This is a genomic window from Pelagimonas phthalicica (assembly GCF_004364805.1).
In the GTDB taxonomy this organism is placed as follows: Bacteria; Pseudomonadota; Alphaproteobacteria; order Rhodobacterales; family Rhodobacteraceae; genus Pelagimonas; species Pelagimonas phthalicica.
Genome location: NZ_SOAP01000002.1, coordinates 686355 through 742527, shown reverse-complemented (window position 1 = coordinate 742527; position 56173 = coordinate 686355). Strand labels below are relative to the sequence as shown.

Annotated in this window: 55 protein-coding genes and 1 tRNA gene (2 of these 56 only partly in view); 29 read left to right on the top strand and 27 right to left on the bottom strand. The window is 56.2% G+C overall.

Features of this window, described 5'->3' with window-relative positions:
* On the bottom strand, positions 1-1246 hold the 5' portion of the coding sequence (gene glnA / locus CLV87_RS13740) for a type I glutamate--ammonia ligase (protein ID WP_099246206.1). Its footprint begins 161 nt before the window's first position; 1246 of the gene's 1407 nt are visible here — the first part of the coding sequence; it begins with the start codon at positions 1244-1246; the stop codon falls past the left edge of the window.
* Between the two features lie 112 nt (positions 1247-1358).
* Positions 1359-1697 (bottom strand): P-II family nitrogen regulator, encoded by a 339-nt coding sequence (locus CLV87_RS13735; protein WP_099246204.1) that lies wholly within the window; start codon positions 1695-1697, stop codon positions 1359-1361.
* Positions 1698-1890: 193 nt separating this feature from the next.
* Between CLV87_RS13735 and CLV87_RS13730 the strand changes: the two genes are divergently transcribed.
* On the top strand, positions 1891-3633 hold the full coding sequence (locus CLV87_RS13730) for an NAD(P)H-hydrate dehydratase (RefSeq protein WP_099246202.1): 1743 nt from the start codon (positions 1891-1893) through the stop codon (positions 3631-3633).
* Between the two features lie 2 nt (positions 3634-3635).
* Here the strand turns inward: CLV87_RS13730 and CLV87_RS13725 are convergent, their stop codons facing one another.
* The gene (locus CLV87_RS13725) at positions 3636-4136 is read right to left on the bottom strand and encodes a Hint domain-containing protein (RefSeq protein WP_099246200.1); all 501 of its coding nucleotides are present in this window, start codon (positions 4134-4136) and stop codon (positions 3636-3638) included.
* 173 nt (positions 4137-4309) lie between these two features.
* Here CLV87_RS13725 and CLV87_RS13720 point away from each other — a divergent pair.
* Positions 4310-4394, top strand: a tRNA-Leu gene (locus CLV87_RS13720).
* A 157-nt stretch (positions 4395-4551) separates the two neighbouring features.
* On the opposite strand, the gene CLV87_RS13715 is transcribed toward CLV87_RS13720, so the two are convergent.
* From CLV87_RS13715 to CLV87_RS13690, 6 genes are all read right to left on the bottom strand, one after another.
* Positions 4552-5031, bottom strand: coding sequence for a GNAT family N-acetyltransferase (locus CLV87_RS13715; protein WP_099246198.1), 480 nt, complete (start codon positions 5029-5031; stop codon positions 4552-4554).
* A gap of 84 nt (positions 5032-5115) precedes the next feature.
* A complete protein-coding gene (locus tag CLV87_RS13710; RefSeq protein ID WP_099246196.1) occupies positions 5116-5922 on the bottom strand; it encodes a thioesterase II family protein in 807 nt (268 codons plus the stop codon).
* Positions 5923-6030: 108 nt separating this feature from the next.
* On the bottom strand, positions 6031-7656 hold the full coding sequence (locus tag CLV87_RS13705; RefSeq protein ID WP_099246194.1) for an AMP-binding protein: 1626 nt from the start codon (positions 7654-7656) through the stop codon (positions 6031-6033).
* 18 nt (positions 7657-7674) lie between these two features.
* Complete coding sequence (locus CLV87_RS13700) at positions 7675-8664, bottom strand: alpha/beta hydrolase (protein WP_099246192.1); 990 nt, start codon at positions 8662-8664, stop codon at positions 7675-7677.
* A gap of 102 nt (positions 8665-8766) precedes the next feature.
* Positions 8767-9000, bottom strand: a complete 234-nt coding sequence (locus CLV87_RS13695; protein ID WP_099246190.1) for a phosphopantetheine-binding protein — start codon at positions 8998-9000, stop codon at positions 8767-8769.
* A gap of 70 nt (positions 9001-9070) precedes the next feature.
* Positions 9071-9943: a sterol desaturase family protein gene (locus CLV87_RS13690; protein ID WP_208293343.1), complete on the bottom strand. Its 873-nt coding sequence runs from the start codon at positions 9941-9943 to the stop codon at positions 9071-9073.
* 416 nt (positions 9944-10359) lie between these two features.
* Here CLV87_RS13690 and CLV87_RS13685 point away from each other — a divergent pair, with 416 nt between their 5' ends.
* The 6 genes from CLV87_RS13685 to asnB all read left to right on the top strand — a co-directional run bounded on the left by CLV87_RS13685 (position 10360) and on the right by asnB (position 16923).
* Positions 10360-11028 carry a DUF938 domain-containing protein gene (locus tag CLV87_RS13685; protein WP_099246186.1) on the top strand — a complete coding sequence of 223 codons (669 nt, stop codon included), beginning with the start codon at positions 10360-10362 and terminating at the stop codon, positions 11026-11028.
* A 197-nt stretch (positions 11029-11225) separates the two neighbouring features.
* Positions 11226-12152 carry a DMT family transporter gene (locus tag CLV87_RS13680; protein WP_099246184.1) on the top strand — a complete coding sequence of 309 codons (927 nt, stop codon included), beginning with the start codon at positions 11226-11228 and terminating at the stop codon, positions 12150-12152.
* A 125-nt stretch (positions 12153-12277) separates the two neighbouring features.
* Positions 12278-13282: a diiron oxygenase gene (locus tag CLV87_RS13675; protein WP_099246182.1), complete on the top strand. Its 1005-nt coding sequence runs from the start codon at positions 12278-12280 to the stop codon at positions 13280-13282.
* A gap of 21 nt (positions 13283-13303) precedes the next feature.
* Complete coding sequence (locus CLV87_RS13670; protein ID WP_099246180.1) at positions 13304-13996, top strand: class I SAM-dependent methyltransferase; 693 nt, start codon at positions 13304-13306, stop codon at positions 13994-13996.
* A gap of 5 nt (positions 13997-14001) precedes the next feature.
* On the top strand, positions 14002-15270 hold the full coding sequence (locus CLV87_RS13665) for an MFS transporter (protein ID WP_099246178.1): 1269 nt from the start codon (positions 14002-14004) through the stop codon (positions 15268-15270).
* 30 nt (positions 15271-15300) lie between these two features.
* Complete coding sequence (gene asnB / locus CLV87_RS13660; protein WP_099246176.1) at positions 15301-16923, top strand: asparagine synthase B; 1623 nt, start codon at positions 15301-15303, stop codon at positions 16921-16923.
* Positions 16924-16985: 62 nt separating this feature from the next.
* Here asnB and CLV87_RS13655 read toward each other — a convergent pair whose 3' ends face one another.
* Both CLV87_RS13655 and metZ read right to left on the bottom strand, forming a co-directional pair.
* Positions 16986-17519, bottom strand: a complete 534-nt coding sequence (locus CLV87_RS13655) for a gamma-glutamylcyclotransferase (RefSeq protein WP_099246174.1) — start codon at positions 17517-17519, stop codon at positions 16986-16988.
* Between the two features lie 91 nt (positions 17520-17610).
* Positions 17611-18774: an O-succinylhomoserine sulfhydrylase gene (gene metZ, locus CLV87_RS13650; RefSeq protein WP_099247767.1), complete on the bottom strand. Its 1164-nt coding sequence runs from the start codon at positions 18772-18774 to the stop codon at positions 17611-17613.
* A 413-nt stretch (positions 18775-19187) separates the two neighbouring features.
* Here metZ and CLV87_RS13645 point away from each other — a divergent pair, with 413 nt between their 5' ends.
* From CLV87_RS13645 to CLV87_RS13630, 4 genes are all read left to right on the top strand, one after another.
* A complete protein-coding gene (locus CLV87_RS13645) occupies positions 19188-19385 on the top strand; it encodes a hypothetical protein (RefSeq protein ID WP_099246172.1) in 198 nt (65 codons plus the stop codon).
* A gap of 33 nt (positions 19386-19418) precedes the next feature.
* A complete protein-coding gene (locus tag CLV87_RS13640; protein WP_099246170.1) occupies positions 19419-20756 on the top strand; it encodes a radical SAM/SPASM domain-containing protein in 1338 nt (445 codons plus the stop codon).
* Positions 20753-22195, top strand: a complete 1443-nt coding sequence (locus CLV87_RS13635) for an FAD-binding oxidoreductase (protein WP_133840784.1) — start codon at positions 20753-20755, stop codon at positions 22193-22195. The genes CLV87_RS13640 and CLV87_RS13635 overlap by 4 nt, the downstream gene beginning before the upstream one ends.
* Positions 22196-22587: 392 nt before the next feature.
* Positions 22588-23472: a DMT family transporter gene (locus tag CLV87_RS13630; protein WP_099246166.1), complete on the top strand. Its 885-nt coding sequence runs from the start codon at positions 22588-22590 to the stop codon at positions 23470-23472.
* A 100-nt stretch (positions 23473-23572) separates the two neighbouring features.
* Here the strand turns inward: CLV87_RS13630 and CLV87_RS13625 are convergent, their stop codons facing one another.
* The 6 genes from CLV87_RS13625 to CLV87_RS13600 form a co-directional block, all read right to left on the bottom strand.
* Positions 23573-24568, bottom strand: coding sequence for an ABC transporter ATP-binding protein (locus CLV87_RS13625; RefSeq protein ID WP_099246164.1), 996 nt, complete (start codon positions 24566-24568; stop codon positions 23573-23575).
* Positions 24565-25599 carry a Gfo/Idh/MocA family protein gene (locus tag CLV87_RS13620; RefSeq protein WP_099246162.1) on the bottom strand — a complete coding sequence of 345 codons (1035 nt, stop codon included), beginning with the start codon at positions 25597-25599 and terminating at the stop codon, positions 24565-24567. The genes CLV87_RS13625 and CLV87_RS13620 overlap by 4 nt, the downstream gene beginning before the upstream one ends.
* Positions 25596-26435 carry a carbohydrate ABC transporter permease gene (locus tag CLV87_RS13615; RefSeq protein WP_099246160.1) on the bottom strand — a complete coding sequence of 280 codons (840 nt, stop codon included), beginning with the start codon at positions 26433-26435 and terminating at the stop codon, positions 25596-25598. The genes CLV87_RS13620 and CLV87_RS13615 overlap by 4 nt, the downstream gene beginning before the upstream one ends.
* A 12-nt stretch (positions 26436-26447) precedes the next feature.
* Entirely contained in the window at positions 26448-27362 is a 915-nt protein-coding gene (locus CLV87_RS13610; protein WP_099246158.1) for a carbohydrate ABC transporter permease, read from the bottom strand.
* A gap of 113 nt (positions 27363-27475) precedes the next feature.
* Entirely contained in the window at positions 27476-28729 is a 1254-nt protein-coding gene (locus CLV87_RS13605; protein WP_099246156.1) for an ABC transporter substrate-binding protein, read from the bottom strand.
* A gap of 26 nt (positions 28730-28755) precedes the next feature.
* Positions 28756-29643, bottom strand: coding sequence for an N-acetylmuramic acid 6-phosphate etherase (locus CLV87_RS13600; RefSeq protein WP_235871930.1), 888 nt, complete (start codon positions 29641-29643; stop codon positions 28756-28758).
* A 185-nt stretch (positions 29644-29828) separates the two neighbouring features.
* On the opposite strand from CLV87_RS13600, the gene CLV87_RS13595 reads away from it, so the two are divergent.
* The 4 genes from CLV87_RS13595 to nagA are packed head-to-tail and all read left to right on the top strand — an operon-like array spanning position 29829 to position 33664.
* Positions 29829-30704, top strand: a complete 876-nt coding sequence (locus CLV87_RS13595) for a BadF/BadG/BcrA/BcrD ATPase family protein (protein ID WP_235871929.1) — start codon at positions 29829-29831, stop codon at positions 30702-30704.
* On the top strand, positions 30691-31446 hold the full coding sequence (locus CLV87_RS13590) for a GntR family transcriptional regulator (RefSeq protein ID WP_099246152.1): 756 nt from the start codon (positions 30691-30693) through the stop codon (positions 31444-31446). The genes CLV87_RS13595 and CLV87_RS13590 overlap by 14 nt, the downstream gene beginning before the upstream one ends.
* Positions 31447-31496: 50 nt before the next feature.
* A complete protein-coding gene (locus tag CLV87_RS13585; protein ID WP_407946582.1) occupies positions 31497-32516 on the top strand; it encodes an SIS domain-containing protein in 1020 nt (339 codons plus the stop codon).
* Entirely contained in the window at positions 32513-33664 is a 1152-nt protein-coding gene (gene nagA / locus CLV87_RS13580) for an N-acetylglucosamine-6-phosphate deacetylase (RefSeq protein WP_099246148.1), read from the top strand. Before CLV87_RS13585 ends, nagA begins: the two co-directional genes overlap by 4 nt.
* Before the next feature lie 73 nt (positions 33665-33737).
* Here the strand turns inward: nagA and CLV87_RS13575 are convergent, their stop codons facing one another.
* The gene (locus tag CLV87_RS13575; RefSeq protein WP_099246146.1) at positions 33738-35546 is read right to left on the bottom strand and encodes a calcium-binding protein; all 1809 of its coding nucleotides are present in this window, start codon (positions 35544-35546) and stop codon (positions 33738-33740) included.
* 121 nt (positions 35547-35667) lie between these two features.
* Positions 35668-36015 carry a PilZ domain-containing protein gene (locus tag CLV87_RS13570; protein WP_166652754.1) on the bottom strand — a complete coding sequence of 116 codons (348 nt, stop codon included), beginning with the start codon at positions 36013-36015 and terminating at the stop codon, positions 35668-35670.
* A gap of 335 nt (positions 36016-36350) precedes the next feature.
* Here CLV87_RS13570 and tig point away from each other — a divergent pair, with 335 nt between their 5' ends.
* Positions 36351-37676, top strand: a complete 1326-nt coding sequence (gene tig, locus CLV87_RS13565) for a trigger factor (protein ID WP_099246142.1) — start codon at positions 36351-36353, stop codon at positions 37674-37676.
* 82 nt (positions 37677-37758) lie between these two features.
* On the opposite strand, the gene CLV87_RS13560 is transcribed toward tig, so the two are convergent.
* Positions 37759-39054: a methyl-accepting chemotaxis protein gene (locus tag CLV87_RS13560; protein ID WP_235871980.1), complete on the bottom strand. Its 1296-nt coding sequence runs from the start codon at positions 39052-39054 to the stop codon at positions 37759-37761.
* Between the two features lie 473 nt (positions 39055-39527).
* Here CLV87_RS13560 and CLV87_RS13555 point away from each other — a divergent pair, with 473 nt between their 5' ends.
* The gene (locus CLV87_RS13555; RefSeq protein WP_099246138.1) at positions 39528-40064 is read left to right on the top strand and encodes an ImmA/IrrE family metallo-endopeptidase; all 537 of its coding nucleotides are present in this window, start codon (positions 39528-39530) and stop codon (positions 40062-40064) included.
* A 127-nt stretch (positions 40065-40191) separates the two neighbouring features.
* Here the strand turns inward: CLV87_RS13555 and rplI are convergent, their stop codons facing one another.
* Genes rplI through rpsF form a run of 3 tightly spaced genes read right to left on the bottom strand, consistent with a single transcriptional unit; the run spans position 40192 to position 41431 of the window.
* Entirely contained in the window at positions 40192-40806 is a 615-nt protein-coding gene (gene rplI / locus CLV87_RS13550; RefSeq protein ID WP_099246136.1) for a 50S ribosomal protein L9, read from the bottom strand.
* A 12-nt stretch (positions 40807-40818) separates the two neighbouring features.
* Positions 40819-41046, bottom strand: coding sequence for a 30S ribosomal protein S18 (gene rpsR / locus CLV87_RS13545; RefSeq protein WP_005608650.1), 228 nt, complete (start codon positions 41044-41046; stop codon positions 40819-40821).
* 22 nt (positions 41047-41068) lie between these two features.
* On the bottom strand, positions 41069-41431 hold the full coding sequence (gene rpsF / locus CLV87_RS13540) for a 30S ribosomal protein S6 (RefSeq protein WP_099246134.1): 363 nt from the start codon (positions 41429-41431) through the stop codon (positions 41069-41071).
* Between the two features lie 264 nt (positions 41432-41695).
* On the opposite strand from rpsF, the gene CLV87_RS13535 reads away from it, so the two are divergent.
* Both CLV87_RS13535 and CLV87_RS13530 read left to right on the top strand, forming a co-directional pair.
* On the top strand, positions 41696-41929 hold the full coding sequence (locus CLV87_RS13535) for a hypothetical protein (RefSeq protein WP_099246132.1): 234 nt from the start codon (positions 41696-41698) through the stop codon (positions 41927-41929).
* A 126-nt stretch (positions 41930-42055) separates the two neighbouring features.
* Positions 42056-42625, top strand: a complete 570-nt coding sequence (locus CLV87_RS13530; RefSeq protein ID WP_099247763.1) for a YceI family protein — start codon at positions 42056-42058, stop codon at positions 42623-42625.
* A 129-nt stretch (positions 42626-42754) separates the two neighbouring features.
* On the opposite strand, the gene CLV87_RS13525 is transcribed toward CLV87_RS13530, so the two are convergent.
* Complete coding sequence (locus tag CLV87_RS13525; RefSeq protein WP_099246130.1) at positions 42755-43942, bottom strand: cytochrome b/b6 domain-containing protein; 1188 nt, start codon at positions 43940-43942, stop codon at positions 42755-42757.
* Positions 43943-44095: 153 nt separating this feature from the next.
* Between CLV87_RS13525 and fabD the strand changes: the two genes are divergently transcribed.
* The 3 genes from fabD (at position 44096) to CLV87_RS13510 (ending at position 46371) form a co-directional block, all read left to right on the top strand.
* A complete protein-coding gene (gene fabD / locus CLV87_RS13520; protein WP_099246128.1) occupies positions 44096-45037 on the top strand; it encodes an ACP S-malonyltransferase in 942 nt (313 codons plus the stop codon).
* 90 nt (positions 45038-45127) lie between these two features.
* Positions 45128-45865 (top strand): 3-oxoacyl-[acyl-carrier-protein] reductase, encoded by a 738-nt coding sequence (fabG, locus tag CLV87_RS13515; protein WP_099246126.1) that lies wholly within the window; start codon positions 45128-45130, stop codon positions 45863-45865.
* Positions 45866-46137: 272 nt separating this feature from the next.
* The gene (locus CLV87_RS13510; protein ID WP_099246124.1) at positions 46138-46371 is read left to right on the top strand and encodes an acyl carrier protein; all 234 of its coding nucleotides are present in this window, start codon (positions 46138-46140) and stop codon (positions 46369-46371) included.
* Between the two features lie 351 nt (positions 46372-46722).
* On the opposite strand, the gene CLV87_RS13505 is transcribed toward CLV87_RS13510, so the two are convergent.
* Positions 46723-47727 carry a Fe(3+) ABC transporter substrate-binding protein gene (locus tag CLV87_RS13505; protein ID WP_099246122.1) on the bottom strand — a complete coding sequence of 335 codons (1005 nt, stop codon included), beginning with the start codon at positions 47725-47727 and terminating at the stop codon, positions 46723-46725.
* An 82-nt stretch (positions 47728-47809) separates the two neighbouring features.
* Positions 47810-48649 (bottom strand): nucleoside triphosphate pyrophosphohydrolase, encoded by an 840-nt coding sequence (gene mazG / locus CLV87_RS13500; RefSeq protein WP_099246120.1) that lies wholly within the window; start codon positions 48647-48649, stop codon positions 47810-47812.
* 61 nt (positions 48650-48710) lie between these two features.
* Here mazG and CLV87_RS13495 point away from each other — a divergent pair, with 61 nt between their 5' ends.
* The 6 genes from CLV87_RS13495 to CLV87_RS13470 all read left to right on the top strand — a co-directional run bounded on the left by CLV87_RS13495 (position 48711) and on the right by CLV87_RS13470 (position 54490).
* A complete protein-coding gene (locus CLV87_RS13495; RefSeq protein ID WP_099246118.1) occupies positions 48711-49865 on the top strand; it encodes a M20 aminoacylase family protein in 1155 nt (384 codons plus the stop codon).
* 163 nt (positions 49866-50028) lie between these two features.
* Positions 50029-50988 (top strand): agmatinase, encoded by a 960-nt coding sequence (gene speB / locus CLV87_RS13490; protein WP_099246116.1) that lies wholly within the window; start codon positions 50029-50031, stop codon positions 50986-50988.
* 135 nt (positions 50989-51123) lie between these two features.
* Complete coding sequence (locus CLV87_RS13485; RefSeq protein ID WP_306438021.1) at positions 51124-51531, top strand: DUF1499 domain-containing protein; 408 nt, start codon at positions 51124-51126, stop codon at positions 51529-51531.
* A gap of 39 nt (positions 51532-51570) precedes the next feature.
* Positions 51571-52620: a peptide chain release factor 1 gene (prfA, locus tag CLV87_RS13480; protein WP_099246112.1), complete on the top strand. Its 1050-nt coding sequence runs from the start codon at positions 51571-51573 to the stop codon at positions 52618-52620.
* 93 nt (positions 52621-52713) lie between these two features.
* On the top strand, positions 52714-53559 hold the full coding sequence (gene prmC, locus CLV87_RS13475) for a peptide chain release factor N(5)-glutamine methyltransferase (protein ID WP_099246110.1): 846 nt from the start codon (positions 52714-52716) through the stop codon (positions 53557-53559).
* A 217-nt stretch (positions 53560-53776) separates the two neighbouring features.
* Entirely contained in the window at positions 53777-54490 is a 714-nt protein-coding gene (locus CLV87_RS13470; protein ID WP_099246108.1) for a DUF4167 domain-containing protein, read from the top strand.
* A gap of 150 nt (positions 54491-54640) precedes the next feature.
* Here CLV87_RS13470 and CLV87_RS13465 read toward each other — a convergent pair whose 3' ends face one another.
* Positions 54641-56173, bottom strand: the 3' portion of a protein-coding gene (locus CLV87_RS13465; protein WP_099246106.1) for a xanthine dehydrogenase family protein molybdopterin-binding subunit. The gene runs 630 nt beyond the window's last position; 1533 of the gene's 2163 nt are visible here — the last part of the coding sequence; its start codon lies beyond the right edge, outside the window; it ends in the stop codon at positions 54641-54643.

Genomic DNA, 56173 nt, shown 5'->3' with positions numbered 1-56173 from the left:
CACGCAGGGAGCCACATACTGTCGGGATACCGGCCAGCTCTTCGGCAGGCAGATCATAGAGGTTTTTGTCCATGGCTTCGCCTGGATCGATCTTGTTCTTGATGCCGTCGATACCAGCCATCAGCAGGGCCGCGAAGCACAGGTATGGGTTGGAGGACGGATCAGGGAAGCGAGCTTCAACGCGCTTGGCCTTGGGGGATTCGGTCCAAGGAATACGAACACAACCGGAACGGTTACGTGCGGAATAGGCGCGCAGAACAGGAGCTTCGAAGCCCGGGATCAGACGCTTGTAGGAGTTGGTGGACGGGTTGGTGAACGCGTTCAGGGTCTTGGCGTGCTTCAGGATACCACCGATGAAGTACAGCGCTTCCTGAGACAGGTCCGCGTATTTGTCACCTGCAAAGAGAGGCTTGCCGTCTTTCCAGATCGACATGTTCACGTGCATGCCGGTGCCGTTATCGCCTGCGATCGGCTTGGGCATAAAGGTTGCGGTCTTGCCATAGGCCTGCGCAACGTTGTGGATGACGTATTTGTATTTCTGCAGCTCGTCCGCTTGCTTGGTCAGGCTGTCAAAGATCAGGCCCAGCTCGTGCTGACAGGACGCCACTTCGTGGTGGTGCTTGTCGGTTTTCATGCCGAGGCGCTTCATGGTCGACAGCATTTCGGAACGGATGTCCTGCGCGTCATCGATTGGGTTGACGGGGAAGTAACCGCCTTTGACGCCCGGACGGTGGCCGGTATTGCCCATTTCGTATTCGGTGTCGGTGTTCCAGGAGCCGTCGATGGCGTCGACTTCGTAGGACACTTTGTTGATCGAGTTCGAGAAACGAACATCGTCAAACAGGAAGAATTCCGCCTCTGGACCCATGTAAGCAACGTCGCCGATGCCGGAGGATTTCAGGTAGGCTTCGGCTTTCTGTGCGGTGCCGCGCGGGTCACGCTCATAGGCTTCGCCGGTGTCAGGCTCAACGATGGAGCAGTGAACACAGACGGTTTTTTCCGCGTAGAACGGGTCGATATAAGCGCTGTCGCAGTCGGGCATCAGTTTCATGTCAGATGCTTCGATGGATTTCCAGCCAGCGATGGAGGAACCGTCAAACATGAAGCCTTCTTCGAGGAAGTCTTCGTCGACCTGGTCCTCTTGAACGGTCACGTGCTGCAGTTTGCCGCGTGGATCTGTGAAACGGATGTCGACGTAAGCGACGTCCTCGTCCTTGATCAGTTTGAGCAAGTCTTTTGCGCTCATATCACTATTCCCTTGATTGCTTTATGCGTTACATGCGTCACCCGGCGAGGTACAAAATTTTGGAAAAATTTTGGGCGCGCGCCGGGAGGTTTGGTGTCTAACTTTGACGGTCTTAAAGAGCGTCCGAGCCGGATTCGCCGGTACGGATGCGGATGGCCTGCTCAACAGGGGAGACAAAAATCTTGCCGTCGCCGATTTTGTCGGTCTTTGCCGCATTGGTGATGGCGTCAATCGCCCCATCAACCTGATCATCGTCCAGAACGATCTCGATTTTCACCTTGGGGAGGAAATCGACAACATATTCAGCACCGCGATAGAGTTCGGTGTGACCTTTCTGACGGCCAAACCCTTTGACCTCGACCACGCTCAGGCCCTGAATTCCTGCATCTTGCAAGGCTTCCTTAACCTCGTCGAGCTTAAACGGCTTAATGATCGCTTCGATCTTTTTCATGGCCTTGGCTCCTCTCTTTGAATCCCGTTTCTTGACGCTGAGGGAGACCACTTCTCATTGCCGGGGACAATCGGATAGGGTGACGCAGGACGAGGCAAAGGTGCTGAAAAATTCATCACGCCCATGATTTGGGCGAAATGCACAAGAAATAGACGAAATTGAATCGCGGATGATGAGAGCAGGTGTTTAAGGAATGACGGAACTCGTAACAGCGGCCCAAATGCGCGCCATCGAGCAAGCGGCGATCGAGAGCGGTGAGGTCACCGGGCTGGAGTTAATGGAGCGCGCCGGGCAGGGCGTGGTTGAGGCGATTTTCGAGGAATGGCCGGAACTTGATATGGAGGTGCCGGATGTGCCTGCGGCGAGCGGGGAAGGGGGCGCTGCCCCCGCCGCCCAAGGGCGGCCCCCCCGGGATATTTCCGGCCCAAAGAAGCACAGGGCGGTGGTGCTGTGTGGACCGGGGAACAATGGTGGCGATGGGTTTGTTGTTGCGCGGTTGTTGAAGGCGCGGGGCTGGGAGGTGTCCGTTTGGGAGCTGGCTGCGCCGGGGGAAGGGGCACCAGATGCCGTGGCTTGTCGGGTTGCCTGGCTCGAAGCGGGGGGCACGATTTCAACCTGGGACGAGATTGAGCCTTTGGGCGCACCGGATCTTTTGGTGGATGCGGTGTTTGGCACTGGGCTGACGCGGCCGATTCCGGTGGCGCTGGCCAATATGTTTCGATTGTTTCGGGATGACTGGGAGGGAGCAGCGCGTCGCGAGCGTCGAAAGATGCGGCGAGTCAGTGTGGATATTCCAAGTGGCCTGTCAGCAGATTCAGGAGAGATCCTAATTGACTGGGAGGACGAGCGAGGGGAATTTCCGGAAGGCTGGCCGGGCTTTATGGATTGGTACTTTGATACAGACCTTACCGTGACATTTCATAATGCCAAGCTGGGGCATTTCCTGGGGGCGGGTGGCGAATCGACGCGTAAGCTTAAAGTCAAACTGCTACGTGGACTTGGTTTTACTGACAGCCCACGTGAGTTGCCAGTTTCAGTGGAAGGTCATGTCCGTTTGATTGAACCGGTCTTTCATGGGCATAGGGCGCGTTCGGATGTGTGGTTTTCTTTTGTGAACAAACATCATGGCCACAAATTCAACCATGGCCATGCCCTGGTGATGTCAGGGCCTCCCGGTCAGGGTGGGGCGGCCAGGTTGGCGGCGCGCGGGGCGCTCAGGATTGGGGCTGGGCTGGTGACGGTTGGCTGTCCGATGCGGGCGGTGACGGAACATGCGGTGCAGTTGACCGCCATTATGGTCAAGGGGCTGGATGGCACCCATGGGCTGGGTGAGATCCTTGAGGATAAGCGGATCACCGGGCTTTGTCTTGGGCCGGGATTGGGGCTGGGGCCTGCAACGGCGGATTTGGTGCGCATTGCGCTAGAAGCCAAGCGGGGCACGGTTCTGGATGCGGATGCGCTGTCACGGTTTCAGCGCAAGCCTGACGTGTTGTTCGATATGCTGCATGACAATTGCGTGTTGACCCCGCATGGGGGTGAATTTGCCCGGCTGTTCCCGGATCTGGCTGAAAGGCTCGATGCGCAGGAAAACACGGCGACCTACTCCAAGGTCGATGCCACACGTGAGGCCGCAAAACGCGCGGGCTGTGTGGTGTTGTTCAAAGGGGCTGACACGGTGATTGCCGCGCCGGATGGGCGGTGTTCGATCAATGCCGCAGTTGGTGATCGCGCGGTGCCCTGGTTGGCAACCGCTGGGGCAGGGGATGTGCTGGCCGGGATGATCACCGGCCTTTTGGCGCGCGGATTCGATGCGATGTCAGCGGCTGAGACCGGCGCTTGGCTGCATGTAGAGGCCGCGCGCAGCTTTGGCCCCGGATTGATTGCTGAGGATCTGCCCGAGGAGTTGCCAAAGGTGTTTCGCGCGCTTGGGCTTTAGCCTCAGACAGTCGCGGGCACCAAATTGGCCGAGGCAAGCTCTAACCCATCCGCATATAGGATCTGCGGGCTGTCAAAATGCAGCTCGAACAGGTCGAGGTTGAGCTGACCCGCGTCGCGGATAAATTCGCCATCGATCAAACGCCGAGCCGGGACCAAGGCCTGTGATGCGCCGAACAACGTGCCAGCGCGCCAATCACGCACCAAGATCTCTTGTCGTGCCAAGACAAGCGCGTCTTGCTCGGGGCGGGAGACACCCAAAGTGCCTTTCTGGATGGTGATGGTATCGACGCGGCGGCGATCTCGGTGGATGCGCGTCAGCGTGGCAACGCCACAATTGCGCGAGATCACCCGATCCCCCTCGTTCAAAAATTCAACCGGAAGCGCCCCGTCAAGCGTTAGCACCACCGTACCGGCGGGCAACGCATTGACAGCGTCTTCAGGCGCAATATGGCGCGCGGGGAAACCTGCCCCAGGAGCACGCCGGACCGTTTTCGGTTCCATTGGCGTTTGCCTCGTATGTTTTCTGCCTCTTTGTCGCCACAATATTGCAAGATCTGGTAAATGTCGCGCTTTTTCTGCAATTTGCTTTGTCGCAATTTTCCTCTCGCACTTGGCAAAAAGCTTTGCTAAACCCCGCCGGACTGGCGACAGGAAAACGAGTCACCAGACAGGATGCGGGTGTGGCGGAATTGGTAGACGCACCAGATTTAGGTTCTGGCGCCGCAAGGCGTGGGGGTTCAAGTCCCTCCACCCGCACCAAAAAACACCTCCAAAGAGACGATTGTGTTCACGTTGTCCCTCTTACTCCTTCGACGGAAGGGGGCGAGAGAAACTTCGGTCCGGCTGGGCGGCCGTTTTAAGACGGTCTGTCAGGCTAGGGGCAACACAACGAGGCGCATGACAATGGGTCCTGACCCTATCCTGCTTTGGTGCCACTGTCCCTGATCATATAGATGGAGTTCCGATCTTCGCCATAGTCTGAAAAGGGCGGGCATTCGATGAAGCCATGTCGTCGGTAAAGCGCGACGGCGGGCGCAAAGAATGGTCCTGATCCTGTTTGGAGAAAGAGAGTTCTGATATCGGCCGCTTCTGCATCTTGAATGAGATGCTTTAGCAGCACGGCCCCTGTGCCTTTTCGGCGAACGGCCTCAGCAACATGCATCGATTTCAGCTCAGCTTGGTTTTCGCCTATTTGTTTCCACGCTCCGATGGCATGCAGGTCATCGCCAAGCCAAAGCGTCCAAAATCGTACCTCTGATGCGCGCAGTTCCGAGAGGTCGAGACCATGCGCGCTTTCCTCAGGGGTTTGCGCGACGGCATGGGTCAGATGTCGGTGTATGAGCTTTTGCACATCAGGGTTGTCGAGAAGGCCCGCCTTGGGCTCTAGTTCAGGCATAGGGCCTCCAGTTCAAGTGTGTGCCAGGTTGGCGTCGGGAAGGGTGGCAGCGCTGGCAGGTGTAAATAGGGCTAAGAATGCGCGTCAAAGGGCATTTGATATCTTTGGCGGGCTGTCCGGTGTTAGAACAGGCTCCAGTCCCGCGCGGATTGTTGAAATGACGTCGCTGGCATGCGTGTTCAAATAGAAATGTCCCCCAGGAAAGAGATGGCATCCTCTAAAGTCACTCGTATGTTCTGACCAAGCTTTCAGTTCTTCGGGGTGGACCAATGGGTCAGATGTTCCGCCGAAAACTGAGATCGGTATGTTGATGGGGGCTTGGGGCACATAGTTGTATTCCTCGCCCAATCGAAAATCCGTGCGGAACACGGGTATCATCATCGCTCGGATATCGGGGTCCGCTAACGATTCTGGTGAGGTTCCATTGAGCTTTACGACTTCTGCAATCAGGTCATCCTCAGGCAGGTCGTGCCAAGTTCTGATGCGTCTGGGCACGTGCGGGGCGCGGCATGCCGATAGGAAGAGATGATCAGGCTGCGGCCCGTCCGATTTTTCCAGGGCCCGCGTGACTTCGAAGGCGAGCAATGCCCCCAAACTATGCCCAAACAGGGCAAATGGGGGCATCACGGTGTTTGAGAGTGTATCGGTCAAGGCGTGGATCAAGTCGTGGAAGTCCGCGACCAGGGGATCCCGCAGACGAAAGCCGCGGCCGGGAAACTCAATCGCGTAGGCTGAAAGCGGCCCCAAATCTTCCTGCCCCCAACTCTTGTAATATTGGGCCGATCCGCCAGCGAATGGGAGGCAGAACAGCGAGACTTGTGATGTCGCGTCTTGGGGCGTTTTCACGTTCAAAATTGAACGGTTTTTGCGGCTTTGCAGCGCTTTGCTCATCGTTTTGAGCCTTTCATTCCGCGACAGTCATGCCGTTGTTTTGGGGGGATGATTGCGCAAGTCCAAAAGTGCCCCAACCAATTTCCGAGTAACCCTGTTCACAACAGTCTATGCCAACTCGCCGAGGCGTTTGACGCTGCTGGCGTGATGGTTCTGCACGGCGGTACGGTCCACTTTCAGGTTGCGTGTCAAAAGGCCGGTTTCGGCTGAAAGCGGTGTCTGCGAAAAGGCCACGCCCATGATTGGGTTTGTGGATAAATCCTTGCGATTCAAAGCCTTTAATGCGCGCGCAATCCGCCCCTGTGCCGCGCTATCCGTATCCGAGCACCAGATTGCCGCTGATAATGCGCGCAAGGATTCGTCTTGAAAAACCACGACATGTTCGATCCGGCCAATTGCCTTGACCTTTTCCTCAATGTTCTCAGGCGAAATTTTCTGGCCACCTGCCGTAATGATGATGTTTTTCTTGCGACCATTCAGGATCAAAAAGCCATCTGAATCAAAGGCTCCGATATCCCCGGTTGAAATCGTTTTGGGATCGACAAAAACATTTGTGTTCTCATCGCCCTCGGCCGCTTCGTAACTGTGGCAAAGGTGTTTGGGGTTGCTGACCAGAACATCTCCGTCCGGGCCAATGGAAATGGCATCTGGGAAGGCGGGTTTGCCCACCGAACCAATTTTGTTTGCGCCTGGGCGGTTCCAGGCGATCCAACCACATTCGGTCATTCCATAAATCTGGAAGAGCGGAAAACCTGCGTGTTTGAAAAAATCCAATGTGGATAGGTTGATCGGGGCAGAGCCAACCAGCATGACCCGCACGGAGCTGCCATAGATCTCGTGTAATTCCTTAAAGAGGCGCTTTCGAAGAGCCATGCCAAGAGTGTCGGGCAACCAGCCAAGCGATTTCGACACTCTGATCAAGTTTCGCCGGGTTCGTTCCGGCCATCTTTCGAAACGCTGCTCTGCCAATTCGTAGAAGGCTGGCGGACCCAGGATGATCGTAGGGTTTCCCTCTTTCAATGCCTCAAAGAACAGGTCTTGGCTCGAAAGAATAACTGTGCCGCCCCGGTATAACGCGATGTAAGCTAGGTAACGCTGCTGAAAAATCGACAACGGAAGAATGTCGAAAATGCGGTCGCTGGCGGTGACGTTGAAGGCATCTGATATTGCCTCAATGCCGATCTGCAGACTGTCCCAGGATATGGGCAATCGCTTGAGCCGCCCGGTGGTGCCGGAAGAAAAAACTACGGTGAAAATGTCCGAGGCGGTGCTGTCACGTTCAGTGGATTTTGACAGGGTTAGCGGCGTCCCCTCGCGTGCGAGGGTCAACAAGGATGAGAGGGTTTGGACCGCAGCGGTGTTTCCGGCGTCAAATTCCTGATCCTGGAACAGAAGATCAAGATCAAAACGCTGGCTGAGAGCATCCGCATCAAGCGGGTCCAGTTCCGGGTTCCCTGCGGGAATACAGACAGAAGTGCAGCCAAGCGAGATCAGTGCAAAGTCCAAAAGGAGCCACTCGTAGGAATTGGCAGCGCGTATTCCCACGCGGCAACCCGGATGTACGCCTTGGCTTTGCAGGTATTCCAGAACCTCTGTCGTATCGTGGAGGATCTGCACACCCTTATAGGAAAAGGATCCTTCCTGAGTGATAACGCATATCTCGGCCCCCGGATGCGTATTTAGCCGATTCAACAGTTCCGGTCGCGGCAGGGTGAAGTCTGTGTCTGTTTGCATAAGCACGAACCGTCTCCGTTAAAGGGAAGCATTGGCTGTCGCCGAAACCAGTGTCGGCTTGGGTTTCGCGGTGGCCTCCATGACGCGGTTGATCGCGAAAATTTGGTCATTCATTGCGTATTGTGCCAGCCGGGATTCCTTGACGACATCAAACCCGTGAAACGTTCCGGCAAAATTGCGAAAATCGACCGCGACGTCTGCAGAGGTCAGGCGCAGGGCATAATCGGTCGCCTCATCTCGCAGCGGATCGAACTCGGCTGTCAGCACATAGGCTGGTGGCAGTCCAGAAAGGTCACTTGCACGTGACGGAGCTGCGTATGGCGAAACATTGTCTCGGAGCGGCCCCAAGTAATGCGCCCACATGTGCTTTGTATCGGCGCGCGTCCATCCGGGTTGATCGGTATGTGTGTTCATAGACCGACTGGTCATTCGGTCATCTAGTGCCGGGTAAACCAGCATTTGCAGGCAGGCAGGGCGCAGCCCGTGATCGCGATTGAAAAGCGAAACAGCCGCCGCAAGGTTCCCGCCTGCGCTGACGCCAGCGACCACAATGCGAGATGGATCAATACCAAGATCGGAGGCATTGTCGGCAACCCAACCAAAACAGCCGGTGCAATCCTCCAACGCCGCCGGAAAACGGTTTTCTGGGCTCAGTCGGTAGTCGCAAGAGACTATAATAGTGCGGGTTTCTTGCGCCCATTTCAGACAGCGGTAATGCTCGACATTCAAGTCGCCAACCATGAACCCACCGCCATGGAAAAAGACAACCGCACCGCCGGACAAAATGGCGGTGTTTGGCGTGTAAATACGGATGGGTATAGGTGGCCCATCCGCATCTTGTGGAATGGTCAGATCCCGGTAGGTCACGGCGGATTCCAGCTCTTTCCAATAGCGTTTGGTAACCAGAGTTGCCCCCATCCGAGCCACACGCGACCTTGCGGTCGTTGGTTGTGAATAGTCAAAGCGTGGCTGGGCTTCGGCGGCGAGCGTCAATTCCGGGTCAAACATGGTACCTACTTGGAGCGGATCAAAAAGTTGCGAGTGTTCAATGACCGAGGCGTGGTCGCGTTTTGGCGACGCAACTAGGCCAGGGAACCAGGCCTTTGATTGTCAGGCCGTTTCGAGTTCGCCAACAAATTCGCGCAAACTCTGCGCGACGATGACATCGACAACACTGATTTTAGTGCCGAATTGAGTTGTGGCCGTCTTGGCGACTTGAGCCGCGAGTAAGGAAGAGCCGCCGAGATCCATAAAGTTTGCCTCAGGGTCGGATACTTCGCAGCCAAGCACATTGGACCAGATGGCCGCCATTTTCTGTTCGTCAGCCGTGAGAGATTGGGTCATGGTCAAAGCCTCATTCCTGTTAGGTAAAAGATCATCCTTGGCAGCCTTCAAAGGTTTGGCTGCAAACGGGTCACGTGGTTTCCAAACCCTCAACAGGGGCTTTGGACTTACGTTGTTGCATCGTCTGGTAATCAGTTTTCAACCATAAGTCTAGCGGAACCAAGTTAGTCGCGCCAAAGTTGGCTTGTCCAAACTGATGATGCAAATAATGGTGATAGTGATCCGTCATCATTGTGCGCCCTTTGCCCAGTTTGATCGCTGCGAACCCATGGTGGAGGGTCGTCGGGCCAAGCGCAGAAGCAACCATGAAATAGATCATCAAAACCGGGTGCGTCGGGACGATCAGGACAAAAATCGGAACAGCAGAAAAGTAGATCAAATGCTCAACCGGATGCATGGAGAGCCCCGACCAAGGCGAGATGTCCTTGGCCTTGTGATGCACGCGGTGGAATTTGCCCAAAACCCTGCCGTGCAACCAACGGTGGGTAAAATAGAAGTGCACATTTGCCCAAAAGGGAAAAAGCAGAAAGGTAACGGCGGACCAGAACAGATTCGTATCTGTTCCGGCACCGGGGAGCATCTGGTTGTGATACATCCAGAGCAAGGCAAACGTGTAAACTGTCCAGACCCCAACCGCGCTGCCACAGGAGAGAAATACGCCCTCAAGCAGTTCATTTGCATAGATAAAACGGCGGTTATGTTTTTCCGGCCATTGGCGAGAATACTTATATTTCAATCCCTGGGTTCGCCGCACATAAAGAAAATAATGGAATGCCAAAACAAATGTAACGAGAGCAAGGAGGTTCACTGCAAACAACTCGACAAAGGCAATAGGTGAGACATCCCCTTCAAAGACAGAGGCACCAATCGCCCACCATTGCAGAACGGCGACCGCCAGGTAGAGGGCCGGCCAGGGCCACAGCAATCCGGGAAAGCCGAACAAAACGGTTGCAATCTCACGCGGCTTGGGCGGCCAGCTGAAAATCGGATGTCCGTGCGTCTCGGTCGTCATAGGAAACAGCCCCTTGCGTCGCGTGGCGCTGGCCAGCAGATGTGAAAAAGGCGGGAATGTGATGTTTCGGGGGTGGTTTGGCACTGTTCGCGACGGTGCGCTCCGCAGAAGGAAAACGGGTTATCAAGCAAAAGCGTCACCTCGGAAATACTCAACGCGTAAAGTCTAAACAGATTCCTAAGGTTGCGACAATAACTATCTTAACGCGAGTTTCAATATCGGTTTTCTTGGATTGTTTGCGCGCCGACAAGCGCGTATGATCTTTCACTGTCAGCCCCGTATCAGCATGTATTGCATGTTGCGAAATGAGGGGTGGCCAGGGTTAGAGGCCAGGGTTAGAGGATTGAATGAGTACAATTGATTACGCCGAAGACGAACCGAAAAATCCGCCAGATTCGGGCTCGCAAAAGATCTCGGCACCGGCGGCCTTGCGCAATCGTGAAGTTATCGCCGGTGCCATTGACGAGTTTCTTCCCAAACAGGGCAATGTCCTTGAGTTGGCAAGCGGAACTGGCGAACACGTATGCTTTTTTGCGCAAAGGTTTGCACACCTGAAATGGCAACCAACGGACATGGATCCGTCGAGGCTTGCCAGCATCGAATCTCACGCGGCCGCTGAGCAATTGCCCAATTTGGCAGCGCCAATATCTCTCAATGTTGCGGAGGATGTTTGGCATTCAAGGGATGCTGATGTGATTCTGGCCATCAACCTTTTGCACGTGGCCCCCAAATCTGTGACCCGTACTGTTATGAGCGGGGCTTCCAACGTGCTCCATGGTGGGGGAGCTTTGATTTTCTATGGCCCGTTCATGTTGAATGGCACGTTCAGCACGGAGAGTAACAGGCAATTCGATTCGTACCTGCGCGAGAAGAACCCGGAATGGGGATTGCGCGATATTGCGGATCTGGATCATGCCGCAAACGCGGTCGGTTTGGCGCGCGTTGCGCTCATCGACATGCCGGCGAACAACAACCTGGTTGTCTATCAAAAACGGGATGTCACCCCATTGGATTGATCCAGAATTCATCTGGTTTGTGGCATATTGACAGGTATTTTTGACACACTATAAGGTTGTTCTGTGAATCGTTATCTTACCTTTCGTTGTATTTCGGGTAGGGCGAGCGAATTGCCGCAACTTGAAGCTTACAGAGTGAAGATACGTTTGACACGCTCATTTCCTGAAATTCGAACATTGGCGCGGGGCTCCCTTTGATGAATCGTGGCTTGGACAAAACACTGATGCTTGGCCTTTTGGCCGGGGTTGGCGCAGCGCTGCTTTGGGGGATTTGGCCGACCATTTCCCGCTACAGTGTTCAATCCACACTGCTCCCCTGGGATATCGTCTTTATCCGCTTTGCAGTTAGCGGATTGCTTCTTTTGCCCGTTTTTCTGAAGTTCAAGTTAAAGGGTATCCCACTGACCGGGGCGTTGCTTTTGATGACCGGGGCAGGGGCCCCCTATGTGATTATTACGGTGATCGGTCTACAGCACACACCGGCAAGCCATGGTGGCTTGGTTGTGCCAAGTTTCAATATCATTTTTTCTACCATCGGCGCGGCTCTTCTTCTTGGAACGAAACCAACCGTGACGCGGCTGATTGGCTTGTCTTTGATCTTTCTTGGCTGTGGTACGATTTTTTTGCAGAGCTTTTCTGGCTCCGATCCGGCGCAGCTATACGGTGATCTCCTGTATGTTCTCGGCGGGTTCGTTTATGCGATCTACACTGTCTCCAGCCAACAATACCGCGTGAACGCGTGGCACGCCGCGTCCATAGTCGCGGTGTTTTCTGCGGTTCTATATATCCCGGTTTACGTCCTGTTTCTGCCTAGTACTTTGTCGCAGGCACCTGTTTCGGAACTGGCCATGCAGGCGGTTTTTCAGGGCGTGGTCACGTCGATTATGGCGATTTTCCTTTTTTCAAGCGCCATCGCCGCGCTGGGTGCCGCGCGAGCAGTCGTGTTTCTCGCTTTGATGCCCGTCTTCACACTCGTCTCCGCAATCCCGATCTTGGGGGAGTGGCCAACGAACCTGGAAGCTTTGGCTCTGGTCGCTATCGTCATCGGAACATTGGTCGCGGTTGAGATCCTTCGAAAGCCATTCTCGCTGTTTCGCAGAAAGCGTGACGCTAAACCATCCTGACCCAGGTCTCGGCCGGTTTTCGGCGCGCATGAAAACACCTAAAAGGTGTAAATAATATAGACGAATCAATAAATGGTTGTTATTCGGCAAATGTTAATATTTCTTTAACTTGGGCCGCGGTTTCCATGTGTGGATTGATTGGTTTTTTTAATGGGTGCGACCTTAAACTCGCCTGTCCGAAGGCCGCTTTAGGTAGGTGTGAAAAATCGCGGGGGCAACTGCCAAGCGCCTTTCGAAGCTGGGATAAAAAGGCCTCGGTCCGCAGCGAAGACTCCCGTGTTTCCAGCATCGAAAACTACCTGTTTCCCGAGGCGTTTGTTCCAGTCCTGAAATCCGAGATGCTGCGCGAGGCATCCGCAGACACAAAGCGCGCCTTGCGGGCTGCGGCTTTGTTTCGCTTCCTGAATTTTACCCACAAGCTTGAGCTTTTGGTGGTCAACACCGTCACGTTGAATATAGCCCTTGGCCGCTATGACTTTGACTTGTCTGACGCCGCGCGGTTGGACGCGCACCGCTTGTATGTCGATGAAGGTTATCATGCCTATTTCTCGTTTGAGGCAATGCAGGCTATGCAGTCTGAAACGTGCACGCCGATACGTTTGAATGAAACAACGCCAGAATTTGTCATGCGGTTGCAGGCAATGACAGAAGACGAGGCCGATCCCCGACGAAAAGCTCTGGTGCAGCTGTTCTTTGTCATTGCCTCTGAAATGCTCATCACCAGCACCTTGCACGAAGCGCAAAACCTACAAGATATGGACCCGGCGCTTGGTCAGATGATCGGGGATCATGCCCGTGATGAGGCGCGCCACCATGTTTTTTACCGCTCAATGCTTATTCGAATTTGGGATCAAATGAGCCACGAGGATCAGCTTTTTGTCACGGTTAAATTGCCCGAGCTTGTCGCCGCTTACTGTATGCCTGCCAAGCATGAGCAAAAGGCTGAGCTGGCGGCACTTGGGTTTTCGGACCGGCAGGCCGAGAGCATTTTGGAAGAGACCTATCCAACTGGATCCACGTCAGAATACGCTTGGAAAGTTGGGGCCGGTCTATTCCGCACGGTTCGCGAGCTCGGAACCGCTGTCGTCGGCGATTGCCTCGACGACAAATTGAACAGCCTGAAAATCTGACAACAGAGGCAGAAGCACATCATGACACAGACTGACATCATTGCCTCACAAGCCTATTGGGATACGCGGGCCCCGGCCTTTGACGACCAGTATAATGGCCTGGACGTCCGCCAAATGGTGACAGCCCGCACGCTTGATTTAATCGGGTCCGCCAAAGGCAAGACCATACTTGATCTGGGTGTCGGTACGGCACGCTTGTACCGAGATAATTTCCAGCATTTTGGCCATGCAAAGGAGATTATCGGAGTCGAGCTTTCAGGAGAAATGCTGGCTCGTGCTGAAACTGGAATGAAAGACGCAGGGTATCACCAGTTTTCCTCGCTGAATGCCAGCTATACCGAAATGGATATTGCCGAAAACTCGGTGGATGTCGTCGTTTCAACCCTGTCGCTTCACCATATTACCGACGCCGACAAGATGTCGGTGTTAGAACAGGTGACACAAGCGCTGAAACCGGATGGTCGGCTGGTCATCGCAGATCAGCTGAACTGCACAGGTGATGAACTGACCGCTCAAGAGTTGCAAAAGAAGATGGTTCAGACATTTTTCCCTGAGGTTCCTCTGGAAGAAGCCCTGGCCAGAACAGGGCATCACAAGGAATATACCTGCTCATTGCCAGGGTTCGCATCAATGGTCGCCGAGCTTGGTTTTCATGTGGAGACCGAAACGATTTCGGATTTCGTTGGGATTGTCGCCGCTCGCAGGATCGCTTGAACATTATGTACCGCTTCTCAATCATTTCCTTCGCGGCTGGCTCGCAATTGATCGGTGTGTCCCTTTATGTGATGTGCTCTTTTGCAATGGGTGTTGTCCTGCTGCGGGAAACGCAATCCTTGTGGGTCTATTCAGGCAACGCTCTGATTTGCACAGCCATGATGTCGTTAATGGGGCCGATCTTTGGCAATCTGTCGGACCGTTTCGGGCGGACAATTCTGTCGGGCATTCTTTCGGCGGTGTCGGCGCTATGGGCCGCTATTGCTCTCGTTCTCCTAGATACGGTGCCCATGGTAGTGATCGCAATGATCACGTCGTTTTTCGCCTGCGCTGCTGCGTCTTGCCTCGGCGTGGTGTCAATCAGCACACCCGGTTTGCAGGCCAAGCGCGGCGATTCCGGAACAACCGGAAGCGGGTTGGGCAAGATCCAGGTGGCGGAACAAGTTGCGCGGATTGCTGCGCCGCTGTTGTTGTTGGTTTATTCCCCGCTCAGCCTTCAGGCCGTCCTGATTTTCATTTGTGCGTTCTCGGTCATAGAACTCCTGATTTCCATGCACTTCTATGGGCAGATATCAGCGTTAGAGAGATCGATTTCCGTGCCGGGAAGCGCAGGGCAACAACCTGTCCGAATGCGCGACATGCTAAAACTGGCAATCACCGACCCCGTACTGAAAATCTTTGCCCCTTATTTGGCGATTTCTACAGCCTGTGTTGAACTGGCGGTCATCACATTAACGCCGATTGTTCTATCATTTGCCACGGAAAGCCAACTTGGCCTGGCCTTTTCTTTGGCCAATGCCTCGGCCATCGCGGGAAGCTTGCTTTTGTCGCGTCAACGTCCTGAATGGACACGATTTTCGGCGTTGAAGGCATTTTTGATCATTGAAGGTGTTGGCAGTATTCTTATCGGAATTGAAGCCCTGACATCATCTATTGTGGTATTCACGGCAGCTTTGATGGCGGGCTTTCTAATCATGCCGACATCCCTGGTTGCCGCCCAGGTCGTCTGGCTCGGGGATGCGCCACGTGACCAGCAAGGGGTTTTATCCGGGCTGGAGCGATTTGCCAGCTGGTGTCTGGTGCCTTTTGCTATTTTGCTGGGTCCGCTTTTGGCCCCGCCGCTGGAAACAAGTGAAACCTTGCTGGATATCGAGGTGCTTCGCACAATCGCCTTTGGCGCCGCTTTTGGCTTGTTTGCCTCGACCCTTGTGACCTGGCTCTTACTCATCACCTTCGGGTCCAAGCTCCGTCTTGACTTGCGCGAAGTTCGGTAACGCCAAACCTTTTAATCAGAGGAAAACAGAATGTGTTCAATTTTTGGGGTGTTGAAATCTCCTAGGGATGCGCGACGCTCCCGAGATTTGGCCGTTGCACAATCAGCATTGCTCAAACATCGCGGGTTGGATTCCATGGGGATCGTCCAGATCGGGGAAACCGTCTTGGTCCATAATCGCATTTCCATTGTTGACGTTTTTGGCGGCGGTCAGCCGTTGGTGGGCGAAACGGATGGTGTTGCTGTCGCAGCTAATGCGGAAATTTATAACCAGGCCAGCATTCGCGGTCGCTACCCCAACTACCGGTTCAAAACCGGATCTGATTGCGAGGCAATTATTCCCATCGTTCTTGACAAAGGTGCCGACGCGATCGCTGAGCTGAGAGGGATGTTCGCCTTTGCTCTGGTCTATGACGGGGGCAAAAAGTTTTACGTGGCTCGCGACCGCATGGGTATTTTGTCGCTTTATTGGGGGACCGCGGCGGATGGCACGGTGTTTGTCGCTTCCGAGTTGAAGGCGCTGGTGGGTATTTGTGAAACCTTCGCTGTTTTTCCTCCGGGGCATGTCATGACGGAAAAGGACAGTGCCCCAAGACCGTACGTCGAGCCGCAAAAGCCCATGGGAAACCTGTTCAAATCCGATCCGGCCGAACTGCCTGCACGGTTGACTGAATCCGTTGAGGCGCATCTGATGTCTGATGTTGATCTGGGCTTCTTGCTCTCCGGAGGGTTGGATTCGTCACTGATCGCCAGCATCGCTGCGCGCCTGCTCCGGTCGCGTGGGGTAAATACACTCAAGTCCTATTCAACGGGCATGCGAGGATCACCCGATCTGGAGGCCGCTAGGCAGGTTGCCGATTTCCTGTCCTTTGACCATTACGAATATGTGTTCGACCTGGAGGAGGGCATTGACGCCGTCACTGAAACGATCCGCCATCTTGAATCCTATGATGTAACTTCGGTCAGGGCGTCAGTACCGATGTATTTGTTGGCGCGGCGTATTCGGGCAAACGGTACCAAGGTTGTTTTGACCGGTGACGGAGCTGACGAACTGCTTGGAGGGTATCTGTATTTTCACCATGCGCCCAATGGGTCCGAACTGCATCAAGAGCTGGTGCGCAAACTGACATCAATGCATCTTTACGACTGCCTGCGCGTCAACAAGACCATGTTGTCCTGGGGGGTAGAGCCGCGCGTCCCGTTTCTGGATCGCGATTTTGTCACCTATGCCATGGATCTAGACCCCGAATTCAAAATGCCGGGCAATGGCCGCATTGAAAAGCATCTGCTGCGCGAAAGTTTCGAAGGATATCTGCCAGAAGCGGTGCTTTGGCGGCAGAAGGAACAGTCTTCGGATGGTGTGGGATATGGTTGGATCGACGGCTTGAAAGCTTACACAAACCATGCTGTTTCAGATGCTGCCTTTGAAACGGCTGCCGATCGCTTTCCGTTGAACACGCCGCGAACGAAGGAAGCCTTCTACTATCGCGAGATTTTTGAGACCCTGTTTGATCATCCAAGCTCGGCGAGTTGTGCCCCAGCGGGTAAGGCCGCCGGAAATGCAACCGATACCGCAGCAAAATGGCCGGGTTTGGTGACGTCACTGGATCCGTCAGGACGGTCAGTCAGCACTGTACATAATTTCGCGCTTTAGGTGGCGGTTTAGACGATATTGGTTCAATCACCTATAGGGTGTTTTGGTGTGAAATTGTCCCGCTAAGGTAAATTTTGCTTTCGCACTAATGCGCGCACGTGTTGTGCTAATTTCGACATGGGAACATCTTTGATTCCAAAGGCGCTCAGGCTTTCAACAGTGGAAAAAAGGTAGTCGCTGTTAGAGCCCAATTGCCCGGAGGCCTTTGAAATGCGCGCGGCCTGTTCCTCTTGCGACAGGCCGCCGACAAAATCCGTGTGCCCTGTGTCCGCGACAAAAGTTACAGCTGGAACAATTCGTCCATCCGTCAGCGACACGTCGATTATTGTCTCCAAGTAAACGCCTGCTTCCCGTTCTCGCAGATAGGCCAAGGTCGGCGCTTGATCCTGGGGGGAGACGTGAAATGCAACGCCTTGACACTGTGCCCCCGGCAGTTTTGTCAATGCCAGGCCAAGGCCAGTTTGCTGGGGTGTTCCGCGTGCTGATGTGCTGAGAATACAAAAGCTGCGATGGTGGTCGTCCAAGGTCGCCACCGAGCGCTCTTGGTAGTTAAAGCCGGGGTTCCAGATCAAAGACCCATAACCAAATACCCACATAGGATCCCCTTTTGTCTCTGGGGTTTAGCCTCGAGAAATTTGGTCGCCCGAACTCCGTTTCCGCACTCCGGGCGACTATCGCGCCGCTGCCTTAACCCAATGCGTTCAGCACATCCGCCAGCAGGTCATCAGCTGCCTCGATGCCGACACTCATACGCAGCAGGCCCGGCGTAATGCCGGCTGCCAGTCGCTGTTCTTCGGTCATGCGTTGATGCGTGGTGGTCGCCGGATGGGTCGCGATGGATTTCGCATCCCCGAGATTGTTGGAGATCGAGAAAATCTCCAGCTTGTTCAGAAAAGCAAAGGCCGTTTCCTTGTCCTCAAGCCTAAGCGAAAAGATCGTGCCCCCGGCACCGTGCTGGCTCATACACAGGTCATACTGAGGATGCGACTCCAGTCCTGGATAAATCACGTCATACCCGCGTTTTTCGATTTCACGCGCAAGCTTCAGGGCATTTTCCGTCTGCCTGCTGACGCGTAACTCCAACGTTTCCAATGACTTCAACATGACCCAGGCGTTAAAGGCCGACATGCACCCGCCGGTATGGCGCATGAATGTTTTGACCGGGCCTTCGATAAGATCATGGGACCCTAAGATAACGCCGCCCATCGCGCGCCCTTGTCCGTCGATATGTTTCGTTGCTGAGTAACAAACAATGTCGACGCCTTGTTCGATGGCCTTGGAGTAGACGGGGGTCGCAAAGGCATTGTCCACCACAACATGCGCCCCAACGGATTTTGCGACGCCTACCACGGCTTCGATGTCAACAATCTCAAGGGTCGGGTTCGCGATGCTTTCGAAGAACAAAACCTTGGTATTCTCGCGAACCGCCGATTTCCATTCCTCGATATCCGAGCCGTTGACAAAGGTGACTTCGACACCGAAATCGGCCAGGATCGTATCGACCACAAAGTGGCATGACCCGAACAATGCCCGCGCGCTCACAATATGATCCCCAGCTTTGAGGAGGGACATGAGCGCGCCACTGACCGCCGCCATCCCGCTTGCCGTGGAAAAGGCTGATTCAGCGCCCTCGATGGCGGCGATGCGCTCTTCGAACATCGCAACCGTTGGCGAGCCGTAACGTGAGTAGACAAACTCGTCCTCACGCGGTTCTTTGAAGCGGCGTTCAGCATCCTCGGCCGTGTCATAGGCAAAGCACTGCGTGAGGTACAGGGCTTCGCTGAGTTCGCCAAATTGGCTGCGTTTCACACCAGATTGAACGGCTGCTGTTTGTTTGCTGTAATCTTTCATGAATTTCCCGATGATGATCCTGTGCGCCTTGCCAAAAGCAATCCTGCGTTGTGCACGGAACCATTGGCACATGGGTCGGGTTTAGGCAAGGGCGAGGCTGACCGGAGAATTATTCTGACGTGTTGGCACTGGTGGGGGATATATTCTCCTAATTTAATATTTACATCAGTCTGGCGGATTTTCCGAAGGAGATTGGGCCAGAAGGACGTCATTAATCGAGAGTAGATTTTTTACCTGTAAGATAATTGGTTGGTGTGGCTAAAATGTTGTGACGATTATGTCTAAAAGTGCCTAAAAGATAAGCGATGAAGGGATACAACCTAAACGAATATAATTTTCTTGAATTGCTGTATTCGCCATGACATTACTCGCATGAGGGGAATTTTAACCTTTAGATTCTTGTGGAGTAACAAATGAACGTACGCGCGCCAGAAGAGACATTTAGCACAGCGTTACATACTCAAAAGGACCGGCACACCTGTTCTGAACGTGCCTTTCCTGCCAGCACTGTCGAACACGACGTCCTGATCGAGGCGAGGGAGGAGTTCTTGAGCGACAAGCAAGTCAAGAGCGCGCTGTGTGGCGCGCTGTTCAGCAGCTACCTTACCTAAAAATCAATCTGTAGCCTCATACAGGAATTTCTCATGAAAACGTCTCTCTATAATAACTGCCGGCCGGCAGAAGTGTCTGGCCGTGCCCTGGCTTTCAACAGCTTCAGCGGTGCGCTGATCGAAGTCAGCGCGGAACAAGCGGATTTTTTGGCCGGTCGGCATTCCTTTGATCCTTCTCAAGTGCAGGAAAAGGACGAAAACTTGCTCAAGGATCTGTATCGCAACGGTTTTGTGGTTGATGACGAGGTGGACGAGTTCGCTTTGCTGAAAACGCGCCATGATCGCGCGAAACATAGCCGCCACCAGCTGGATATCACCATTTCTCCGACGCTGGACTGCAACTTTGGCTGTTTCTATTGCTACCAGGGACGCATGAAAGAACGCATGTCTCAGCAGGTGCAGGATGAAATTATCGACTTCATCGCGCAACATGAAGGTTTGGAAGAGCTAAAGCTTTCCTGGTTCGGGGGGGAGCCACTGCTGTGTCTCGATATCATCGAGGCGATGTCGGAACGGATTGAGGAATTGTCCAAAAAGATGGGCTTCACCTATTCGGCGCAGATGACAACCAACGGGTATGATCTGGACAAGGAACGGGTCGCAATCCTGCGCAAGTGTCACGTCGACAACCTTCAGATCACTCTGGATGGGCCGCCAGACCTACACGACAAGCGCCGCAATTTGGTCACCCGGTCCAACGGAACGTTCTGGCCAATCATCGAAGGCATCAAGCTTTTGAACAAGGCGGGGAGCACCGTCATTATCAGGTCCAATGTCGACAAGACCAATATTGATCGCGTTGAGGAGTTGATCGACATCCTCGCCGATGAAGGGCTGCACCAAAACTCGTTCTATCTTGGTCAGGTGAAACCTTATTCCGAGCAGGTCAAACGTGTTTCCAAGGTGTTTTTGTCCAAGGCTGAGATGGGCGAGCATGACGCACGGGTTCAGAAATACCTGGCGCGCAAGAATTTCAAGGCCGGTGCTGACGTTCATTTTCCAGAGCCGAAGAACACATATTGTTCAGCGAACCGCACCCATGCCTATGTCATCGATCATGATGGTGAAACCTATAAGTGTTGGGCCGAGATCGGAGACCATTCACTAAGCCTGGGCCAATTGCGTGATCTGCCGCCGCCGGAACTGGCCGAAGAAAAAATGTCTCCTTGTGCGCAACGCTGGCATGATTGGTCGCCGTTTGACGAAGAAAAAGGCTGTGCCACATGCAAGATGTTGCCGATCTGCATGGGGGGCTGCGCGTTCTCCGGTATGACGATCCTAAACAATGTGCCTGAGTGTATTAAGTTCAAGTTCAATCTCGAAGAAACGCTTGTCAAAAAAGCCGCACAGCTCCGGAGGGTGCCGGCTTGAGCGATGTAGCAACACCCGTAATCGAAGGTAGTGGCACCAAGCGGAAACCTTCGCCAGCTTTGGATCTGAATGTTCTTGCCGAATCCGGCCTGAATTTCTTGTCCATGACGTTAACCAATCCGCTGATTTTCCCACAGGATGCAGGTTACGCTGCCGCCACGCAAACGCTGAACCTGCGCTATACCGGTCAGCGCCCATCGGCGATTGCGCAATGCGTTTCAGCCGATGATGTTGCACAATGCCTCACATGGTGCGCTGATTTCGACTTTCCTTTTGCGGTGAAAACCGGTGGGCATTCCTATGCAGGTTATTCAAGAACGAATGGCTTGCTCATTGATATGTCCTTGATGAATGAATGCTCCTACGATCCAGAAACTGGCGTGATCAGCGTGTCTGGCGGCGCGATTATCCGGGATGTCCTCAGGACCTTGGAGCCGCACGGTCGTGCTGTCACCCATGGGCGATGCTCAACTGTGGGTGTCGCCAGCATGGTGATGGGCGGCGGTAGCGGTTTCAACATGCGTGCCAATGGCATGGGGTGCGACAAGGTTGTCAGCCTGGAGCTGGTCACAGCCGAGGGTGACGTGCGCGTGGTGACAGAGGACAGCGATCCGGAACTGTTCTGGGCCTGTCGCGGCGGTGGTGCGGGGCAGTTTGGTGTCACGACGAAATTGAACATCCAAACCTTTGCATTGGCAGAGGTGACGGTCTTTCGTTTCGAATGGCGCGAGGCACCTGCCAAGGCGCTGCATCAGGTCATGACACTGCTGAATGACGCACCCAACGCCTATGGCAGTCGTGTTGCCTTGGCCCGCTATTCTGCCGATCAACCGGTCGTGGCGACCTGCCTCGGTCAGTTCCACGGCGATGCTGAGACGGTCCGCGCCTTCTTCTCAGATCTGCCAGATGCTGATCTCTGCGAAATCCAGTCGCTGTCTTACACTGAGGCACAGGATTACCTGGATGAGGTGCTTGACCCGCTCTATTTTCATGAGAGCTCCTCTTATATGGCTGACACACCTAGCCTGGCGTTCCTGGAGCGTGGTCAGGCCTATCTGGAAGCATGGCCAGAAACCGGTGGCGAGGTTGATTTCCGCTTTTTCCAAATGGGTGGAGCCGTCAATGATGTGGACGCGGATGCCACCGCCTTTGCGCATCGCGATACGCGCTGGCTGTTGGTGACCGGTCTAACGTGGTTGGACAGTGATAGCCCAAGCGTGGTGGAGCAAAGCCTCGATTGGCAAAAGAGTTTTTATCAGTCGGTGAAACCAGATGGGACAGGTGGGTCTTATGGCAACCTTCTTGACCCGACTTTGGAAGATTGGGCAAACGCCTATTACTCGGAAAACTTGCAAAGACTGTCGGTAGTTAAACAGAAAATGGACCCCAAGGGCCTGTTTTCCCGCCCGCAATCAGTCCCTCTACCAAAGCAGAAGTAAGCCGTCGTAAAATCAATCTACCAAGGGCCGATCCGCTATTGCGGTGTCGGTTCTCGGTTTTTTGGGGGGCGACAATAGAAGATCGACAACAAGCTTCTCAACACCGTGACTTCCTGGGTATGACTTAGTCTTGATCCCGTGTGGTCGTCTAAACTGCCCGTCGTGTAAATCGCCAAGGCCTGCTCGCAGCGACCATTCCGCAAACTGCTCTTTCGACTTTCAAAAGACCTTGTCAAAGTTTCTGGGCACAACACTCTGTTTTCCCGTCTTTTCTGTGATACAGCCCAGCAGAACCGCGTGGGTGGTGCCAGTGCGGCAAAGGGGGGGCGGTGAATTGCGCCCGGCTTACCCGCGGCACCGAGCGCGTCCAGCAAAACTGAAAAGGAAACGGCGTGAGTGAGACGCATAGGGGTTTGATCGCGATTTATCTGACGGTCCTGTTGCTGGCCACAAACGGGTTGTTTGCAAAGGGGTTGCCGCTTGGATCTATCGACATCACGGTTGTTCGTGGGGTCATCGCGGCCATCACCATTGCCCTCTTTGCGCCATTTCTGAAACTGCGGCTGGCGGGCCTGCAACGGCGCGATTTTGTCACTTTGATCGGGTTGGGGCTGTTATTGTCGGTGCATTGGGCCTCGTTCTTTGAGGCCATGCGCGTTTCGAGCATCGCGGTTGGTATGACCATGCTCTACACCTATCCGGTGTTCACCGTGTTCTTTGAGGCAGCGACCGAGCGTAAGCGCATTGAATTGCCTGACCTGTTTCTGGCGGGGCTGATGATGGTTGGTGTCTTCATCATTTCCTCACCTGGGCAGGATGATAGCGGTTTGCTTTTGGGCATTGGCTGGGGCCTCTTTTCGGCGATCACCTTCGCCCTGCGCAACGTGCTGCAACGCAAGCTTTGTCGCCATATTCAACCCGTCGCTGCAGTGGGCTGTCAATCTTTGGCCGGGTCTTTGCTGTTGCTGCCATTCCTGAATGTCAGCGCATTGCAACAGGATATGTCGACCATGATGTATCTCTTACTGCTGGGCGTCGTCTTTACCGCGGTTCCGCATTCCTTGCTGGCCACTGCGTTGAAACATCTTTCGGCAAAAACCGTCAGCTTTATCGGCTGCTTGCAACCGATTTTGGGCGCTCTGATTGCGCTGGTTGTGCTGAGGGAGACACCAGGTCTGAACGTGATCATTGGCGGATCAATCATCGTGTCCGTCGCGATGTTGGAAACCATGAAATCGGTGTTGCGTCACCGCAAGCTTGCCCAAGGGCGGGCGTAAAGATCTGCGCGATGTAGGAACAAAACCGCAAAACCGGCCAAGACATCTGGCCGGTTTTTTTGATATTGGCGAGAAAACGGAGTTTGCGGTTTTGCAATCCTTACCGATCCCGCGCGCCGTCTTCGGTAAAGTAAAACGCTTTCGCCGGATCAAAGCCGAGCTGCAGGATCTGACCTTCGGCGACATCATGCTGACCAAAGAGACGGGCGGTGATGTTATGATCGCCAATCGTCGCAATCACATTGGTGTCGCCCCCCAGTTTTTCCACATGGGTGACAGAAGCGGCAAAAGCCCCCTGGTCAGATTGAAACAGATCCTCGGGGCGGATGCCCATGGTGCGTGTGTCGCCATCACGCACAAGGCTGGCGGGGAAAAAATTCATGGCGGGCGAGCCCAGAAAACCAGCCACAAACTTGTTCGCCGGGTTATTGTAAAGCTCCATCGGGCTGCCGACCTGTTCGACGATCCCGTCACGCAGCACGACGATTTTATCGGCCAGCGTCATCGCCTCGGTCTGGTCATGGGTCACATAGATCATCGAGGTGCCGAGCTGCGCATGCAGGCTGGCGATTTCAATCCGGGTGCTCATACGCAGGGCGGCGTCGAGGTTGGACAAGGGTTCGTCGAACAAAAAGATCTTGGGGTGGCGCACGATGGCGCGGCCAATAGCGACCCGCTGACGCTGACCGCCCGACAGTTCCGAGGGGAAGCGATCCAGGTAATCCTCAAGGCTCAACATCCGGCTGGCCTCGGCCACGCGCTGTTCGATCACCTCTTTGGGTTGCTTTTCCTGTTTCAGGGCCAGCGACATATTTTTGCGCACATTCAGATGCGGATAAAGCGCATAGCTTTGAAACACCATCGCGATGCCGCGTTTGGAGGGCGGGGTCAGATTGACCACATCCTCGCCAATGCGGATTTCGCCCGAGCTTGCATCCTCGAGCCCGGCAATCACCCGCAACAGGGTGGATTTCCCGCAACCCGACGGGCCGACAAAGACGACAAATTCGCCTTCTTCGATCTCGATATTGATGTCTTTGAGAACGTGAACTTTGCCAAAGGATTTGTTCACATCGGTCAGGGTCAGCGCCGTCATGGCGTTTCCTCCATCAGGTTAACGGGTTGTCCGGTACGGACGCTTTCATCAGCGGCCAGGCAAATGGCCAGCGATTGAACCGCGTCCTGCATATGGCGGGTGAGGTCGATATCCTCGGTGATGGCGCGCAGAACAAAAGCCTGTTCCGCGTCACAAAGCTCTTGATGGCCGGGCTCATCCGGCAGGTCGATCAGGGTGTCACAGTCAGGGCGATGTACCAGCAAGCCGCCGACCTTGGTGTGCCCGTCCACGTCTGACGACCCGGCCTTGTCCGCTTCGGTGATCGAAACTGAGCCGGCTGGCGATACCACGTCTTTTACGAAAAACGCGGTTTCAGACATCATCGGGCCCCAACCGGCCTCGTACCAGCCGACCGAGCCATCCTCGAACACGACCTGAAACTGGCCGTAATTATACATGTCCTCGGCGATCTCATCCGAAAGGCGCAGGCCCATGGCGTTGACGCTGACAGGTTTGGCATCGGTGATCTGGCACCAGACGTCCACGTAATGCACACCGCAATCAACGATCGGCGCTGTGGTCTGCATCAGCGCCTTGTGGGTTTCCCATTCAGCCCCTGTGCTTTGCTGGTTGAGGTTCATTCGAAACACGTAAGGGCCGCCAAGCGCGCGCGCCTCTTGGATCAGGCGTACCCAGCTGGGATGGTGGCGCAGGATATAGCCAACGACCAGTTTTCTACCCAGACGGGTGGCGGTGTCGACGACCCGGCGCGCATCAGAAACCGTTGTTGCCAAAGGCTTTTCGACAAAGATATGCGCCCCGGCCTCCATCGCCGCCACGGCGTAATCGGCGTGGCTGTCGGAATAGGTGGCGATAACCACAAGGTCGGGTTGGGTCGCCTGCATCGCCGCGTGAAAATCGGTGAAGCTGGGGTAGGGGGCCAGTTCGGGAATATCGACCTGACCGCTCCGGTTCACCAATCCCACAATTTCCGCATCGGGATGTGCGTGATGGGCCAGGGCGTGGCTTTTGCCCATATTGCCCAGGCCTGCAATCAGAACGCGGGTCATTTGACCGCTCCTGAGGTGATGCCGCGGATCAACTGACGTGAGAAGATCACATAAAGCACCAGCACCGGCAGGATCGCCATGGACAGTGCCGACAGCACCGCGTTCCAATCGGTGACGAACTGGCCGATAAAGACCTGGCTGCCCAGAGTCAGCGTCTTGGTTTCTTCAGCCGGGGCGAGGATCAGCGGGAACCAAAGGTCGTTCCAGATCGGGATCATGTTGAACACCGCAACCGTCGCCATAGCCGGGCGCACCAGCGGCAAGACCAACTTGAAGAAAATCGCGTATTCCGACAGCCCATCAATCCGCCCGGCGTTTTTCAGGTCGTCGGACACTTGCCGCATGAATTCAGAAAGGATGAACACCGCCAGCGGCAGCCCTTGCGCCGTATAGACCAGGATCAGTGCCCAAAGTGAATTCACCAGCCCGGTGGCCACCATCATTTCAAGGATCGCAACCGTACCGATGCGGATCGGAATCATGATGCCGAGCGCCAGATAGAGGCCCATCAACGTGTTGCCTTTGAAGCGGTATTCGCTGAGCGCAAAGGCCGCCATGGCCCCAAAGAGCAGCACAAAGAACAGCGAGGCGACGGTCACAATCAGCGAATTCTGAAAGTAGAGAAAGAAATCCCCCTGTTTCATCACCGTCTGATAGCCGATCATCGAAAAACTATCGCCATCGGGCAGGGCCAAAGGTTCGCGGAAAATCGCTTTGCGGGTTTTAAAACTGTTGATCAGGATCACAAAAACCGGGAACAGCGCGATCAGCGTGTAGAGGATCAGCGCACCATGCATGGCGGCCGTGTTCAGCGGGTTAACGCGGGCTTTGTTCATGCTCGGTCCTCCTTACAGCTGGTAGCGGCGCATCCGGGTCTGGATGCCAAAGAGATAGAGACAGACACCGATCAGGATGATCGCAAACATCGCTCCGGCAATGGCCGAGCCCATATGCGGGTCACCCAATTGCAGCTGGAACCCAAAGAATGTGCGATACATGAAGGTGCCAAGGATATCGGTGGAATAATCCGGCCCGGCCAGCGCGCCTTGGGAGGCATAGATCAGGTCGAACGCGTTGAAATTGCCGACAAAAGTCAGGATTGAGATGATGCCGATCGAGGGCAGGATCAGCGGTAGCTTGATCTTCCAGAAGGCCGACATGCCGGTGATGCCATCAATCTCGCCCGCTTCCAGAACCTCTTCGGGGATCGACAACAAGGCGGCATAGATCAGCATCATCGGGATGCCGACAAACTGCCAGACCGAGATCAGCGCCAGGGTGGTCAGAGCGTATTCTTCTTTGCCAAGCCAAGGGGCGAACAGTGATTTCAACCCGACCGCATCCAGCATCGAGGGCGCGATGCCCCAGATCGGCGACAGGATCAGTTTCCAGGCAAAGCCGACAATCACAAAGCTCAGGATCGTCGGGATGACAATCGCCGAGCGATACAGCGCCGCAAAGCGCAAGCGGGGATGGCTGAGGATGGCCGCCAGCGCGATGCCAATCGGGTTCTGAACCAGCATATGGATCAGGAAAAACCAGAAATTGTTGCCCAATGCGTTCCAGAATTGTTCGGACCAGATCGGGTCTCCGAACAGGGTCTGAAAGTTTTGCAGCCCGACATATACGCGCTCTTGGTCAATTTTGCTGAACAGGGACAGGCGCAGGGTGTTGAACAGCGGAAAGATCATCACCGCCGTATAGACAAGCACCGCAGGGGCCAGAAACACGGCAATATGCCAGCGGATTCGGGGCTTTTGCATGGGGGAACTCCGAAGGAAATCGGGGGAAATCCGGCGGTGCCACGCATGGCAACCTGCCGGAGAGGTCCCGGACGCCCATCAGACGTCCGGGGCATGTGCAACAGTTGGGGAGGTTACTGTTGCGGTGCGTACCAGCTGGCCAGGCCGTCCTGCAGTTTTTGGCCAAGCTCCGCTGGTGAGGATGTGCCCTTGATCGCCGCGACAGAGGCGCCCCAAGTATCATTCTCGAGGTTTGGCGTGCCGCGCGACAGGATCTGGTAGGTGGACCGGATGGTGCTTTCACATTCGCCACGCCAGCCGACGATTTCCTTTGCCAGCGGATCTTCCAGTTCGACCGGTGTGCTGGACAGTGGGAAGAAGCCGGGCAGGGCGTTGCCAAAGATCGTCGCAAATTCCGGGCTCGCCACCCAAGCGAGGAAGGTCTTGGCCGCGTCAGGATTTGCGGTTTTGGCGTTCATGCCAATACCAATATCGGTGTGATCCGAGATATAGCAAGTGTCACCAGCATTCTGGACCGGTGGCTTGAACGCGCCCATTTCGAAATCGGCCAAAGCGTTGAAGCCAGAGATTTCCCAGGACCCGGCAGGATAGATCGCCGCGCGGCCCAGGGTGAACAGGTTCTGGCTGTCGGGATAGGTCTGCGCCTCGTACCCGTCGCCCATATAGTCCGACCATTTGGCCAGGGTTTCATAAGGGGCAACCCATTGTGGATCGGTCAGCTTTTGCTCACCCGCGATCAGCGCCAGACGGCCCTCTTCGCCCTTCCAGTAGTTCGGGCCGATATTGTTGTAGCCCATGGTTGCCGCTTCCCATTGGTCATTGGTGCCCATGGCCATCGGGATATAAGTGCCATCCGCCTTGATCGCCTCAAGCGCGGCAAAGAATTCGGCCTCGGTGGTCGGAACCTCCAGACCCAGCTCGGCAAAGGCGTCTTTGTTATAGATAAAGCCGTGGATCACCGACGCCATCGGCACGCAGAAGCTGGCCGAGCCATCATCGGTTTGCCAGGCGGATTTCGCCACATCCGAGAAGTTGCCCATGGCCTCCATATCGTCGAGATCGGCCAGATGCCCGGCCTCGAACAAAGCGAGCGAGGCGTCAAAGGGGCGGCAAGTGATCAGGTCGCCTGCCGAGCCGGCATCAAGTTTGGAGTTCAGCACCGCGTTATATTCCGCAGGGGCGGAGGGGGTGAATTTCACCTTGATGCCAGGGTTTTGCGCCTCAAAGGCGGGAATGATCTTGTCCTGCCACAGGGTCAGATCGTCATTGCGCCAGCTTTCGATGGTCAGCGTCACGTCCTCAGCCGTGGCGGCTGTTCCGGCCAAAAGGGTGCTGGCCAAGAGCAAAGAGATGGTTTTACGTTTCATGTTTTCCTCCCAGGATTTTGGTTTCGTTAGGTTTTCAGGTGGTCCATTGCCGGGCGCAGATGGCCCTGGTGTTGGGTCAAAAGAGCCGTGGCGGCCGAAAGATCCGGCGCACCAAGGGCAAGCAGAATGGCGGGTTTGACCGCACCGCCCGCGCGATCCAGCGCGTCTTGGGCGGTGGTTTGGTCGACCTGTGCGATTGTGGACACGATACCCCGCGCCCGGATCAGCAGTTTGGCATTGTCAGCGGTCAGATTGACCATCATGCCGTCATGCACATGGCCCAGCTGCACCGCCATCAGGGTCGATAACATGTTGAGCGCAATCTTTTGCGCCGTTCCGGCCCCCATTCGCGTCGAGCCAGACAAGAGCTCGGGCGGGGTGGGCAGGCAGATCGGATGGGTGCTGAGGTTCAATAACTCGGAATTGGCATTATTCGCGATTCCGATCACCGAAGCGTTCGCTTCGCGGGCCAATCGCGCCGCTGCAAGGGTAAAGGGCGTCGTTCCGCTGGCTGAGACGGCGATGATCGTGTCAGCGGCAGTGATGCCAGCCAGATCTTGCGCAATCTGCTGCGTTTCATCCTCGGTCCCGCCGGGCATATTGGCATCTGTGGGCAGGCCGCCCGCCATATGAATGCGGATTTGCGTTGTGGGAATAGAAAAGGTGCCGCCAAGCTCCATCGCATCGGAGGCCGCCATCAGGCCAGAGGAGCCCGCCGCCACATAATGCAGCGTCGCGCCGTGCTTAATGCTATGCGCCATGGCTTGGCTTGCTCTGGCGATCTGTTCGGAGGCATCCAAGGGGGCTTGGGTGGCGTCCCGCTGACCTTGTGCCAGCAGGGTCGCAATCTCGGCGATCGGCCTGCGATCCAGTCCGTTTGCAAATTCGTGCAGTTGCTCAGTTGCATTTGCCAATGCGTGATTCCCCCTCGTTCTGCTCAATAAGATACCTATTAAATACCATTTGTCTACCACTTTGTTTGGCGCAGAGCGGCATGCCTGTGAATTAAGGGTTTGTCTGACAATTGGTCGGTAATTTGGTCTTTTAATTTCACAAAAGGTACTATAAAGGTATTGTCATGATCGATTTGGGTAACACCATGAGTATACCAGTTGTCGCTGCGGATGGCGGCGGGACGCGCTGTCGTTTGGCGGTTCGCTCTGGGGCGGGTGATGTGTCTGTCGTCGTTGGATCTGCCAATGTGACCACAGGTTTTGATGCTGCATTAAGTGAAATACGCCGCGGCCTGTCTGCTTTGGCCGCCAAATCCGGTTTTTCCGAAGCGGACCTCATCAGCTTTCCGGCTTTCTTTGGCTTGGCGGGGGTCACAGGAAAAACGATTTCCGAACGTGTGGCGGCGGCGTTGCCTTTGCAGCAAGTGCGCGTGACTGATGACCGCCCCACGGCGCTTCGTGGCGGGCTTGGGCATCGCGATGGAGTTCTGGTGCATTGTGGCACCGGCTCGTTTTTCGCAATGCAACAAGGCGGGAAAACCCGGTTTGGCGGGGGCTGGGGCCCGATTCTGGGCGATCAGGCTTCGGCCTATTGGGTTGGGCGGCGCGCCTTGTCGATCACCTTGCGGGCCGAGGACGGGCTGGTCGCGCAATCCAACCTGTCCCGGTCTCTGCTTGAAAGGCACAAGTCAGCGGCTGGGATTGTATCCTTTGCCGCAATGGCCAGGCAGGCAGAGATGGCGGCCATTGCGCCCCTTGTCACGGGGCTGGCCCAGCAGGGCGACCCCCTGGCGCAAAGCATCATGCAAGAGGCGGGCACATCCATTGCGACAACCGCCCAGGCGATGGGCTGGCAGCCGGGGCTGGCCATTTGCCTGACAGGTGGCATTGCCGCCCATTACGCCCCGTATCTGCCTGTAAATATGCAGAAAAACATCACCCAGCCTTTGGGCGAGCCGTTGCAAGGCGCGCTGTCACTGGCGCAGGACTTTAGCAAGGAGTTCTTGGATGAACGCTGTTGAGTTTTTGGATCCCGAGGAATGGTTGGGCCAAAAAGCAGGCCCGCGCTATGTGCAACTGCGTCGCCGGATCGAAGAGGCGATTGAAAACGGCATGTTGCCGCCAGACAGTTCCTTGCCCTCCGAACGCGAGATCGCCGAGATCACGGAATTGTCGCGTGTGACGGTGCGCAAGGCCATTCAGGAACTGGTCAAGCTGGGCGTGTTGGAGCAACGACAAGGGTCCGGCACCTTTGTGCGTGCGCCCGTGGCCAAGGTTGAACAATCGCTGTCGCAACTGACCTCTTTCACCGAAGATATGCGGCGTCGCGGTTTAGAAACCACATCCAAGTGGTTGGAACGCGGCGTTTTTATTCCCTCACCAGAAGAGGTGCTAACCCTGGGCCTTGCCACCGAGGATTCGGTGGCGCGCATCTATCGCCTGCGTGAGGCGGGCGGGCAGCCCATGGCGCTGGAACGCGCCTCTTTGCCGCTCGACATTTTGCCCAACCCGGTTGAGGTGACGCGCTCTCTTTACGAAGTGTTGGAGCAATCGGGCAATCGCCCGGTGCGCGCGGTTCAAAAGATCTCGGCGATCAACCTGGAACCAAGCGAGGCTGAACTGCTCGGCGTCGCTGAGGGCACCGCCGGGCTGAGCATCCAACGTATTTCCTATCTGGAAAGCGGCCGTGTGGCCGAGTTGACCAAATCCATCTATCGCGGTGACGCCTATGACTTTGTGGCCGAACTGCGTTTGTCCCCTTGATCTGACTAACATGAAAGCTGCCTGAAATGTCTCTGGAAAAGATCACGCGCATGCGGCGCGAAATCAACGAAATCCCCGATGCTGTTGAACGCCTGTTGACCCAAGGACGCAGCGGTATCCTATCCACTGCCCAAGAGATCCGCGACCGCGATCCGCGCTTTTTGCTCTCGGTGGCGCGCGGCTCTTCGGATCATGCGGCGTCTTATATGAAATATGTCAGTGAGCTGCTGCTGGGCCTGCCGATGGCCTCGGTCGGCCCGTCGATCAAATCGGTCTACGGGGTGAATGTCGCGGGCGAGGGGGCGTTGAGCATCTCTGTCTCGCAATCCGGTCAAAGCCCAGACATCGTGCGATTGACCGACGCCTTTGCCAAAACTGGCGCGTATACAGTTGCGATCACCAATGACCCAAGTTCGCCTCTGGCGCAGGCCACCACAGCTACTTTGCCAATCCATGCGGGGCCAGAACTGAGCGTGGCGGCGACCAAGACCTTTGTCACCTCTTTGGTGACTGGGCTTTGGCTGCTGGCAGATGTGAAACAGGATGCCGAGTTGATCGCCGCCATCCACGCGCTGCCCCAACAGCTGCTAAAGGCCACAGAATGCGATTGGTCCGCGGCGATCGAGGCTATTACCTCGGCGGGAGATGGGCGATCTTTGTTCACGCTGGGCCGCGGTCCAAGCTGGGCGATTTCCAACGAGGCCGCCCTGAAGTTCAAGGAAACCTGCCAGATCCATGCCGAAAGCTATTCCACGGCCGAGGTGCTGCATGGGCCTGTCTCGATTGTCGAACCCGGTTTCCCGGTGATCGCCTTTGCCGCGCGGGATGCGGCCGAAGACAACATTGTCGAGGTCGCCGATGCGTTGGCGCAAAAGGGCGCACTGTCCTTTGCCACGTCGGACAAGGTAGAAAAGGCCACGCGATTGCCGCATGTGCGCACCGATCACTGGATCACCGATCCGATCGCATCGATTGTGTCCTTCTACGCGATGGTGGAAAGAGTGGCCGCGTGCCGGGGAATCAACCCCGACACTCCGCGCCATCTGAAGAAAGTGACTGAAACGGTATGACCGACGGATCAACCCAAGAGAGCGTGACCTTTCGCAATGGCCGGATTTTTGATGGCGAAAGGTTTCATGACCACCACGCGATCAGCTTTGTCGGCGGGCGACAAACCGGTTTCGGCCACAAGGAAGCCTTTGTCGATCAGGGCAGGGTGGTTGATCTGGGGGGCGACATTCTCAGCCCGGGCTATGTGGACCTGCAGGTCAATGGCGGCGATGGCATCATGCTGGGCGATGCGCCGTCTGTCGAAACGGTGCGCCGCATTACCAAGGCGCATCGCTCGCTTGGGGTGACGCGGATCTTGCCGACATTGATCACCGACACGCCCGAAAATACACGCGCGACGATTGAGGCGGTGGCAGAGGCCTGTCGTCAAAAGGTGCTTGGTGTCGCAGGCGCACATCTTGAAGGGCCACATCTATCCGTGGCGCGCAAAGGGGCCCATGATGCGGCGCTTATTCGCGAGATGACCGATAACGACCTCACGCTGCTGCTGGACGCTGCCAAGGCGTTGCCCTGTCTGAAAGTCACCCTGGCCCCGGAAAACGTGACCGAGGCACAGGTGAGCAGGCTGAGCGAGGCTGGAATTGTCGTGTCCTTGGGCCATACTGATGCCAGCTATGAGACTTGTATGCGCTACTTCAAGGCAGGCGCGCGCTGTGTGACCCATCTGTTCAACGCCATGAGCCAATTGGGCAATCGCGAGCCCGGCCTTGTTGGCGCGGCGTTGGATTGTGGCGAGGCGGATGCAGGAATCATCGTGGACGCGGTGCATGTGCATCCCAAAACGGCACGGGCGGCCTGGGCGGCCAAGACCAAGCCGGGATCGTTCTATCTGGTCAGCGACGCGATGGCTGTGGCCGGGACGAATGTGCAAGAGTTTCAACTGAACGGACGGGTGATTTGCCGCGACAACGGCCAGCTGCGGCTGCAAGACGGAACCCTTGCCGGGGCCGATCTTGACCTCACAACCGCGATCCGGGTCGCCGTTGAGCAAGTCGGCCTGTCGCTGGAAGAAGCGTTGCAGGCTGCAACGGTTGTGCCTGCGCAAGTGATCAACACGCCACTGGCCAATCCTGTTCAGCCAGGCTGCGAGATGTCCGAGTTGATCCGCATTTCACGCGATCTCACGTCGGTCGACGTCCTCGGCTAACTCAGTCTCGATGTAAGGCACGAAAAACCGCACCGGCAGGCTGCAGGTGCGCTTTTCCATTCGTTTAGCGACCCTAGATAAACACGAAGTCACCGCTGTCCAATTCGGATGATGTCACCCCTTGCAACAGGATGGACCCTGCGGCCCCAAAGTCGAGCAAGACCCCAGAGGCTGTATCGCTCATGGCGGCCATGACATCGCCGTAACTGTTTGCGAGACGCACAAGATTCAAAGTATCGACCCCGGCTTCGAAATCTCGCACGATGTCATGGCCGGTTTCGAATTCCGCGCTGTCGGTGAACTGGAACTCATCAGCCCCGGCACCACCGGTCATAATATCGTCGCCGGCCCCGGAATGTAGTGTGTCGTTGCCATTGCCCGCGCGGATATCATCATTGCCGGAGTGTCCATAGATCAAGTCATCACCGTTGCCGGAAATGAGCAGGTCATTGCCGTGATTGCCTTGCAATGTGTCATGGCCACCCGCGCCGACCAGGGTGTCATCACCGTGTCCACCGATCAAACTGTCATTTTCTCCGCCGCCATTGAGGTAATCGTCGCCTCGTTCCCCGCGCAATGTATCATCGCCGCGTTCGCCAAAAATCGTGTCGTTGGTGACTTGGCTGGGATCGGCGGTCGCATAAATATTGTCATTTCCAGACCCACCATGCACGACGGCTTGGCCGAAAAAGGTGATGTGATCTGCGCCCCCGCCGCCGGAGATTTCGGCAAATCCACCATAGTGAATGATACGGTCGTCACCCGCCCCCCCAGACAGGGTGTCATTGCCCCCGGCATCGATGATCGTGTCATTGCCAAAATCGCCCAGGATGGAATCATCCCCCGTGCCGGAGTTGATGGAGTCATCGCCGCGCCCACCATCCACGGTGTTGTTGCCCTCACCAGCGTCGATGATGTCATTTCCGCCATAGGCTTCAAAGCATTCATCCGCATCGCTCCCGACCAAGGTGTCGTCGCCAATGGTGCCTTCGATGCAAACAGGATCGGTGAGATGGGTGGTCAGATCCGTGTCGACTCCGTTCAACCTCAGAGTTTCAATTGCAACGGAACCATCCGGGAGAAACTGATCGCGGATCACAAAGGCCGAGTAAAGGACTGGCAGCCCTGTGACTGGGCTCAGTGAACTGACCGTTATAAATAGGTCGTCGCCGACCCTTTCACATTCGGCATAGAGATCGCGGTTTACCACACGCACCTGGACGACGTCGGCGATGCCGCCCGTATCGAACACTTCGACCGTTTCTGCGTCTAGTCGGTTTAGGACCAGATCATAAGTATCAGAGCCGCCGCCGCCATAAGCCTGGAAGCCATGGCCACTTAGTTGGATATGATCATTGCCATTTCCGGCGTAGACAATGGTCAACTCGTCCTCGGAATCAGGGCCGCCATGGCTGGCATAAATGCTGTCATTTCCGGCACCGCCATAGATTGTGTCATAGCCGGTGCTTGCCCAAATCTCATCATCGCCATTGCCACCAGACAGCAATTCGTTGTCATAGCGACCATAGATCGTGTCGTTGCCATCATCGCCAAAGATCTGGTTTTCACCATCTCCGCCATGAATGACATCATCGCCATCGCCGCCCCGAATTGTGTCGTCGCCCGCTCCTCCGACGATGGTGTCGTGGCCGGTGCCACCGTCCAAACTGTCAGATCCGCTATAGGAATAGATGTAGTCGTTGCCACCCTCGCCATAGATCGTATCGGAGTAGATAGTGTTGTGTGTTCCACCTGGCGGGAGCGAAATGAAGTCATCCCCATCCCCTGCAAAAACAAGGTCACTGCCCCATTGATTGGTATCAATGTCGTCTGCGTTCGGTGTGCCAAAAATTTCCCGAATATTGCCGGTGATGACAGTCATATCGCAATCTCCCAAAACAAAAGATCAGGATGACAAAATGTCATCCTGTTTTGAGAGCTTCGCTCACACGCTATGCGTTTTCAAGGATTCTGCGTGCAACCTTGGGTTTGGGTGGTGTCGTCTAGAATTCATCCGCCAAACGGCTGGCCAGAAAAGCCTCTAACACCTGTGTTTCCCGTTCGGATAGACGGAACTCCAAACCGGCCTTTTGCGGCGTGATCCAGCGTAGATCGGCCATGCAGTCGCCCAGACCCGGAACGGAAAATGTGACGGGTTTGTCATCTGACAACCCAATCCTCTCCATATCAAACTCCACCAAAGCCCCGCTCGCAGAGACGTTTTGCACGGTACATGACAATTCCTGCTGTCCCTGACAGATCGTCGCTTTGGCAAAGGTGGGGTGCCTGTCATGGGCGCGATGTTCGGCAAGGGGTGTTTCGGAATGGGGTTGGGCAGAATGGGAGGGCATGGGCAACCTGATCGTAAGTAACATAAGTCCCTTTGGGCTAGCCGCAAAACCTTACTCGGACCTGAAGACGCGCTGATTTTTCTGCGCTTGCAAAGGTGGAGCAGGGCGAAGTTTCGATGAATTTGAACACTTCAGACCGGTAAAACCACCCGGCTGGTCGCACCAAATCAGCGTGGATCCGCGAAAATCAACAGATTTTTCTGCTTCTTTTTAAGTGGCACGGGCTTCAACACAGAAATGCGCTTGCGCGGGCGTGTCCCCATGCTTAGAAGAGCGCAGATTTATACATGTGCTGTGGCGCACTGCGCCCCGGCCAAGCCGAAAAGAGGACGAACATGCAGGTCACCGAGACCCTGAACGAAGGCTTGAAGCGCGGTTACGACATCGTCATCACTGCCGCCGAGCTGGACGAGAAAGTCAACGCCAAGCTGGTCGAAGCACAGCCCGAAATCGAAATGAAGGGTTTCCGCAAAGGCAAAGTGCCGATGCCGCTGCTGAAAAAGCAATTCGGTCAGCGCCTGATGGGCGAAGCCATGCAGGAAACCATCGACGGTGCGATGAACAAGCATTTCGAGGATAGCGGTGACCGTCCGGCTCTGCAGCCTGAAATCAAGATGACCAACGAAGACTGGAAAGAAGGCGACGACATCAACGTTGCCATGTCCTACGAGGCGCTGCCTGAGGTTCCAGAAGTCGACATGTCCGCGATCGCCGTTGAAAAACTGGTTGTCAAAGCTGACGACGCATCGGTTGACGAGGCGCTGGCCTCTCTGGCGGAAACCGCGCAGGATTTCGACGCCAAGGACGGTGAAGCCGAGGACAAAGATCAGGTTGTTATCGACTTCCTGGGCAAGGTTGACGGCGAAGCCTTTGATGGCGGCGCGGCTGAAGATTACCCGCTGGTTCTGGGCTCCGGTTCCTTTATCCCCGGTTTCGAAGAGCAGCTGATTGGCACCAAAGCCGGTGACGAGAAAAACGTCGAAGTCAAATTCCCCGAGGAATATGGCGCTGAGAACCTGGCCGGCAAAGACGCCGTGTTCGAAGTGAAAGTCAAAGAGGTCAAAGGCCCGAAAGCGGCTGAGATCAATGACGAACTGGCAACCAAATTCGGTGCCGAAGATCTCGACGCGCTCAAAGGTCAAATCCGTGAGCGTCTCGAAGCGGAATACGCTGGCGCATCCCGCCAGGTGATGAAGCGCGCCATGCTGGACAAGCTGGACGAGCTGGTTTCCTTTGACCTGCCGCCATCGCTGGTCACCGCCGAGGCCGACCAGATTGCCCACCAGCTGTGGCACGAGGAAAACCCTGAGGTCGAAGGCCACGATCACGACAAGATCGAGCCAACCGAAGAGCACACCAAGCTGGCTGAGCGCCGCGTGCGTCTGGGTCTTCTGCTGGCAGAGCTGGGTCAGAAAGCCGAGGTTGAGGTCACCGAGGCCGAGATGACCCAGGCGATCATGAACCAGGCACGTCAGTACCCGGGTCAGGAACGTGCCTTCTTTGATTTCGTGCGTGAAAACGCCCAGATGCAGCAGCAGCTGCGCGCGCCGATCTTTGAAGACAAAGTGATCGATCACATCGCCGAAAGCGCTGAAGTGACCGAAAAAGAAGTCTCCAAAGACGATCTGCAAAAAGCAGTCGAGGCGCTGGACGACGAATAAGTCGCCGCACCTTTGTCAAATGCGAAGGCCGCCCGGTTTGGGCGGCCTTTTCTTTTGAGATTGGATCTTCTTCGCTGTGACTTCAGGAGGCTGCGCGTTCAGAATCAGACGCGTCAGCCTCATCTTCCCAGGTGCCACCGCTGGGGGGCGCAGTCCGGAAGGATGTGATCTGCGCGCTCAAACCATGGCTTTCGGCCTCGAGCGATTTGCTGACATCCGTTGTTTCCAGCACCATCGAAGCGTTGCTTTGCGTCACGCGATCCAGTTCAATCACGGCGGTGTTGATTTCCTTGAGCGTGGCTGTCTGTTGCGTCAGGCTGCCGGAAATCTCTTTGATATTGTTCGAGATCGTTCCGACGCCCTCGAAGATCTTGTTCAATTCTACGCTGGCCTTACCGACCAGCTCAGCACCATCGCTGACATGTTCGCTACTTTGGGTGATCAGGTTTTTGATATCCCGGGCGGAATCCGCCGATCGCTGCGCCAGCGCGCGCACCTCGGTGGCAACGACAGCGAACCCTCGGCCAGCCTCGCCAGCGCGCGCGGCCTCGACCCCGGCGTTGAGCGACAAGAGATTGGTCTGGAAGGCCAGATCATCAATCACGGTAATGATTTGCGAGATTTCACCGGCGGATTTTTCAATACGCCCCATCGCCTCGGTCACATCCTCAACAACTTTGCCGCCATCCATAGCGGCCTCGCGCGTGTCTGATGCGATCACATCGGCATTCTGCGCATTGTCCGCGGCGACACTGGCATTGGTTGTCAATTCTTCTATGGCTGCGGCGGTTTCCTCCAATGTAGAGGCCTGCGCCTCGGTCCGTGAGGACAATTGTTCGGACGATTGCCGCATCATCGAGGAACTGTTGGAAATGGAATCATTGGCGGTTTGCACCTGTTGCACCAGGTATCTCAGCTGATCACAGGCCTCATTATAGGCCGAGATCAGGTTTTGAATGTCGGGCACATCGCAATCCGGAAGGCGATGGGTCAGATCCCCGGTTTTCAACTTGTGCAAGGCTTCAGCCACCCGATTCAGGTTGCTGCGCCTTTCGGTGACATCGCTGGCGATTTTGATCACATTGGCAATGTTACCTGATTCATCGCGGACGGGGGCATAGGTCGCTTGAATCCAGATCGTCGAGCCATCCTTGCGCCGTCTGGGAAACTGATCGGAAAAGCTTTTCCCGTCCCGCAGATCTTGCCAAAACTGCGCGTATTCCGCGCTCTCGCGGTATTCCTTGTGAACGAACATCGCGTGTTTTTCGCCGACAATCTCAGACAGGTCATAGCCAAGAGCCGCCTGAAAATTCTTGTTGGCGTTTTTTATCGTGCCGTCAGGCTCGAAATAAATGACCGCCTGTGTTTGTTCGATCATATCAAGCAAGGCATTTTGCTCTCTAGAGAGTGATGTGGGCGGGGTTTGACCCCGATCGAAGAACAACATCCGGCGTCCTCATTTCGGTGCAAGTTCGTTGCAAAATGAAATATGAATGTGAGGATTTCTATAACGCCGCTCAAAAATATGTCGCTGAGGATAAAAACGCGCGCAGGCGGTTGGGTAAGGTCCCGAAATTTAGCGGTTTTTTTTAGTCACAGTTTTAGACAAAGAGTTCGATGAGAACGCTGATTGTACCGGTTGCAAACTTGAGCGGAGACGCGTGATCTACCTTGGAAATTGATGTGACCAGCCGGGTCACCATGTGTCAGACCGCTGTGCAATTTGGGCCCATATCATTGCGATAGGAACAAATCGGCAGAATGCCTTGTGGATGATTTACTCCGTCGAAAGAAATCCTGTGCTAGCGGGTAAAGAACCGCCTTTACCGACAGCAAAACCAGGACTCTCAAATGCCACGTAAATACCCGAGTTACCCGTATATTGAGCCTATGGTTTGCGGTAAGTCGGACGATGAAATTGAGGCAATCGTTCGCAAGCTTCTGGCGCAGAACCCGGACTTGTCTGTTCAGGATGGCGGGCCGATGGATGCTTTGTGCCGCGCGTTAGAGGTCGACGTCGAGTATTCTGACGTCCCAAATGAAATTCTGTTGGACGTGCCATTGGATCGCAATGCCGTGATTTTCCTGCCGAAAAACTCGAAAACGCGCCATGACCGTCTGGCAACGGCGACAGGGCTTGGGCATTGGTTGTTGCACGTGCCGCCAACCCGCAAAGCGCGACCGGATGTTGGTATCCAGGCGCTATATGAGCCAACTGAAACCAAAGCTTTTGAAGAAGCCCGCCGCTTTGCTTTCGCGCTATTGATGCCAATCGAGGCCTTCAAAAGCCTTTGGTATGAGGGGGGCGGACAGTTGACGGCTGAGACTTTGAATGTGCCGACACAATCGGTCTATGACCGGGCCAAAATTCTGGATCTTGCAAGTTGATCAAGTGATTGAAGCGGGGCAGGGAATTCCCTCTGCGTCACCCGCAACCAAATGATTGGGGCACTAGCCCATAAAAAAAACCGCGCGAGGCATGCCCCGCGCGGTTCTTTTTCGAAAGGTCGAAAGATTACTCTTCGGACGCTTCTTCTGCTGCTGGGGCAGGGGCGTCGTCGCCATCTTCGTCAGCTGCTGCGCCGATATCGTCGAACAGCTGGGAGACTTCGAATTCTGCCTGAGCTTCTTCTTCTGCCGCCAGTTCCTGAATGGATTTACCGGAGGCTTGCAGCTCTGCTTCTTCTTCGGAGCGTGCCACGTTCAGTTTCACCTGAACGGTCACTTCCGGGTGCAGAACGACGTCGACGCTGTGCAGACCCAGTTCCTTGATCGGGTTGATGATGACAACCTGCTTACGATCAACAGTGAAACCAGCTTCGGTTGCAACGTCTGCGGCGTCACGGGTGGTGACAGAACCGTAGAGGTTGCCGCCGTCAGAGGCCTGGCGAATCACGATGAACTGCTCACCGTCGAGACGCTCACCCAGAGCTTCGGCTTCTTTCTTGGTTTCCACGTTGCGCGCTTCGAGCTGAGCTTTCTGCGCTTCGAACTGTGCGATGTTCTCTTTGGAAGCGGTCAGCGCCTTGCCCTGCAGCAGCAGGAAGTTGCGGGCATAGCCCGGCTTGACGTCAACCACATCGCCCATTTGGCCCAGCTTGGCCACACGTTCCAGAAGGATAACTTGCATATCAGGCGCTCCTTACTTCACGGCGTAGGGCAGCAGAGCGAGGAAGCGGGCGCGTTTGATGGCACGGGCCAGTTCACGCTGCTTTTTCGCAGAAACTGCGGTGATACGGGAGGGAACGATTTTGCCGCGCTCAGAGATGTAGCGCTGCAGCAGACGGGTGTCTTTGTAATCGATCTTAGGTGCGTTTTCGCCCGAGAAAGGGCAAACTTTGCGACGGCGGAAAAATGGTTTTGCAGCCATGGTTTAGCTCCTTTTCTGAGGGTTAGTCGCGCGGACGGCGCTCGCGGCGATCGCCACGTTCTTCGCGCTTTTGCATCTGAATGGAAGGACCTTCGGCGTGCTGATCAACTTTGATGGTCAGAACGCGCATCACGTCGTCATGCAGACCCATCAGGCGTTCCATTTCCTTCACGGCCGGGGCCGGGGAATCGGTACGCAGGAAGGCATAGTGACCTTTGCGGTTCTTGTTGATTTTGTAGGCCATGGTCTTCACGCCCCAGTACTCGGACTCAACGACTTTGCCGCCATTGTCTGCGAGGACTGTGCTGAAGTGCTCTACCAGGCTTTCGGCCTGCGCGTTGGAAAGATCCTGACGCGAAATGAATACATGCTCGTACAGGGGCATGTGCTCTCCGTTTATATCAAGGCGCATTTCAAAGGGCTGGGCTATGATCCTTTCGCCCCAACCCACGAGAGACTGCGCGGTTCAACATATCTTGCGAAAGGATGCGCCCTTGTACACGGTTTTGCTGCGCGTGCAAGGGGGATCGACCGGCGCGGCCAAGGTTCGGCAGGGCCGCATTTAACTTGCCCCAAAATCCCCGCTGATCCGCCCAATTTGAGACGTTTTTTAACGGAAAATTGGTCTTCATAGACAGAGGATCACACCATGGACATCACTACATCAGACCTCACCGCCAAACAAGCCAAGCCAGTCGCCCCGGGGCGGTTCTTCCAACGGCTGTTTTTGTCCTTCATCGGTGCGGCCTTGATCATGGCGGGTTTCGGTGTTTGGCTGGCATCCAGTGTTGCGCATGATCCGCAAATGCTGTTGATCAAGCTGGGCATTTCCCTGTTCATGCTGATTTCCGGCCTGTGCTGCCTGTTGGTTTCTAAGGCCTGACATAATTCATCACGCGTGCGTGATTGTTCGTGTTTCCACAGAATCTGTTGGAATTCGTGCAATTGTGCACGCTTGAAACGCGGTTAACTACTCATGTCACACCCTCTGTACATGAAGGAAACCGCAATGAAATCTCTGTTCCTGGCCTCCGCTCTGGCCTCCGCTCCGCTGATGGCAGCCGCCGCAGATAGCTATGTTCTGGACCCAAGCCACAGCCAGATCGTTTTCAACTATAACCACCTTGGCTACTCGACCACTTATGGCATGTTTTCCGGCTTCGAAGGTCAGATCTCCTGGGATCGTGACGATGTTGCGAAATCCTCGGTGACCGTGTCTTTCCCGGTGCGCAGCATGCTGACCGGTTGGGAAGAGCGTTTCCAACATTTCATGGCCCCGGATTTCTTTGACGCAGCCGATGACGAAATGGTCAGCTTTGCCTCGACCGGGATCGAAGTGACCGGTGACACCACCGCCAAGATCACCGGTGATCTGACCCTGAACGGCGTGACAAAATCGGTTGTTCTGGACGCCAAGCTGAACCAGGAAGGCGACCACCCGATGGCGCAGAAACCTTGGGCCGGGTTTGACGCCACCACCACTCTTGTCCGCTCTGAGTTCAATCTGGGTGCCTTTGCCCCCTATGTCAGCGACGAAGTTCAGCTGATGATCTCGATCGAAGCGATGAAGGCTGAGTAAGCCTTTACGCAAAGACTGATCCAGTTAGCGCTGGATCGGCTGTGAGACATGAAAAGGCCTCTGTCCGTTGGGACAGAGGCCTTTTTCTTGGGTGGGTTAAGTGTGTGTTGGGACGACAGGGCGCGTCGATCAACGAGTCGCTGTCAATGCCACATTCACGTCGACTGTGTTTGCCAATTGGCCCTCGTCCTGCATGTTTGCCCCGATACCGAAATCCTGCCGGTTCAAGGCAAAGCTTGCGGTCATCGTGGCGCTGTCCCCGTCCAATTTCAGGTCAAACGGGAAGCTGAGCGGTAGGGAGGCACCGCGCAAGTTCAGCGTGCCATCCGCGCGATGGGCACCTTCTGTGCGTAGGATATCTGCGGTAAAGGTCGCTGTTGGGAATTGGGCATTGTCGAAATAATCCGCGCCAAGCGCCTGAGATGTGACCGACCCAATCGAGACCGAGCCGATGGAAACCGTCACTTCGACAGTGCCGATTTTACCGTCGGGCAGGGTTTCGTCATAGGTGATTGCGGCGGTCCAGGTTTCAAACGCGCCGGTGACGGGCTTGCCGAACTGCTGGATGGTCAGGCCAAGCTCACCCGTTTGCACCTGCCAATCCGTGTCGACTTGCTCCAATTCAGCCGATTGCGCCGGGCCGTGATCAAAGACCCCCAGATTGACCGCTACACCAAAGGCCGCGACCCAGGCCACCAGCGCCAGAACAATGGGGAGATTGGCGTGTTTTGTGACTTCGGTTTCAGGGATGTCAGCTTGCCCCGGCAACATACGCGCCAAAGTCTGGTCGCGATCCACAAAGGCATGTTTCAAAGCCCCGGCAATATGCAGAAACAGAGAGATGACCAGAACACGCTCCAGCACGATATGCGCACCCGCCATGGTTTCGGCCAGCGCCGGGCTTTGCGGCACGAAGGGCAGGGATTGGCCCAGCGGCCAAAGGATAGGCGCAAACCCCGTGGTCGCCGCATGTTCGATCCAGCCCGAGATCGGCACCAGGATCAAAGAGCCATAAAGCAGAATATGTACGGTTTCCGCCGCGAGGGTCTCAAGCTTGCGCTCAGGGTGCAGTGGTGCGGGCTTGGGCTGGGTCAACATCCAGGCAATGCGGATGACGGCCAGAACCAAAACCGCAATGCCCAGCGTCTTATGCGCCGAGAAAAGCTGCACCTTCCAGGCAAGCTCGGCCTCATTGCCGCTGGGGGCATTGTTGGCGGTGATGCCAAGGGGAATCATGATGAAAATGCCAAGCGCGGTCAGCCAGTGAAACAGTTTGGCAAGGCTTCCATAGCGGGCAGAGCTGTTTGAGAGGGACATAGCGGGTCTCCGTTTCGTATGAATCCCCTGATACTGGTTGCGCATTTCAGAACAACCGGCGTCTCTGCACAGCAATGGTGCGTTGGCGTTGCACGGCGCGGCGCAGCCATGTAAGGCAGGGAGCTAACAAAACGTGACGTGAGGAGACCGGGCATGAGCCGCGCATTCATTTTCCCAGGACAAGGGGCGCAAACCATCGGGATGGGCCGCGATCTGGCCGAAGCTTACCCGGAGGCCCGCGCTGTCTTTGACGAGGTGGACGCGGCTTTGGGTGAAAAGCTCTCTGATCTGATCTGGGAAGGTGACATTGCCGATCTGACCCTGACCGCCAATGCGCAACCGGCGCTGATGGCGACCTCCTTGGCAGCGATGCGCGCGCTTGAGGCTGAGGGCGTGGCGATTTCGGCGGCGTCTTATGTGGCGGGGCATTCGCTGGGTGAATATTCGGCGCTGACGGCGGCAGGCGCGCTGAGCGTTGGAGACGCGGCCAAACTGCTGCGTGCTCGTGGTGAAGCCATGCAGGCCGCTGTGCCGGTGGGCGAGGGGGCCATGGCGGCCATTCTGGGCTTGGATCTGGCCGCCGTGCGCGATGTGGCCGAAAAGGCCGCGCAGGGCGAAGTCTGTGCCGCTGCGAATGACAACGACCCGGGCCAGGTGGTGATCTCTGGTGCCAAGGCCGCTGTCGAGCGCGCGGTTGACATCGCCAAAGAGGCGGGCGCGCGGCGTGCCTTGCTCTTGCCGGTCAGCGCACCTTTCCATTGCGCGCTGATGGAGCCTGCAGCCGAGAAGATGGCCCAGGCCCTGTCTGAAACCGACATCAATACACCTGCCGTGCCGCTGGTCGCCAATGTGGTGGCCGAGGCCGTGGATGACCCGGCTGTCATTCGTTCGCTGCTGGTTGATCAGATCTGTGGCTCGGTGCGCTGGCGTGAATCCGTGGAATGGATGGTGGCCAAGGATCTGACCGAGTTCTGGGAAATCGGAGCGGGCAAAGCGCTGAGCGGCATGGTCAAGCGCATCCATCGCGGCGCGGTGCTGGGCAATGTCGGCACAGCTGCGGATGCCAAGGCGGCGGCTGAGAAACTCAACGGCTGAGCTTGACGCCCAAAACTTTTCGAAAAGTTTTGCAAAAGTTTCGAGAAAACTTTTAGGTGCCCCGCTGAGAGGGCAGAGAGAGGACGAGAGATGTTTGATCTGACTGGAAAAACCGCGCTGATTACAGGTGCCTCTGGTGGCATCGGGGGCGAGATCGCCAAAGCCCTGCATGGGGCCGGGGCCACGGTTGGCCTGTCTGGCACCCGTGTGGAGCCTTTGGAGGCTTTGGCGGCAGAGCTGGGCGAGCGCGCGCATGTGCTGCCTTGCAACCTGTCTGATGCGGAGGCGGTCACCGCACTTCCCAAACAGGCAGCTGAGGCGATGGGCAGCGTGGATATCCTGATCAACAATGCCGGCATCACCCGGGACAACCTGTTCATGCGCATGTCCGAAGAGGAATGGGCCAGCGTGGTCGAGGTCAACATGACCGCCACCTTCCGTCTGTGCAAAGGCGTGCTGCGCGGCATGATGAAGGCGCGCTGGGGCCGCATCGTCAATATCTCGTCTGTGGTTGGCGCAACCGGTAATCCAGGGCAGGGCAACTATGCCGCCGCCAAGGCAGGGGTGATCGGCATGTCGAAATCGCTTGCCTATGAGGTGGCGACACGCGGCATTACCGTCAACGCCGTTGCACCGGGCTTTATCGAGACCGCGATGACCGAGAAACTGACCGATGATCAGAAATCCGGCATCCTGACACAGGTTCCCGCAGGCCGTATGGGCACGCCCGGGGAAATCGCAGCGGCTGTGCTGTATCTGGCCAGCCCGGAGGCGTCTTATGTCACCGGCACCACCTTGCATGTGAATGGCGGCATGGCCATGTTGTAAACGCGTTTGGGGCGCGAGGGCCTGCTTGCCATTGGAAGCGGGGCTTTGCGCTTTAATGCGGTGGAAAGCATTTGCCATCCCCGCAGCCTGTGCTATAGGCGCGCAGTAATTGGGTTTGGGCGGATTCCTTTCGGCCAGCCAATCCCGGTGCTCCGGGGGAACGAGCCGCCCGAAAGGGCAAACCAAGCCACCCAAGTTGGGGCATATAGATGCCTCCCCTTTGGGGAGAGGGCAAAACGGGTCATCAGGGCCTGCAAAAGTGAGGAAAGAACATGAGCGACATCGCAGATCGCGTGAAGAAGATTGTGGTTGAGCACCTGAGCGTAGACGAAGAGAAGGTTACAGAAGCCGCATCCTTCATCGACGACCTGGGCGCAGACAGCCTCGACACTGTTGAGCTGGTAATGGCCTTTGAAGAAGAGTTCGGCATCGAGATCCCTGATGACGCAGCCGAAACCATCCAGACCTTTGGCGATGCGGTCAAGTTCATCACAGAAGCGTCCTAAGCTTCTTTGAGAATTGATTATTGAGGCGGCGTCCATTCGGGCGCCGTTTTCTTTTGTTTGGGGTGTCGCGGGACCGGGTGACGCTGGAGCCCAAAGGGCTCGCCGCCCCACCCGCCGTCCCGCAGGGAACTGATTGATGAGCTTGGTTTTTACAAGGCAGCGCGACAAGATCTGTCGCGAAGACATTGTTTAGGTTTTGCTTGGGGCCGATCTTGAGGTGATCTTTGCCAGCGCGGCCGAAAGCGAGGATTTGCTCTACGACTATTGATCCGAAGATATGGTTTGGGAAAAGAGAAAGCCGGACCAATTGGCCCGGCTTGCATGTCTTAGGTTTTGTTTCGCGGCAAAGGATTACCCGTCGAAATCAACCTCTTCGACCAGTTTCAGCGCTTCGGCGCGGTGGCCGGCGAGGTTCATGATGTTGACTTCATCGGCGGTGAAATCACCCCAGCTTTTGACCAGTTCAACCGCTTCGGTGCCTGGTGCGATCGGGTATTCGAAATTGGCCTCGGCATAGATTTCCTGCGCTTTGGGCGAGGTCAGGAACTCCATCAGTTTCAAGGCGTTTTCCTTGTTGGGCGCGGATTTGGTCATCGCGACACCGGAAATGTTCACATGGGTGCCCGCGTTTTCAAAGGTCGGGAAGATCACGTTAACGGAGTTGGCCCATTCTTTTTGCTCTTCATCCGACAGCATTTTGCCCATGTAATAGGTGTTGCCGATGGAGATGTCGCATTCGCCGGACCAGATCGCCTTGACCTGAGCGCGGTCATTGCCTTGTGGTTTGCGGGCCAGGTTGGATTTCACACCTTCGAGCCAGGTCTTGGTGTATTCCGCGCCGTGATGTTCCAGAATGGCCGAGGTCAGAGCGACGTTATAGGCATGGGTGCCGGAACGGGTGCAGATGCGGCCCTGCCATTTCGGGTCAGCCAGATCTTCGTAGGTGGTGACGTCACCCTCAGCGACCCGATCCTTGGAGGCGTATACGATACGCGCCCGTGTGGTCAGACCCCACCATTGGTTCTCTGGGTCGCGATAGGCGGCGGGTACGTTGGCCTTGAGCGTTTCGGATTCAACCGCTTGGGTCAGACCGGCATTCACAACCGCGGCGAGGCGCGAAATGTCGACGGTCAGAACAACGTCAGCGGGGGAGCGTTTGCCCTCGGCCTCAAGACGTTCGATCATGCCCTTTTGCAGATAGGCCACGTTGACCTTGATCCCGGTCTCAGCGGTGAACGCGTCGGTCAGCGGCGCGATCAGCTCGGGCTGGCGATAGGAATAGATATTGACCTCATCAGCGATGGCCGGGGCGGCAACGGCCAGAGTGGTCAGGGCGGTGGTTAGGCGAAGGAACATATGTCTCTCCAAAAAGCGCGGTTATCCATTGCGCGCTTAGTAACCTGACTAAAATACTTGGGTCAATACCTGATAATGATTATCAGGTACTTTTCTTGCGGCGTTTCTCTTGATGCTTGGCCGCGTCCCAGAGCGCATCCATCTCTTGCAAATCGCTTTCGGTTGGTGTCTTGCCCCGCTCTTTCAGCGCGGCCTCGATATATTCAAAGCGGCGGGTGAATTTGGCGTTGGCGGCACGCAACGCGGCCTCAGGATCGATTTTCCAATGGCGGGCAAGATTGGCCATAACAAAGAGCAGATCACCAAATTCTTCGACCTTGTCCTCTGGGGTGGTGGCCTGTTTGACCTCGTCAACTTCCTCCACCAGCTTGTCGATCACCTCATCGGTGCTGGGCCAGTCAAAGCCGACCCGCGCGGCGCGGTTTTGCAGTTTGACCGCGCGCAGCAGGGCAGGCAGGCCCAAGGCGACGCCGTCCAGAACACCGTCTTGTTTCTTGGAGGCACGCTCGGCGGCTTTAATCTTTTCCCAGTCCCGCGTTTGCTGATCAGCGGACTTATCCGCGCTTTCGTCACCAAAGACATGGGGATGGCGGGCGACCATCTTGTCCGACATGGTGTCGGCCACATCGTTGAACTCAAAATACCCGGCCTCACTGGCCATTTGTGCATGAAAAACGGACTGAAAGAGCAGATCGCCCAATTCGCCCTTAAGCTCATCCCAGGCCTCGCGTTCAATCGCATCGGCAACCTCATAGGCCTCTTCGATGGTATAGGGGGCGATGGTGGCGAAATTCTGTTCGATATCCCAGGGACAACCGGTTTCAGGGTCGCGCAGCCGGCGCATGATTTCGACAAGACGCGGCATGCCGCCTTTGGGATCGTGAACCAGCTGGTCAGAGGCGGTTTTGCTCTGTTCGCTCATTGCAAACCTCGTTTGAATTCGTCACCAAAGGGATGAGGTATCGAGACAGAGGAGTCCAGCCATGGCTGTCATAAACCGGATCGCAGGATTTGCTGAGGAAATGGCTGGATGGCGCCAGCATCTGCATCAATATCCTGAACTTGCGCTGGACTGTTTTGAAACAGCGAAATTCGTGGTGGCGCGGCTGCGGGAATTTGGGGTCGACGAGATCCATGAAGGGATTGCGAAAACCGGTGTTGCGGCAGTGATCGAAGGGCGCGGCGAGGGGCCGGTGACCGGGTTGCGGGCTGACATGGATGCCTTGCCCATGGTTGAGGAGACCGGGCTGCCCTATGCCTCAAAGATTGAGGGGCGCATGCATGCCTGCGGCCATGATGGGCATACGGCCATGCTGCTTGGGGCGGCGAAATACCTGGCGGAGACGCGCAATTTCAGCGGCAAGGTGGTGTTGCTGTTTCAGCCCGCCGAAGAGGTCATTGGCGGCGGGCGCATCATGGTTGAAGAGGGGGTTATGGAACGCTTTGGCATCGAAGAAGTCTATGCGCTGCATACCAACCCCTCAGACGAGCTGGGGGTGTTCGAGACAACGCGCGGGCCGATCATGGCGGCGGTGGATGATTTCACCATTCGCGTGCGTGGCACGGGTGGCCATGCGGCCTATCCTCACGAGTGCCGCGATCCCTTTCCCTGTGCTTTGGCGATTGCGCAGGCCTTTCCGACGATTGTGTCACGTGATGTGCGGCCGATGGACAGTCTTGTTGTCTCTTTGACGCAGTTTCACGGCGGGTCGGCGATGAATGTCATTCCCGGTGAGGTGATGATCACCGGAACCGTGCGCAGCCTGACCGCAGAGGTGCGCGAACATGCCGAGCAACGAGTGCGGGAGATTGTTGCCGGGCAGGGGGCGGCCTTCGGGATGGAGGTGATGCTGGATTATGACAAAAGCTATCCGCCGACGGTCAACCATGTGGCGCAGGCCGAGTTTGCGGCTGGTATCGCAGAGGAGATCACCGGGCAGGTCATTATGGATCGCGATCCGCAAATGGGGGCCGAAGATTTCTCTTACATGTTGGAAAAGCGCCCCGGTGCCTATTTGAATCTGGGGCAGGGGATCGGTGCGGCCGTGCATCATCCCGCGTTTGATTTCAACGATGAGGCGGCTCCGATTGGGGCGTCTTTCTTTGCCCGTTTGATTGAAACGCGCCATTCCGTCTGAGTCCTCCAAATTCCGTTGACGGGTTTTCTGCGCAGGTTTGCAAGGTTGCGCTTGCGTCTCGTTTGGGTCTGGCGCAAAATTTGATCAAATTTTGAAATGTGGATGGACGGCCCTTTGCGGCGTCGCCCACCCGCCCACCCCGACACCGCAAAGGGCCTGAGAGATGAGTTTGGAAGACGCCAAAACCGAAGTGGATCACGCTTTCACCAGAGCGGATTTCAAAGGGCCGTCCTTTGAAAATGTGTTTGCCGGGGCCCCATCCTTTTTGCGCCGCCGCTACAGCAAGGATTTGGCTGGTGTTGATATGGCCGTCACCGGCTTGCCCTTTGACCAGGCGGTCACCAATCGGCCCGGTACCCGGCTTGGGCCGCGGGCAATCCGTGAAGCTTCGCTTTTGCAGCCCTGCGATGCGCCTTATGGCTGGGGTTTTGATGTGTTGAGCGAATTTGCCATCGCGGATTACGGCGATATGGCCTTTGACTATGCACGCCCCGATCTGGTGCCTGGCTTGATCCAGAGCCATGTTGCCGGGATTTTGGGGCAGGGGGCGGCCTGCATTGCGCTTGGCGGCGATCATTCGGTGACGCTGGGCTGTCTGCGTGCCCATGCGGAAAAACACGGTCCCCTGAGCGTGATCCAGTTTGACGCCCATACGGACACCTGGGCGGATGATGATCTGAGCCGGGTCGATCACGGCACCTTTATGTATAAGGCCGCCATAGAAGGGACGGTCATTGCCGAGCGCTCGGTCCAGATTGGCATTCGGACGGATAATCCTGACACGATCGGGTTCAATATTCTCGATGCGCGCGATGTACACCGCCTTGGGCCAGAGGTGATTGCGCAGAAGGTCAAAAAAATCGTTGGTGATCATCCTTGTTACCTGACCTTTGATATTGATGCGCTTGACCCGGCCTTTGCCCCAGGCACAGGCACACCGGTTTGGGGTGGGCTTACCAGCCATCAGGCGGCGGTTGCTATGCGTGACCTTGCCGGGATCAATCTGGTTGGCGGCGATGTGGTCGAAGTCTCGCCGCCCTTTGATACCACCGGGGCTACGGCCATTGCGGCGGCGCATGTGGCGACAGAGTTGCTGAGCCTATGGGCCTGGACGCGACGCTGAACTTGCCTGGTTTGGGCGACAGCAAAGAAACCGGTGGATAACCGCCTTTGTGATCACGTGAGGCTTTTAGAATCGCGCGTCCGGGTGCAACCATGCACCCAACCAAAACAATAAGAGCAGAGGGCCATCGTGCGCATGGTTTTTTTCGCGATTCTCATCGTCGTATTGGGCGGGCTGGGCTGGATTCGCTTTGCCCCTTCTGATGCCGCCTATTGGCATGTCGATCCAAAAGTCACCACCGATCAGGACCTGAAAGACGGGGTACGCAGGCGTTTGGCTGGGGATGAGGCTGTTTTCACCAAATTGAATGACGTGATCATGAACACCCCACGCACCACGGTCTTGGCGGGCAGTGCCGCCGACGGGCATGTGACCTATGTCACGCGCAGCCTGTGGTTTGGCTTTCCCGACTACACCACCGTGCAACGCGATGGCGACGTTCTGGAAATCTGGGCGCGCTTGCGATTTGGCAGTTCGGATCTTGGCGTGAACAAGGCGCGGGTCGATGGATGGCTCAACGCATTGGCGCAGATGGGCACCTGACCCCTTGACCCGGGCGGTGCAATGGGCAATTCAACCTGAATGATCCCAAGAGACCGTTTACAACAGATTAAAGAACGCCTGGAATATGTCGAGGCGCGTATGTCGACCGGCGAAGGTGATATTGCGCAGCTGGGCCGTGAATATTCTGACCTGAAACCGGTCGTGGATCAGATCCGCGATTGGGAACAGCTGGTCGAGGATATAGCCGAGGCCGAGGCCATGCTGGGTGACCCGGAAATGCGCGAATTGGCCGAAGAAGAGCTGCCCGAAATGCGGGCGCGCTTGCCCGAGTTGGAACATGCGGTTCAGCTGAGCCTCCTGCCCAAAGATGCCGCTGACGGGCGTCCGGCCATGCTGGAAATTCGCCCCGGTACGGGCGGGGATGAGGCGGCGCTGTTTGCTGGAGATCTGGCGCGCATGTATCAACGCTATTGCGAGGCGCGAGGCTGGCGCTGGGAAGTCATCGAAGAGGCGATGTCGGAACTTGGCGGTGTGCGTGAACTGGTGGTGCGCATCGAAGGGGACAGTGTTTTTGCCCGAATGAAATTCGAATCTGGTGTGCACCGTGTGCAACGCGTGCCCGAGACAGAATCCGGCGGGCGCATTCACACCTCGGCGGCGACGGTGGCGGTTCTGCCTGAGGCCGAAGAGGTGGATATCAACATTGACCCCAATGAGATCCGCATCGACACCATGCGTGCCTCTGGGGCTGGTGGTCAGCACGTGAATACTACGGATTCCGCTGTGCGCATCACCCATATTCCGTCGGGAATTGTGGTCACGAGCTCGGAAAAATCCCAACACCGCAACCGCGAGATTGCCATGGAGGTCCTGCGCGCGCGTCTGTTTGATCTGGAGCGGCAGAAGGTTGCGGATGAACGCTCGGCTGATCGGAAATCTCAAGTCGGGTCTGGGGATCGCTCGGAACGGATCCGGACTTATAACTTCCCGCAAGGGCGGATGACCGATCACCGCATTGGCCTGACGCTCTATAAGCTTGATCAGATCATGGGCGGTGATCTGGATGAGATCGTCGATGCGCTGACCGCGGAACATCAAGCCACGCTGCTGGCGGAGATGGATACATGAGTCGCGGGAGAAATTCCGTGCACGGAATTTGCAAATTCCATCGATGGAATTTGGGAGCATCCGGACGGTCTGTTGTGGTGCAAAGGGGCCGTTATGCGCGCTTCTGAACTGCTGGTTCAGGCCGCGCGACGTTTGAATGGAGCGGGCATTCCAGACGCCAATCGCGATGCACGCAAGCTGTTGGCCTTTGCCTTGCAAATCGATCCGTCGCGTTTGACGTTGGTTCTGCCCGATGATGTATCCGACGACCAAGCTGAAGCCTTTCACGGCCTGATCGAGAGGCGCGCCGCGCGTGAGCCGGTCAGCCATTTGACCGGAACGCGTTTGTTTTATGGGCGCAATTTTCGTGTGTCGCCCAAAGCGCTCGACCCGCGCCCAGAGACGGAAAGCTTGATCGAGGCCGCTTTAGTACAGCCGTTTTCACAGGTTTTGGACCTTGGTACGGGAACTGGGTGTATTTTGCTCACGCTTCTGGCTGAGCGGACAGAGGCCAGTGGCGTGGGCGTCGATCTCAGCGACGAGGCGCTGGAGGTCGCAAAAGCCAATCGCGATGCGTTGCAACTGGCGCAGCGTGCAGAATTGCACCAAGGCAGCTGGTTTGACGCTGTGCCAGCCAACTGCCCCCCCTTTGATCTTATCGTTTCCAACCCACCCTATATCGCACTGTCGGAAATGGCGGATCTGGAACCGGAGGTGCGTGAGTATGAGCCAAGGCTAGCTCTGACCGATGAGGGGGACGGGCTGCAAGCTTATCGCGATATTCTCGCAAACGTTCAGGCGTTTCTGGCCCCCGGCGGGCGCGTCATGGTTGAAATAGGTCCGACCCAGGCCAGTGACGTCACAAAGCTGATGCAACAGGCGGGGTTAGCCGGTGTTGAAACGATTCCTGATATGGATGGGCGCGACCGCGTCGTTCTGGGGCGAAAATCCACCGAATAGGCCGCATTGCATGAAAAAACGCCGGAAACTGTCAGGTTTCCCTCTTGTTTTGGGGCACATCCTGTGGTTATTCATATGGCGTCGGGACGACGGATGGCGTGCAGCATGTCCGGCCCGACGGTAAGCCAAACATAACGGTGATCGGTTATTCTGGGGCGCAGGATGCGCCTGTCTCGGTCCCTCAACAGTCGAAAATCAGGCTGAGTATCAAAACATTATGCGATCTTCCAAATCTCGTTCGCGGAACAAGAACAACCGCAACCGCAACAACAATCTTGGCAATGTGGTCAACCGGGTCTTTGACAGCTCTGGCCCCGAGGGCAAGGTGCGCGGCACCCCCCAGCAGATCATCGACAAATATAACCAGTTGGCCCGCGACGCCACGCTGAGCAATGACCGGGTTGCGGCAGAGAATTTCCAACAACACGCAGAACATTACATGCGTCTGCTGAGCGAAGCGCAGAAAGAACAAGAAGCGCGCCGCGAACAGCAGGAAAAAGAAAACCGCGAACGTCAGGCGCAGCGCGACCGTGACCGCGCCCAGCGTGAGGCGCAGCAGGCGGAACGTCAGCAAGCGCAGCAGCAGCCGCAACATCAGCCTCAGCCAGGCTCGCAAGTGGACCCATCCGAGGCGGATCAGCCAGATGTGCTTGAGGTGGTGACACCAACCGGGGACGAATCTGATTTGGTTGTCGACACACCCGAAGCCAAGGCCGAGGCGCAGCCCGTGGCTGAGCCCGCCGAAGAGCCAGCCGCGGCTGAGGAAAAGCCCAAGGCAGAAAAGCCCAAGAAACCGCGCGCGCCGCGCAAACCCCGCGCCCCGCGCAAGCCCAAGGCCGAAGCGGCCCCAAAAGAAGAAGCACCAGCTGAGGCTGAACCGGCTGAGGCCAAGCCAGCCGCAAATGAAGGCGAAGCCCCCGCTGCGGAGTAATCTGTACTCTTTGTGAATGAGAAAGCCCGTACCAGAGATGGTGCGGGCTTTTGTTTTGGCCCTGTGTGGGCCAGACCCTTACGACTGGATTGCAACAATAACACCGCCCAAAGAGGTTTTGGGCGGTGTGCTATCATGAGGGTTATCGCTTTAGGCGAATTCTACACCGTCATTGATCATCGGCAGGTTGGCCACGATCACGCCGGTATTGGCAATCGCGTTTGCCAAGGCCGGAGCAGAGGGGGGCGTGCCCGGTTCGCCAATGCCGCTTGGGGCTTCGGCAGAGGGGATGATATGGGTTTCAATCGCCCCGATATCGCCAATGCGCAGCGGTTCGTAATCCGGGAAGTTGGATTGATCCACAACGCCACCGGTCAGCGTGATTTCATCACGCATCACATGGCCGATCCCATAGCCAACTCCGCCCTCGATCTGCGCTTTGACCACATCTGGGTTCACCGCGATGCCGCAATCCACGGCGCAGGTGACCTTTTCAATCTGGACGCCGTCATCGGGGTTGCCCGAGATCTCAACCACTTCGGCAACAAAACTGCCAAAGGATTTGTGCACCGCAATGCCCTGACTGCGACCGGCGGGGGCGTTGCCCCAATTGCCTTTCTCTGCGGCCAGTTTCAAAACCGCTGCCTTGCGTTTGGCATCGGCACTGTCGCCCAGATGGGCGAGGCGGAATTCGACCGGGTCTCGACCTGCGGCCTTGGCCACGAGATCCATCATGGCCTCCATCGCATAGCCTGTGTGGGTGTGACCAACCGAACGCCACCACAGCGTCGAGGTGGCCTTTTGGGTGTCGGTCAGACCCACGCGGAAACCGGGCAGAGTATAAGGCGTGTCAGACACCCCTTCGACCGAAGAATGGTCGATGCCGTCATGGACCATCATGGATTCAAAGGCGGTGCCTTTCATGATGGATTGCCCGGCGATGCGGTGCTCCCATGCCAGGATCTCGCCCTCGGCGGAGAGGCCAACCTTGACCTTGTGACCAAAGGCCGGGCGGTACATGCCACCGCGCACATCGTCCTCGCGGCTCCAGACCAGTTTCACCGGGCGGGTCCGGTCAGTGATGGCAAAGGCCAATGCCGCCTCAACCTGATAATCGGCATTGGGAGTGGCGCGGCGACCGAATGAGCCGCCCGCCAACATGGTGTTGATACGCACCTTGTCCATGGGCAGTTGCAGGATCTGCGCCAGGGCCATATGTGGCCCGGTTGGCATTTGCGCCCCGTCATGCAGGGTCACGCCGCCATCTTCATTGGCTTCAATGGTGCAGGTCAGCGGCTCCATCGGCGCATGGGCGAGCAGGGGGAAATAGAACGTCTTTTCAACAACCTGGGCGGCCTGATCCATGGGGCCTGCCTCGGTCTTGGTCACGTTGTATTCTGCGTCACCTTCCAGAGCGGCAAGGATCTCGTCCTTGATTTGCGTACTGTCGCGGGTTTCGGCGGCAGAGAGATCCCATTCGACGCTGAGGGCATCCCGGGACTGCATGGCGGCCCAGGTGTTTTCAGCATAAACCGCCACGGCGGCATTATTGGGCAGGGTTGCAGCGCGGATGAACCCTTTGATTGATTTGGCCTCGCTGTCGTCAAAGCTGGCGACCAGACCGCCGGATTGTTCGGGACGTGCCAACATGACGACCATCTGGTTGGGCAGATGCACATCCAT

Coding starts and splice junctions, on each gene's coding strand:
- CLV87_RS13735 (WP_099246204.1), bottom strand. CDS start 1,697: ATGAAAAAGATCGAAGCGATCATTAAGCCGTTTAAGCTCGACGAGGTT.
- CLV87_RS13730 (WP_099246202.1), top strand. CDS start 1,891: ATGACGGAACTCGTAACAGCGGCCCAAATGCGCGCCATCGAGCAAGCG.
- CLV87_RS13725 (WP_099246200.1), bottom strand. CDS start 4,136: ATGGAACCGAAAACGGTCCGGCGTGCTCCTGGGGCAGGTTTCCCCGCG.
- CLV87_RS13715 (WP_099246198.1), bottom strand. CDS start 5,031: ATGCCTGAACTAGAGCCCAAGGCGGGCCTTCTCGACAACCCTGATGTG.
- CLV87_RS13710 (WP_099246196.1), bottom strand. CDS start 5,922: ATGAGCAAAGCGCTGCAAAGCCGCAAAAACCGTTCAATTTTGAACGTG.
- CLV87_RS13705 (WP_099246194.1), bottom strand. CDS start 7,656: ATGCAAACAGACACAGACTTCACCCTGCCGCGACCGGAACTGTTGAAT.
- CLV87_RS13700 (WP_099246192.1), bottom strand. CDS start 8,664: ATGTTTGACCCGGAATTGACGCTCGCCGCCGAAGCCCAGCCACGCTTT.
- CLV87_RS13695 (WP_099246190.1), bottom strand. CDS start 9,000: ATGACCCAATCTCTCACGGCTGACGAACAGAAAATGGCGGCCATCTGG.
- CLV87_RS13685 (WP_099246186.1), top strand. CDS start 10,360: ATGAGTACAATTGATTACGCCGAAGACGAACCGAAAAATCCGCCAGAT.
- CLV87_RS13680 (WP_099246184.1), top strand. CDS start 11,226: ATGAATCGTGGCTTGGACAAAACACTGATGCTTGGCCTTTTGGCCGGG.
- CLV87_RS13675 (WP_099246182.1), top strand. CDS start 12,278: ATGTGTGGATTGATTGGTTTTTTTAATGGGTGCGACCTTAAACTCGCC.
- CLV87_RS13670 (WP_099246180.1), top strand. CDS start 13,304: ATGACACAGACTGACATCATTGCCTCACAAGCCTATTGGGATACGCGG.
- CLV87_RS13665 (WP_099246178.1), top strand. CDS start 14,002: ATGTACCGCTTCTCAATCATTTCCTTCGCGGCTGGCTCGCAATTGATC.
- asnB (WP_099246176.1), top strand. CDS start 15,301: ATGTGTTCAATTTTTGGGGTGTTGAAATCTCCTAGGGATGCGCGACGC.
- CLV87_RS13655 (WP_099246174.1), bottom strand. CDS start 17,519: ATGTGGGTATTTGGTTATGGGTCTTTGATCTGGAACCCCGGCTTTAAC.
- metZ (WP_099247767.1), bottom strand. CDS start 18,774: ATGAAAGATTACAGCAAACAAACAGCAGCCGTTCAATCTGGTGTGAAA.
- CLV87_RS13645 (WP_099246172.1), top strand. CDS start 19,188: ATGAACGTACGCGCGCCAGAAGAGACATTTAGCACAGCGTTACATACT.
- CLV87_RS13640 (WP_099246170.1), top strand. CDS start 19,419: ATGAAAACGTCTCTCTATAATAACTGCCGGCCGGCAGAAGTGTCTGGC.
- CLV87_RS13625 (WP_099246164.1), bottom strand. CDS start 24,568: ATGACGGCGCTGACCCTGACCGATGTGAACAAATCCTTTGGCAAAGTT.
- CLV87_RS13620 (WP_099246162.1), bottom strand. CDS start 25,599: ATGACCCGCGTTCTGATTGCAGGCCTGGGCAATATGGGCAAAAGCCAC.
- CLV87_RS13615 (WP_099246160.1), bottom strand. CDS start 26,435: ATGAACAAAGCCCGCGTTAACCCGCTGAACACGGCCGCCATGCATGGT.
- CLV87_RS13610 (WP_099246158.1), bottom strand. CDS start 27,362: ATGCAAAAGCCCCGAATCCGCTGGCATATTGCCGTGTTTCTGGCCCCT.
- CLV87_RS13605 (WP_099246156.1), bottom strand. CDS start 28,729: ATGAAACGTAAAACCATCTCTTTGCTCTTGGCCAGCACCCTTTTGGCC.
- CLV87_RS13595 (WP_235871929.1), top strand. CDS start 29,829: ATGAGTATACCAGTTGTCGCTGCGGATGGCGGCGGGACGCGCTGTCGT.
- CLV87_RS13590 (WP_099246152.1), top strand. CDS start 30,691: ATGAACGCTGTTGAGTTTTTGGATCCCGAGGAATGGTTGGGCCAAAAA.
- CLV87_RS13585 (WP_407946582.1), top strand. CDS start 31,497: ATGCGGCGCGAAATCAACGAAATCCCCGATGCTGTTGAACGCCTGTTG.
- nagA (WP_099246148.1), top strand. CDS start 32,513: ATGACCGACGGATCAACCCAAGAGAGCGTGACCTTTCGCAATGGCCGG.
- CLV87_RS13575 (WP_099246146.1), bottom strand. CDS start 35,546: ATGACTGTCATCACCGGCAATATTCGGGAAATTTTTGGCACACCGAAC.
- CLV87_RS13570 (WP_166652754.1), bottom strand. CDS start 36,015: ATGCCCTCCCATTCTGCCCAACCCCATTCCGAAACACCCCTTGCCGAA.
- tig (WP_099246142.1), top strand. CDS start 36,351: ATGCAGGTCACCGAGACCCTGAACGAAGGCTTGAAGCGCGGTTACGAC.
- CLV87_RS13560 (WP_235871980.1), bottom strand. CDS start 39,054: ATGATCGAACAAACACAGGCGGTCATTTATTTCGAGCCTGACGGCACG.
- CLV87_RS13555 (WP_099246138.1), top strand. CDS start 39,528: ATGCCACGTAAATACCCGAGTTACCCGTATATTGAGCCTATGGTTTGC.
- rplI (WP_099246136.1), bottom strand. CDS start 40,806: ATGCAAGTTATCCTTCTGGAACGTGTGGCCAAGCTGGGCCAAATGGGC.
- rpsR (WP_005608650.1), bottom strand. CDS start 41,046: ATGGCTGCAAAACCATTTTTCCGCCGTCGCAAAGTTTGCCCTTTCTCG.
- rpsF (WP_099246134.1), bottom strand. CDS start 41,431: ATGCCCCTGTACGAGCATGTATTCATTTCGCGTCAGGATCTTTCCAAC.
- CLV87_RS13535 (WP_099246132.1), top strand. CDS start 41,696: ATGGACATCACTACATCAGACCTCACCGCCAAACAAGCCAAGCCAGTC.
- CLV87_RS13530 (WP_099247763.1), top strand. CDS start 42,056: ATGAAATCTCTGTTCCTGGCCTCCGCTCTGGCCTCCGCTCCGCTGATG.
- CLV87_RS13525 (WP_099246130.1), bottom strand. CDS start 43,942: ATGTCCCTCTCAAACAGCTCTGCCCGCTATGGAAGCCTTGCCAAACTG.
- fabD (WP_099246128.1), top strand. CDS start 44,096: ATGAGCCGCGCATTCATTTTCCCAGGACAAGGGGCGCAAACCATCGGG.
- fabG (WP_099246126.1), top strand. CDS start 45,128: ATGTTTGATCTGACTGGAAAAACCGCGCTGATTACAGGTGCCTCTGGT.
- CLV87_RS13510 (WP_099246124.1), top strand. CDS start 46,138: ATGAGCGACATCGCAGATCGCGTGAAGAAGATTGTGGTTGAGCACCTG.
- CLV87_RS13505 (WP_099246122.1), bottom strand. CDS start 47,727: ATGTTCCTTCGCCTAACCACCGCCCTGACCACTCTGGCCGTTGCCGCC.
- mazG (WP_099246120.1), bottom strand. CDS start 48,649: ATGAGCGAACAGAGCAAAACCGCCTCTGACCAGCTGGTTCACGATCCC.
- CLV87_RS13495 (WP_099246118.1), top strand. CDS start 48,711: ATGGCTGTCATAAACCGGATCGCAGGATTTGCTGAGGAAATGGCTGGA.
- speB (WP_099246116.1), top strand. CDS start 50,029: ATGAGTTTGGAAGACGCCAAAACCGAAGTGGATCACGCTTTCACCAGA.
- CLV87_RS13485 (WP_306438021.1), top strand. CDS start 51,124: ATGGTTTTTTTCGCGATTCTCATCGTCGTATTGGGCGGGCTGGGCTGG.
- prfA (WP_099246112.1), top strand. CDS start 51,571: ATGATCCCAAGAGACCGTTTACAACAGATTAAAGAACGCCTGGAATAT.
- prmC (WP_099246110.1), top strand. CDS start 52,714: ATGCGCGCTTCTGAACTGCTGGTTCAGGCCGCGCGACGTTTGAATGGA.
- CLV87_RS13470 (WP_099246108.1), top strand. CDS start 53,777: ATGCGATCTTCCAAATCTCGTTCGCGGAACAAGAACAACCGCAACCGC.